Origin of the sequence: Pseudoalteromonas phenolica (genome assembly GCF_005886345.1) — a bacterium.
Classification (GTDB): Bacteria; Pseudomonadota; Gammaproteobacteria; order Enterobacterales; family Alteromonadaceae; genus Pseudoalteromonas; species Pseudoalteromonas phenolica_A.
In genome coordinates this window covers 1-57,671 of record NZ_PNEC01000047.1, presented here as the reverse complement: position 1 = coordinate 57,671, position 57,671 = coordinate 1, and the positions used below count along the sequence as shown (strand labels likewise).

Annotated in this window: 54 protein-coding genes (1 of these 54 running past the window's edge); 20 read left to right on the top strand and 34 right to left on the bottom strand. The window is 42.4% G+C overall.

The annotated features are described in order from the left end of the window. The 24 genes from CWB72_RS16170 to rpmH all read right to left on the bottom strand — a co-directional run. Window positions 1–1,206, bottom strand: partial view of an HlyD family secretion protein gene (locus CWB72_RS16170; protein WP_138633477.1) — the 5' portion only. The gene continues 39 nt to the left of window position 1, outside the view; only the first 1,206 of its 1,245 coding nucleotides appear in the window; it begins with the start codon at window positions 1,204–1,206; the stop codon falls past the left edge of the window. Window positions 1,207–1,213: 7 nt separating this feature from the next. Then, window positions 1,214–1,549: a hypothetical protein gene (locus tag CWB72_RS16165; protein WP_138633474.1), complete on the bottom strand. Its 336-nt coding sequence runs from the start codon at window positions 1,547–1,549 to the stop codon at window positions 1,214–1,216. A 674-nt stretch (window positions 1,550–2,223) separates the two neighbouring features. Continuing rightward, window positions 2,224–2,802: a hypothetical protein gene (locus CWB72_RS20630; protein ID WP_171037337.1), complete on the bottom strand. Its 579-nt coding sequence runs from the start codon at window positions 2,800–2,802 to the stop codon at window positions 2,224–2,226. Between the two features lie 21 nt (window positions 2,803–2,823). After that, window positions 2,824–2,973: a hypothetical protein gene (locus CWB72_RS20625; RefSeq protein WP_171037336.1), complete on the bottom strand. Its 150-nt coding sequence runs from the start codon at window positions 2,971–2,973 to the stop codon at window positions 2,824–2,826. A 410-nt stretch (window positions 2,974–3,383) separates the two neighbouring features. Next, a complete protein-coding gene (locus CWB72_RS16160; RefSeq protein ID WP_138633471.1) occupies window positions 3,384–5,519 on the bottom strand; it encodes a winged helix-turn-helix domain-containing protein in 2,136 nt (711 codons plus the stop codon). 200 nt (window positions 5,520–5,719) lie between these two features. Further along, window positions 5,720–6,136: a F0F1 ATP synthase subunit epsilon gene (locus CWB72_RS16155; RefSeq protein WP_058031477.1), complete on the bottom strand. Its 417-nt coding sequence runs from the start codon at window positions 6,134–6,136 to the stop codon at window positions 5,720–5,722. Window positions 6,137–6,150: 14 nt separating this feature from the next. Then, window positions 6,151–7,536, bottom strand: coding sequence for a F0F1 ATP synthase subunit beta (atpD, locus tag CWB72_RS16150; protein WP_058031478.1), 1,386 nt, complete (start codon window positions 7,534–7,536; stop codon window positions 6,151–6,153). A 32-nt stretch (window positions 7,537–7,568) separates the two neighbouring features. Beyond that, the gene (gene atpG, locus CWB72_RS16145; protein WP_138633468.1) at window positions 7,569–8,429 is read right to left on the bottom strand and encodes a F0F1 ATP synthase subunit gamma; all 861 of its coding nucleotides are present in this window, start codon (window positions 8,427–8,429) and stop codon (window positions 7,569–7,571) included. Window positions 8,430–8,486: 57 nt separating this feature from the next. Beyond that, complete coding sequence (atpA, locus tag CWB72_RS16140) at window positions 8,487–10,028, bottom strand: F0F1 ATP synthase subunit alpha (RefSeq protein ID WP_058031480.1); 1,542 nt, start codon at window positions 10,026–10,028, stop codon at window positions 8,487–8,489. 14 nt (window positions 10,029–10,042) lie between these two features. Continuing rightward, window positions 10,043–10,576, bottom strand: a complete 534-nt coding sequence (gene atpH / locus CWB72_RS16135) for a F0F1 ATP synthase subunit delta (RefSeq protein ID WP_058031481.1) — start codon at window positions 10,574–10,576, stop codon at window positions 10,043–10,045. Between the two features lie 15 nt (window positions 10,577–10,591). Continuing rightward, window positions 10,592–11,062, bottom strand: a complete 471-nt coding sequence (atpF, locus tag CWB72_RS16130; protein ID WP_058031482.1) for a F0F1 ATP synthase subunit B — start codon at window positions 11,060–11,062, stop codon at window positions 10,592–10,594. Between the two features lie 41 nt (window positions 11,063–11,103). Then, the gene (gene atpE / locus CWB72_RS16125; RefSeq protein WP_004335261.1) at window positions 11,104–11,337 is read right to left on the bottom strand and encodes a F0F1 ATP synthase subunit C; all 234 of its coding nucleotides are present in this window, start codon (window positions 11,335–11,337) and stop codon (window positions 11,104–11,106) included. Between the two features lie 59 nt (window positions 11,338–11,396). Continuing rightward, window positions 11,397–12,254 (bottom strand): F0F1 ATP synthase subunit A, encoded by an 858-nt coding sequence (atpB, locus tag CWB72_RS16120; RefSeq protein WP_130254906.1) that lies wholly within the window; start codon window positions 12,252–12,254, stop codon window positions 11,397–11,399. A 15-nt stretch (window positions 12,255–12,269) separates the two neighbouring features. Then, window positions 12,270–12,650 carry an ATP synthase subunit I gene (locus CWB72_RS16115; protein ID WP_130254907.1) on the bottom strand — a complete coding sequence of 127 codons (381 nt, stop codon included), beginning with the start codon at window positions 12,648–12,650 and terminating at the stop codon, window positions 12,270–12,272. A 138-nt stretch (window positions 12,651–12,788) separates the two neighbouring features. After that, entirely contained in the window at window positions 12,789–13,745 is a 957-nt protein-coding gene (locus CWB72_RS16110; protein ID WP_138633466.1) for a ParB/RepB/Spo0J family partition protein, read from the bottom strand. 14 nt (window positions 13,746–13,759) lie between these two features. Beyond that, the gene (locus CWB72_RS16105; protein WP_138633463.1) at window positions 13,760–14,545 is read right to left on the bottom strand and encodes a ParA family protein; all 786 of its coding nucleotides are present in this window, start codon (window positions 14,543–14,545) and stop codon (window positions 13,760–13,762) included. Window positions 14,546–14,557: 12 nt separating this feature from the next. Beyond that, window positions 14,558–15,178, bottom strand: coding sequence for a 16S rRNA (guanine(527)-N(7))-methyltransferase RsmG (gene rsmG, locus CWB72_RS16100; RefSeq protein ID WP_058031488.1), 621 nt, complete (start codon window positions 15,176–15,178; stop codon window positions 14,558–14,560). A gap of 16 nt (window positions 15,179–15,194) precedes the next feature. Then, entirely contained in the window at window positions 15,195–17,084 is a 1,890-nt protein-coding gene (gene mnmG, locus CWB72_RS16095) for a tRNA uridine-5-carboxymethylaminomethyl(34) synthesis enzyme MnmG (RefSeq protein WP_138633460.1), read from the bottom strand. Window positions 17,085–17,510: 426 nt separating this feature from the next. Further along, entirely contained in the window at window positions 17,511–17,954 is a 444-nt protein-coding gene (mioC, locus tag CWB72_RS16090; RefSeq protein ID WP_138568607.1) for an FMN-binding protein MioC, read from the bottom strand. Between the two features lie 682 nt (window positions 17,955–18,636). Beyond that, window positions 18,637–20,001 carry a tRNA uridine-5-carboxymethylaminomethyl(34) synthesis GTPase MnmE gene (gene mnmE, locus CWB72_RS16085; protein ID WP_138633457.1) on the bottom strand — a complete coding sequence of 455 codons (1,365 nt, stop codon included), beginning with the start codon at window positions 19,999–20,001 and terminating at the stop codon, window positions 18,637–18,639. Window positions 20,002–20,152: 151 nt separating this feature from the next. Further along, window positions 20,153–21,796 (bottom strand): membrane protein insertase YidC, encoded by a 1,644-nt coding sequence (gene yidC / locus CWB72_RS16080; protein WP_138568609.1) that lies wholly within the window; start codon window positions 21,794–21,796, stop codon window positions 20,153–20,155. Window positions 21,797–21,804: 8 nt separating this feature from the next. Next, window positions 21,805–22,098, bottom strand: a complete 294-nt coding sequence (gene yidD, locus CWB72_RS16075) for a membrane protein insertion efficiency factor YidD (RefSeq protein ID WP_138633454.1) — start codon at window positions 22,096–22,098, stop codon at window positions 21,805–21,807. Between the two features lie 81 nt (window positions 22,099–22,179). Beyond that, window positions 22,180–22,608, bottom strand: coding sequence for a ribonuclease P protein component (gene rnpA, locus CWB72_RS16070; protein WP_138633451.1), 429 nt, complete (start codon window positions 22,606–22,608; stop codon window positions 22,180–22,182). Between the two features lie 6 nt (window positions 22,609–22,614). Continuing rightward, entirely contained in the window at window positions 22,615–22,749 is a 135-nt protein-coding gene (gene rpmH, locus CWB72_RS16065; protein ID WP_008488847.1) for a 50S ribosomal protein L34, read from the bottom strand. Window positions 22,750–23,265: 516 nt separating this feature from the next. On the opposite strand from rpmH, the gene dnaA reads away from it, so the two are divergent. From dnaA to CWB72_RS16030, 7 genes are all read left to right on the top strand, one after another. Continuing rightward, entirely contained in the window at window positions 23,266–24,699 is a 1,434-nt protein-coding gene (gene dnaA, locus CWB72_RS16060; protein WP_436409861.1) for a chromosomal replication initiator protein DnaA, read from the top strand. A gap of 19 nt (window positions 24,700–24,718) precedes the next feature. Then, entirely contained in the window at window positions 24,719–25,822 is a 1,104-nt protein-coding gene (dnaN, locus tag CWB72_RS16055; protein ID WP_058028280.1) for a DNA polymerase III subunit beta, read from the top strand. A gap of 3 nt (window positions 25,823–25,825) precedes the next feature. Continuing rightward, window positions 25,826–26,911, top strand: coding sequence for a DNA replication/repair protein RecF (gene recF / locus CWB72_RS16050; RefSeq protein ID WP_138633448.1), 1,086 nt, complete (start codon window positions 25,826–25,828; stop codon window positions 26,909–26,911). A gap of 15 nt (window positions 26,912–26,926) precedes the next feature. Beyond that, window positions 26,927–29,350: a DNA topoisomerase (ATP-hydrolyzing) subunit B gene (gene gyrB / locus CWB72_RS16045; protein ID WP_138633444.1), complete on the top strand. Its 2,424-nt coding sequence runs from the start codon at window positions 26,927–26,929 to the stop codon at window positions 29,348–29,350. 177 nt (window positions 29,351–29,527) lie between these two features. After that, window positions 29,528–30,427: a glycine--tRNA ligase subunit alpha gene (gene glyQ, locus CWB72_RS16040; protein WP_138568614.1), complete on the top strand. Its 900-nt coding sequence runs from the start codon at window positions 29,528–29,530 to the stop codon at window positions 30,425–30,427. Window positions 30,428–30,429: 2 nt separating this feature from the next. Next, on the top strand, window positions 30,430–32,499 hold the full coding sequence (glyS, locus tag CWB72_RS16035) for a glycine--tRNA ligase subunit beta (protein WP_138633441.1): 2,070 nt from the start codon (window positions 30,430–30,432) through the stop codon (window positions 32,497–32,499). Window positions 32,500–32,684: 185 nt separating this feature from the next. Next, complete coding sequence (locus CWB72_RS16030) at window positions 32,685–33,125, top strand: hypothetical protein (RefSeq protein ID WP_138568616.1); 441 nt, start codon at window positions 32,685–32,687, stop codon at window positions 33,123–33,125. 44 nt (window positions 33,126–33,169) lie between these two features. On the opposite strand, the gene tusA is transcribed toward CWB72_RS16030, so the two are convergent. From tusA to fadB, 3 genes are all read right to left on the bottom strand, one after another. Continuing rightward, window positions 33,170–33,409: a sulfurtransferase TusA gene (tusA, locus tag CWB72_RS16025; protein WP_138633438.1), complete on the bottom strand. Its 240-nt coding sequence runs from the start codon at window positions 33,407–33,409 to the stop codon at window positions 33,170–33,172. 263 nt (window positions 33,410–33,672) lie between these two features. Beyond that, a complete protein-coding gene (fadA, locus tag CWB72_RS16020) occupies window positions 33,673–34,839 on the bottom strand; it encodes an acetyl-CoA C-acyltransferase FadA (RefSeq protein WP_138633489.1) in 1,167 nt (388 codons plus the stop codon). A 7-nt stretch (window positions 34,840–34,846) separates the two neighbouring features. Beyond that, window positions 34,847–37,009: a fatty acid oxidation complex subunit alpha FadB gene (gene fadB, locus CWB72_RS16015; protein ID WP_138633435.1), complete on the bottom strand. Its 2,163-nt coding sequence runs from the start codon at window positions 37,007–37,009 to the stop codon at window positions 34,847–34,849. Window positions 37,010–37,373: 364 nt separating this feature from the next. On the opposite strand from fadB, the gene CWB72_RS16010 reads away from it, so the two are divergent. The 5 genes from CWB72_RS16010 (at window position 37,374) to CWB72_RS15990 (ending at window position 43,877) form a co-directional block, all read left to right on the top strand. Beyond that, a complete protein-coding gene (locus CWB72_RS16010; protein WP_138633432.1) occupies window positions 37,374–39,260 on the top strand; it encodes a lytic transglycosylase domain-containing protein in 1,887 nt (628 codons plus the stop codon). A 91-nt stretch (window positions 39,261–39,351) separates the two neighbouring features. Continuing rightward, window positions 39,352–40,674 carry a Xaa-Pro dipeptidase gene (gene pepQ, locus CWB72_RS16005; protein ID WP_138633429.1) on the top strand — a complete coding sequence of 441 codons (1,323 nt, stop codon included), beginning with the start codon at window positions 39,352–39,354 and terminating at the stop codon, window positions 40,672–40,674. Window positions 40,675–40,941: 267 nt separating this feature from the next. Then, complete coding sequence (locus CWB72_RS16000) at window positions 40,942–41,556, top strand: YigZ family protein (RefSeq protein WP_138633426.1); 615 nt, start codon at window positions 40,942–40,944, stop codon at window positions 41,554–41,556. Between the two features lie 52 nt (window positions 41,557–41,608). Continuing rightward, window positions 41,609–43,060: a TrkH family potassium uptake protein gene (locus tag CWB72_RS15995; protein ID WP_058028291.1), complete on the top strand. Its 1,452-nt coding sequence runs from the start codon at window positions 41,609–41,611 to the stop codon at window positions 43,058–43,060. Between the two features lie 127 nt (window positions 43,061–43,187). Next, complete coding sequence (locus tag CWB72_RS15990; protein ID WP_138633423.1) at window positions 43,188–43,877, top strand: flagellar brake domain-containing protein; 690 nt, start codon at window positions 43,188–43,190, stop codon at window positions 43,875–43,877. A gap of 15 nt (window positions 43,878–43,892) precedes the next feature. On the opposite strand, the gene trkA is transcribed toward CWB72_RS15990, so the two are convergent. Genes trkA through def form a run of 4 tightly spaced genes read right to left on the bottom strand, consistent with a single transcriptional unit; the run spans window position 43,893 to window position 48,045 of the window. Beyond that, window positions 43,893–45,269, bottom strand: coding sequence for a Trk system potassium transporter TrkA (gene trkA, locus CWB72_RS15985; protein WP_138568621.1), 1,377 nt, complete (start codon window positions 45,267–45,269; stop codon window positions 43,893–43,895). An 11-nt stretch (window positions 45,270–45,280) separates the two neighbouring features. Continuing rightward, window positions 45,281–46,564, bottom strand: coding sequence for a 16S rRNA (cytosine(967)-C(5))-methyltransferase RsmB (rsmB, locus tag CWB72_RS15980; RefSeq protein ID WP_138633420.1), 1,284 nt, complete (start codon window positions 46,562–46,564; stop codon window positions 45,281–45,283). Continuing rightward, on the bottom strand, window positions 46,564–47,508 hold the full coding sequence (gene fmt, locus CWB72_RS15975; protein WP_138633417.1) for a methionyl-tRNA formyltransferase: 945 nt from the start codon (window positions 47,506–47,508) through the stop codon (window positions 46,564–46,566). The genes rsmB and fmt overlap by 1 nt, the downstream gene beginning before the upstream one ends. 27 nt (window positions 47,509–47,535) lie before the next feature. Then, window positions 47,536–48,045, bottom strand: coding sequence for a peptide deformylase (gene def, locus CWB72_RS15970; RefSeq protein WP_130254932.1), 510 nt, complete (start codon window positions 48,043–48,045; stop codon window positions 47,536–47,538). A 118-nt stretch (window positions 48,046–48,163) separates the two neighbouring features. Between def and CWB72_RS15965 the strand changes: the two genes are divergently transcribed. From CWB72_RS15965 to hemF, 6 genes are all read left to right on the top strand, one after another. Then, window positions 48,164–49,285 carry a LysM peptidoglycan-binding domain-containing protein gene (locus CWB72_RS15965; protein WP_138633415.1) on the top strand — a complete coding sequence of 374 codons (1,122 nt, stop codon included), beginning with the start codon at window positions 48,164–48,166 and terminating at the stop codon, window positions 49,283–49,285. 40 nt (window positions 49,286–49,325) lie between these two features. Continuing rightward, a complete protein-coding gene (dprA, locus tag CWB72_RS15960) occupies window positions 49,326–50,423 on the top strand; it encodes a DNA-processing protein DprA (RefSeq protein WP_138633411.1) in 1,098 nt (365 codons plus the stop codon). Between the two features lie 2 nt (window positions 50,424–50,425). Then, on the top strand, window positions 50,426–50,899 hold the full coding sequence (locus CWB72_RS15955) for a DUF494 family protein (protein ID WP_058028302.1): 474 nt from the start codon (window positions 50,426–50,428) through the stop codon (window positions 50,897–50,899). Between the two features lie 89 nt (window positions 50,900–50,988). Then, entirely contained in the window at window positions 50,989–51,555 is a 567-nt protein-coding gene (locus CWB72_RS15950; protein ID WP_138568625.1) for a DNA topoisomerase family protein, read from the top strand. Then, entirely contained in the window at window positions 51,555–52,124 is a 570-nt protein-coding gene (locus tag CWB72_RS15945; protein WP_138633409.1) for a Sua5/YciO/YrdC/YwlC family protein, read from the top strand. The genes CWB72_RS15950 and CWB72_RS15945 overlap by 1 nt, the downstream gene beginning before the upstream one ends. A gap of 2 nt (window positions 52,125–52,126) precedes the next feature. Next, a complete protein-coding gene (gene hemF / locus CWB72_RS15940) occupies window positions 52,127–53,041 on the top strand; it encodes an oxygen-dependent coproporphyrinogen oxidase (protein ID WP_138633406.1) in 915 nt (304 codons plus the stop codon). Window positions 53,042–53,278: 237 nt separating this feature from the next. Here the strand turns inward: hemF and CWB72_RS15935 are convergent, their stop codons facing one another. Continuing rightward, a complete protein-coding gene (locus tag CWB72_RS15935) occupies window positions 53,279–54,889 on the bottom strand; it encodes a methyl-accepting chemotaxis protein (RefSeq protein WP_252371576.1) in 1,611 nt (536 codons plus the stop codon). Window positions 54,890–54,989: 100 nt separating this feature from the next. Continuing rightward, window positions 54,990–55,448 carry a group II truncated hemoglobin gene (locus CWB72_RS15930; RefSeq protein ID WP_138633403.1) on the bottom strand — a complete coding sequence of 153 codons (459 nt, stop codon included), beginning with the start codon at window positions 55,446–55,448 and terminating at the stop codon, window positions 54,990–54,992. A gap of 23 nt (window positions 55,449–55,471) precedes the next feature. Here CWB72_RS15930 and aroE point away from each other — a divergent pair, with 23 nt between their 5' ends. Continuing rightward, window positions 55,472–56,290, top strand: coding sequence for a shikimate dehydrogenase (gene aroE / locus CWB72_RS15925; RefSeq protein ID WP_138633400.1), 819 nt, complete (start codon window positions 55,472–55,474; stop codon window positions 56,288–56,290). A 1-nt stretch (window position 56,291) separates the two neighbouring features. Further along, window positions 56,292–56,531 (top strand): DUF1488 family protein, encoded by a 240-nt coding sequence (locus CWB72_RS15920; RefSeq protein ID WP_138633396.1) that lies wholly within the window; start codon window positions 56,292–56,294, stop codon window positions 56,529–56,531. Here the strand turns inward: CWB72_RS15920 and CWB72_RS15915 are convergent. Continuing rightward, a complete protein-coding gene (locus tag CWB72_RS15915; protein ID WP_138633393.1) occupies window positions 56,514–57,056 on the bottom strand; it encodes a gamma carbonic anhydrase family protein in 543 nt (180 codons plus the stop codon). The two genes, CWB72_RS15920 and CWB72_RS15915, sit on opposite strands and share 18 nt — an antisense overlap. Window positions 57,057–57,671: the final 615 nt, after the last annotated feature.

Genomic DNA, 57,671 nt, shown 5'->3' with positions numbered 1-57,671 from the left:
CCATTCAAATAAACTACGACTGTCTACCATGACATCGGCTTCTAATAACATGCCGGCTTGTAACGGAATTTCGTCCCCATAAGCACTGGCATGTTGTGAATCAAGCTCGACAATGACTCTATACATGGGTTCAGACAAGCTCACCGGTACATTCGCTTCTTGTGGTAATAAGATGGACTTTGAAATTTGTGAGACTGTTCCCTGATATATGCCAAAACGTTGATACGGAAAAGCTTGATAACGTATCCGTGTTTTTTGACCTTTTAAAACAAACCCATATGCGCGAGTTGGGACAAATAGCTCTGCCTGCAACACGGTATCTTCTGGCAGTATCGTCATAATTGGTACATTGGTTTTCGCCGCCATCCCTCTTTGCACCAAAATATTACTAACATACCCATCTCTGTAACTAATGATGTCAAAACCAGATTGAGCCTGAGTTTGAGAAATTTGCTGATCGATATTAGATAACTTGGCTTTTATGCCTGCGATGGTTTCTTCATTTGTTAAAGGAAGCTGCGCCAGGTCATAACTTAAATTTTTCTGTTGTTGCTCTAAAGAGGCTATTTTGTTTTTTATATCTTCATATTGTTGCTCGAGCAGTAACAGACTATCTTCTACTGCTTGTAGCTCTCTTTGAGAGGCAAAGTTTTTCTTATTTAATTCAACGGTGTCTTGATGTTTAACCTTATTTAAACTAATTCTCTCATCAAGTAGTGATTTTTGCCTTTGTGCAATCGATAGCTGCGTATCTAGATTGTTAATTTTAGAAGTAACTCGATCAACTTTTGAGCTCAGCGATGTCTTTTCATTGACCATGCTTTGCTGCAATAACTCTTTTTGTTGAACGAGTTGTGCTATTACTTTAGAGTTTAACTCCCCCCCAGATGCAATCACTCTCTCAGTTTTAACCCGAGCTAATAACTGACCCTCTTTGACAAACTCCCCTTCAGTCACATACACATCTTCTATCACACCTGTGTTGACCGGATAGACCTTACTCAAACCAGTTCTTGGCTTTAAGTAACCACTTACAACTTCTTTTTTGTGATATTGCCCTAGCATTAAATAACTGCTTCCAATTACAACTAAGCTTACAATAATTGCTAAGATCCAATTGAATGACATATGAGTCGCAATCGTTACTTCACCGTCTAACTTTTGCCCTTGGTGGTCGATTGCTTCTTTTCTGAATAGCTCTTTCATGACTCACCTACACATGAGGGAGGATAGAACTAGTGTGAATTTTCCAATCTTCACCTTCACGTACCAAGGCATGAATATTTGAAGAGCGCTTTGTCATATCTTGGCCACCAAGAGAGCTTGTGCAATCAACAAAGTCTCTGACAACTAACAGGTCATCTTGCTGTGCGATAAGTTCGATATCTGCAATTTTTAATACAAACTCGCATCGCTCTTTAAGCCCTTGAAAGCGTCTTTTATTGGCGTTTAAAAAAGGGCTCTCACCACTAAAAAAATGATCAAGCTCATCAATTCTGCCGTCGTTGATGGTGTTGTAGTAGTTTTCAAAATACTCTTGAAGTGTCATTGCTCTTTCCTTTCATTGAAGTTCTGCACCTATAGTGCGAATTAAAAGCTAAAACTTCAAACTCTCCAAAAAAACAAACAAAACAAACAATTTCAATAACTTAAACTCAAACCTTATCCGGTAATAATGCCTAAATAGGGTTATAAATAGTTAAATATCTTTTCCCTTGCACTTCATGTTTCATTCACTCCCTCTGTTTCTAAATGTCACATTGAATGCATTTAAGCCTTCACTCGCTACGCAAAATACATAAAACACGCCTTACCTAAAAAACGACACACCATCACCCTGGCCGAGCAATAGCCGTAACACAAGATAAAAACTGACAAGTTAGTTTTTCGCCGACGCCTTAATGAGCAAGTTACGTCAATGCCCTAACCATATTCACAAAGAACCAAAGGGGCAGTACTAAAAAACGGGCTATGTGTGGTTATGCACAACGTAGTTAAATCAATATGTGCAGCTTTTTAGTAACGCAACTCAGCGTGTAAAACTCCAAACTTATAAATAGTTAGCAGGTGTTTATATGCAAGCTCTAAGCGCTTTTAAGGCACTAACTGGAAAGACAGGTGAAATACAATAAGTAGAGGGAGCCACAAATGATAAAAGCACAAGCGGCGGCTTGTGCTTTGAACAACATAAGGAAATATAGAAAATAAAATTATAAATTGAATCTAAAGGTTTTTATTACATGACTGAGTATCAAACACCGCGTAAAGTGATTGCTTATCAAACTTGAAAGGCAAATCATCTTTTAATTTGAATAAGCCCCACCCTTGATAACTTCCAAGCCAACTTGTTCGAAACCGTTCACTGCTTAAACATAACGCGATATTCTTAAAGTGTTCTCCATAGCGAGCACCATTAAGCTCTATCATTCCTGAATTATGCTTGCTTAATATTTTAGCCAGTAACGTACCTTCTTTAAAATTATATGCTTCACCTTGCCCAGCTTTCGTCCAAGTTACTAAACCTGAAATGGGTGACTTTAAAGCGGCACGCTCTTGCTCTTGCTCTTGCTCTTGCTCTTGCTCTTGCTCTTGCTCTTGCTCTTGCCAATAAACAACCAAGTCAGTCCCTTGAGCAACATATTCATTTTTTGCTACTAAAAAGCGATAATTGTTACTGCCTGTAGGGGCATAAATTCTCTCTTCCAATGCGTCACTTATGATGACTGTTCGATCTTCCTGCGCAGCCACTTCAAGGCACGAAAATGTCGAAATCCCTATAATAATGAGAAAACTTTTATACATGTTTAACCCTAAATACACTGCTTACGGATATGTTGTTGGGCAAGATTGAGAGTGTGCTTCATTATTTTGTTTCATAAAACCAGCAGCAATTAAACGTGTTGCTTTTACGTCCAACTCTTTTAAATTTGATAGGTTCTTTAATTTTCTTTTATTCACTTTTAGATGACGCATGCTCCAATCCTTCACTAAATTTTTTGTTTTTGCAGAACGCTTGGCCCTGCCGTTGAGTGACTATTAATTTACGACAATTGGTGAAATTTGGAACTTATCAATGCTTATTTTGAAAGATAAGAATTAGACTTAAAATATTGAAATTGTTTACAAAAAAAACATTATGACTTCAATATTCCTTCATAACGTTATTTTTACCTCTATTGGGAGCGAATAGTCAAAATAAATATAGGTGGTAAGCACTTTGAGCGAGTCGTTGAAACTCATAAGTAAGTACGATGCAACCTTGTAGCTAGTGAAAGTATGCTAGCAAAAAGGGAGCGCAGCGCTGTACTCATGGCTTAATAAAATTGTTTTAATCGATAGGCTTGTTAAAGGGCTCAATGTAATGAGCCCGACAATGAAAGAGATTATAGCTTATTGGCTTGGATAAGATAATTAGACTTAGAAGAAACAATTTCAATCAGCGTCACACCTTTACTTTTAGTCGCTTCAATATTATTAATATGACCGGCTTCATCAAGTGTAAAAACAACTTCTTTATCTGAGTCTGAACCCATACTTGGGATACGATAAATGAACATCCCATCTGAGTGGTAAACGTGTCCATTCATAACCGTAAATGAATGCTTTCCTTTGCTCTTTGCGATGTCTCTTTCAGTTACCACTTCACTATTTTCAAGATCAAAAAACACTAACTTTTCTTTTAATGGTTTATACACGATTACAGTGTCTGAAATCTTATCAAACCAGGTACTTTCGGGAATAGCCAGCCGAGTTTGTCGCTTAGATTCTAAATGGTAGATGAATGCTTGGTGTTCGCCTGTTTCTGAGTCCTTGAGAATATAACCTATGTGATGAGCGTCAATGTAGCTCGCAAATAAAAGGGGCGATTGAAACTCTAGTAGACTAGTAAAACTTTTATTTTCTATTTCATAGATATCGATTCTGTTATCGCCTAGTAAAAGCACTTCCCCTAACTCCGATGAAATATCAATATTTTTGTAGGTGTCATTGGGTAATGACACCTGACTGCGTCTGCTTGTATCACCTATAACCAATTTATCTCTGCCGGATAAATGTGCAGTGAGGTTATTACTAGACGCGACTGAAAACTCGGCTTTATCGGAGTTAGCAAACGGTGTGAGTTTGTTACTCTCAGCAGACAGTTGATAGAGGTCTTGTTCATATGGGTTTGTGATTGCTAACAAATTACTATTCTTCATCATGTAAGCAATTAAGAAATTATCTACATTGGTAGGTTTTAACGTCGATTTTTGAGCATTATCTTCGAGAGATAAACTATAAACCTGTTGCTTTTGGCTATCAAACCAAGAAAATAATGAAGTATATGGGTCGTAATTTGCTACCCATACACGGTTTTTCACCACTGCTAACTTCGTTTGCTCGGTTCCCTCTGGATCACTCACAAACAGCTCTGAATGGCCATATTGTACTCGCTCAAAAAAGAGCTTATTAGAGACGGGATCATAGTGCAGCAGCTTATCGCCAAATGAGTTTAAGTTTGGGGAAGAAACCTGAAACTCATCGCCAGTTTCTAAATTAAGTATCATAATCACGGATAGCTCATCGCGATTTCGATAGTGATATTTGGTATAGGCGATATCTCCATTATTCAGTTGAGCAGCTCGATATAAACGCTTATCGCAATCGAATAAGTACTCTACACCTTGCCCCTCAGGACTCGCTATATCCGCGGCCCACACTTCACACTGATTGTCCGCTCGGTTCCTTCTATACAGCAATTTATCGCCATTTCGAGACCACCCAATAGGATACAAAAGTTCACCAGCATGACCAAAGCGTACCTCTTTGGCGGTTGCTAATTCTTTAATAACAACTCGACTCTCCTTGCTACCCTGTTTGCTTTGCATAAATGCTATAAACTGCTCGTTAGGATGAATAATCAAACCATTATATTGTTGTTCATTATTCCAAGTAAGCAATTGCATTTCATAGTCTTGCTCTTTCACCTCTGGGCTTGGTGACGTTTTTGGTATGGGAGATTGAAGGTAAATAAAAGCAACTAAAATAGCTAATAGAATACTCAATGAAGCTACAAGCTTAACCTTATTGGTTTGATTGGCTGGTTTTAAAGGGGGAACATCATTTGTAAATTCTTCCACAGGCGGCGAAACTAATGTCTCTTTTTCTTCCTCATGAAAAATATATTGAGGCTCTAAGAAAAAGCTATACCCTTTTCTGTAGTGTGTTTTAACGACTAATCCTTTTTGCTTTTCCGACTTTAATACTTTGCGTAATTCAGACACCGCTCGATTAATTGCGTTATCATCAACGTAGTGTTGACACCACACATCGTCTATTAAGTCCTTACGAGTAATTATTTGCTCATTATTGATAACCAAGTAGCTTAGTATCTTGAACAGCAGTGGCTCTAACTCTCTGATTGCATCACCATCAGAAATAGTCTGTCGTTTAGGGTCAAGGGTCCATGCACCAAACTTAACCTCTTTTACAGCTCTAGAAAAGCTAACCTCATTCATTCCGTGCATCTTTTTAGCCATTAATGTGTACCAATTTAATAGAATCCCCTTTTCAATTCAATCCTAGAATATGAATAAGAAATACCCAATGTACAGTTTGTAAATATAGATTTCAGATTTTAAAAAAAAGAATAAATAAAGCCTTAAAATCAGTAGATTAGAATAAAAAATAAAAAAGCCCGCACTTTGCAGTGCGGGCTTTTTAAACCAGATAGGATGTATTATTTGCGTAGCTGGCGAATAACACGTAGCTGAGCGATTGCTTCTGCTAACTGTACAGCTGCAGCATGCGTATCAAGCTCAGACGTCGTGCCTGAAGCCATTTGTGCTTGCGCTTCACGCTTAGCTTCTTCAGCAGCCTGCTCGTCAAGCTCTTCACCACGGATAGCAACGTCCGCAAGAACGGTTACTGTCTTAGGTTGAACTTCAAGCGTACCGCCAGCAACATAGATGATGTCTTCAGAACCATCTTGTTTAACTAAACGTACCATACCAGGTTTTAGGCCAGTCAATAGTGGCGCGTGACCAGGATGAATACCTAGCTCACCTTCACTACCTGTCACTTGAATAGTGGTTACATCACCAGAGAATACACTCTGCTCTGCACTTACTACGTCAAGATGTACTGTCATTGCCATAACACCCTCCTAAATTACATGTTTTTGGCTTTTTCGATCGCTTCGTCGATTGAGCCAACCATGTAGAAAGCTTGCTCTGGCATGTCATCGTATTCACCGTTTAAGATGCCTTTGAAGCCAGAGATAGTGTCTTTCAGTGAAACGTATTTACCAGGTGCACCTGTGAATACCTCAGCAACGAAGAACGGCTGAGATAGGAAACGCTGGATTTTACGTGCGCGAGATACAACTTGCTTATCTTCGTCAGATAGCTCGTCCATACCTAGGATCGCGATGATGTCTTTCAGTTCTTTATAACGCTGAAGTACAGTCTGAACGCCACGTGCTGTGTCGTAGTGCTCGTTACCGATTACTTGAGGGTCAAGCTGACGTGAAGTTGAATCAAGAGGGTCTACCGCTGGGTAGATACCTAGTGATGCGATGTCACGAGAAAGTACAACTGTTGCATCTAAGTGCGCGAACGTCGTAGCTGGTGATGGATCCGTTAAGTCATCCGCAGGTACGTATACCGCTTGGATAGACGTGATTGAACCAGTCTTAGTAGACGCGATACGCTCCTGAAGTACACCCATTTCTTCAGCTAGTGTAGGCTGGTAACCTACCGCTGAAGGCATACGACCTAGAAGTGCTGATACCTCAGTACCCGCTAGTGTGTAACGGTAGATGTTATCTACGAAGAAAAGTACGTCACGACCTTCGTCACGGAACTTCTCAGCCATAGTTAGACCCGTTAGTGCAACACGTAGACGGTTACCCGGTGGCTCGTTCATCTGACCGTATACTAGAGATACTTTGTCTAGTACGTTTGAATCGTTCATCTCATGGTAGAAATCGTTACCCTCACGAGTACGCTCACCAACACCTGCGAATACTGAGTAACCGCTGTGCTCGATTGCGATGTTACGGATAAGTTCCATCATGTTTACGGTTTTACCTACACCGGCACCACCGAATAGACCAACTTTACCACCTTTAGCGAATGGACATACAAGGTCGATTACCTTGATACCAGTCTCTAAAAGTTCTACTGAACTTGATTGATCTTCGTATGAAGGCGCAGCACGGTGAATTGACATACGCTCGTCTTCACCAATTGGACCTGCTTCATCGATTGGCTGACCAAGTACGTCCATGATACGACCTAGGGTCTTAGTACCAACTGGAACCTTGATTGGCTCGCCTGTGCCTTCTACTGAAGTACCACGACGTAAACCGTCAGTAGTACCAAGTGCGATACCACGTACCACACCGCCACCTAGCTGCTGTTGAACTTCTAAAGTCAAACCAGCTAAGTCGCCATCTGTAACTTTTAGTGCGTCATATACGGCTGGCACGTTGTCTTGTGGAAACTCGATGTCCACAACGGCGCCGATAATTTGGACGACCTTACCTAAACTCATGTCTATTCCTCTCGTTAAACTTTGCCGAAGCGTTATACAGCTGCCGAACCGCCTACAATCTCACTGATCTCTTGTGTGATTGCAGCCTGACGGGCTTTGTTATAAACAAGTTGCAGCTCATCCATTAGGTCGCCTGCGTTATCAGTTGCGGCTTTCATCGCAACCATACGGGCAGCCTGTTCAGAGGCAGCATTCTCAACTACACCTTGGTAAACCTGTGATTCAATGAAACGAACCAATAGCGTCTCTAGGATCGCTTCTGGGCTCGGCTCATATAGGTAATCCCAAGCGTGAGCTGATACTTTTTCTTCAGCTTTTGGCAAAGGTAATAACTGTTCGATCGTTGGCTCTTGCTTCATGGTATTTACGAATTTGTTGTATACCACGAATAAACGGTCAATTTTGCCTTCAGCGAATGCGTCTAGCATTACTTTTACAGGACCAATTACGTCCTGAATTGAAGGTGCATCTCCAAGACCCGCTTTCTTAGCGAGTAAATCACCGCCGAAACGTTGGAAGAAACCAGCAGCTTTGCTACCTAAAGTAGCGAATTCAGCTTCAACGCTTTTTTCTTTCCACGCCTGTACGTCTTGTGTGATTTTCTTAAACTCGTTTGAGTTTAAACCACCACATAGACCACGGTCTGTAGAGATAACAATATAACCAACTCGCTTCACATCGCGCTCTTCTAAGAACGGGTGCTGGAAGTCAAGATTTGCTTGAGCAACACGACCGATCACTTTGCGTAAGTTCTCAGCGTATGGACGGCTTGAAGCCACACGGTCTTGTGCTTTCTTCATTTTAGAAGCAGCAACCATTTCCATTGCGCTGGTGATCTTCTGAGTATTCTTGATACTCCCGATCTTGCTTTTAATCTCTTTTCCGCTGGCCATGACTCTCTCTCCGAATCAAGGTGAGCATTCTAAGAACACTCACCATCCATAACTAAATTACCAAGTTTGCGTTGCTTTAAACTTCTCTAGAAGTTCTTTAAGCTGCGCTTCGATCTCAGCGTTGTAGTTACCTGTTTCATTGATTTGAGCCATTAGCTCTGCGTAAGTGCTGTTTGCGAAACCGATTAGGCCTTCTTCGAAATCACCGATCTTGTTAATTTCGATGTCTTGTAGGAAACCTTTCTCAGCAGCAAATAGAGACAGAGACATTTCAGCAACAGACATTGGTGCGTATTGTTTCTGCTTCATTAGCTCTGTTACACGCTCACCGTGCTCAAGCTGTGCACGCGTTGCATCGTCAAGGTCAGAAGCGAACTGAGAGAACGCCGCTAGTTCACGGTACTGAGCTAGCGCTAGACGGATACCACCACCTAGTTTCTTAACGATTTTAGTTTGCGCTGCACCACCTACACGAGATACCGAGATACCAGCGTTAACAGCTGGACGGATACCTGCGTTGAATAAGTCAGTTTCAAGGAAGATCTGACCATCGGTGATTGAGATAACGTTGGTAGGTACGAATGCAGAAACGTCACCACCTTGAGTTTCAATGATTGGCAATGCCGTCAATGAACCTGTTTTACCTTTCACTTCACCGTTAGTGAACTTCTCAACGTAATCAGCGTTTACACGTGATGCACGCTCTAGAAGACGTGAGTGAAGGTAGAATACGTCACCTGGGTATGCTTCACGGCCTGGTGGACGCTTAAGTAGTAGTGAGATCTGACGGTAAGCAACAGCTTGCTTAGAAAGATCATCATATACGATTAGCGCGTCTTCACCGCGGTCACGGAAGTATTCACCCATAGTACAACCAGCAAATGGCGCTAGGAATTGAAGCGCTGCTGATTCAGAAGCAGATGCAACAACAACGATTGTGTTTTCAAGTGCACCGTGCTCTTCTAATTTACGTACTACGTTAGCAATAGTAGACGCTTTCTGACCAACCGCTACGTACACACACTTAACGCCTGTGTCTTTTTGGTTGATGATAGCATCGATTGCTAGAGCAGTTTTACCAGTCTGACGGTCACCGATTACTAGCTCACGCTGACCACGACCAACTGGGATCATCGCATCGATAGACTTATAACCAGTTTGTACTGGCTCATCTACTGATTGACGCTCGATTACGCCTGGTGCGATTTTTTCAACTGGCTCGAAACCATCGTTGTCTAGTGCACCTTTACCATCGATAGGCTGACCTAGTGTGTTAACAACACGACCAAGTAGACCACGACCAACTGGTACTTCTAAGATACGACCTGTAGATTGTACTTTTACGCCTTCTTTAAGGTCAGCGTAAGGACCCATTACTACTGCACCTACTGAGTCACGCTCAAGGTTTAGTGCGATAGCATAACGGTTGCCAGGAAGCTCGATCATCTCACCTTGCATACAGTCAGCTAGACCGTGGATGCGGATGATACCGTCAGTAACAGATACGATAGTACCTTCGTTACGTGCTTCACTAACAACTTCAAACTGTTCAATACGTTGTTTGATCAGTGCAGAAATTTCAGTGGAATTAAGTTGCATGCTCTTTTTCCCAATTACGATTGTAGCGATACCGCTAGGCGGTCCAACTTGCCTCGGACAGACCCGTCAATCACGGTGTCACCAGCTTTGATAACTAAACCGCCAACAACGGTTTCGTCGATGCTACAATTCAGCTTAACTTTGCGTGCGAAACGTTTTTCAAGTGCCGCGACCAGTTTGTCTTGCTGCTCAGCAGCAAGTTCAGTTGCAGAAACCACGTCTACGTCGATTTCTTTATCAAACTCTGCTTTAAATTCAGCAAAGATTTCAGCAACTGCTGGGATGGCGGCTAAACGTTCATTTTCGGCCATCAGCTTGATAAGATTTTGACCTTGTTCGTTGAGCTGTTCAGCACAAACTTTGATGAAAACATCAGCTTGTTCTGCAGCTGTTGGAATGCTAGCTAGTAATGAACTTGCTTGCTCATCGCTGGCCACTTGACCAGCGAAGAACAGCATTTCATTCCATGCTTCAACATTGCCTTTTTCAACGGCAAGTTCAAAAGCTGCTTTAGCGTATGGGCGAGCGATAGTAGTCAATTCAGACATGCTCAGACCCCCTACTTAAAGCTCAGCGACAAGTTTTTCAACGATGTCACTGTGTGCAGCTTGGTTAATCTCACGCTCTAAAATGCGCTCAGCACCAACTACAGAAAGCGTCGCAACTTGCTTGCGTAGCTCTTCTGAAACTCGGCTGCGCTCTGATTCAATTTCAGAGTGACCTTGAGCGATGATTTTTTCACGTTCTTGCTGACCACGCGTTGTCTCTTCGTCAACGATAAGCGCAGCACGCTTCTTAGCTTGTTCAACGATATCAGCTGCTTGAGCTTTCGCTTCTTTAAGCTGCTCAGCAGCTTGTTTACGCGCAACTTCAAGTTCTTGTTCAGCTTTATCAGTGGCAGCTAAGCCATCTTCAATCTTTTTCTGGCGAGCTTCAATTGCACCATTTAACGGTGGCCATACGTATTTCATACAAAATAGTACGAAAACCGTAAATGCAATTAATTCACCTATTAGAGTGGCGTTTAAGTTCACAACCGCTCCTCCTTAAAATAGTAAGCTGTTCAAAAATAATATTAAAGTACGAACAACAATACCATTGCGATACCAACACCGATCATTGCTACCGCATCGATTAGACCAGCTAGGATGAACATCTTAACCTGTAGTGAAGGTGCAAGCTCAGGCTGACGAGCACATGCTTCTAGGAATTTACCACCCATGTTACCGAAACCGATTGCTGTACCGATAGCACCGAAGCCGATAAGTAGAGCTACTGCGATGTACTTAAGACCTAATACTAGTTCCATTTTTATCTCCAAAGTTTTAAAAGTAAATTAAAGTTAAAGTTAATAAAATCTATAAATAATTAGTGGTTATCTGAGCTAGCCATGCTTAGGTAAACAATAGTCAGCATCATGAATACGAATGCTTGAAGTACGATTACTAAGATGTGGAATGCTGCCCAAATGAAATGCAACGGAAGCTGCATAAGACCAACTGCGCCGATAAGGATGAAAATCAATTCACCAGCGTACAAGTTACCGAACAAACGCAGAGCTAGCGAGAATGGCTTAGCAACCAGCGCAATTGTTTCAAGTAATAAGTTACAAGGGATCAAGAAAATCATGGCAATTTTGTTGTTAGAGCTGAACGGGTGAAGCGTTAATTCAGCAATAAAACCGCCAATGCCTTTCATCTTGATTGAGTAACCGATCATCAATAAGAACACACCAATAGCTAGAGCAGCTGTTAGGTTGATGTCAGTTGTTGGTACAATTTTCATGTACACATCGTGTGAGTCCATACCAAATGCCGTTTCACCAACGAAACCAGCAAATGCAGGTAAGAAGTCAACAGGAATAAGGTCCATCAGGTTCATTAAGAACACCCAAACAAAGATTGTTAGGGCTAATGGCGCAATTAGAGCACTTTTACCGTGATAAGTATCGCGGACGTTGTCGCCAACGAACTCAACGATCATCTCGATGAAGCACTGAAACTTGCCAGGTACACCTGTAGTTGATTTTTTAGCGGCGCTACGGAAGATCCATAAGAAAATAAGACCTAAACCGATAGACCATGCGAGGGTATCCACGTGCCATGTCCAGAATCCACTGTCCGCACATGCTTTATTGAAGGCTAAACCGGCATCGGTTGAACACATCTTAGCATTGGTCAAGTGGTGCTGAATATGGCTCGATAGAGTCACTTCTTCTGCAGCCATGTTTTATCCCAAAAGTTAATGATTAAAAAAAATCGGTGAAAACCACTGTGCAAACATCACTAATATATAACAACAGAAAAATGGCAAAGCCATGACAGCAAAGTGCTTAAATATTAGTGCAAACAAGCAAATGGTAATCAAAAATTTTAATCCGTTGCCTCGTTTTATCGAGTCAAACACTTGTTCTGCTTTACTGGCACCCATATATCTGAATGCATATAAAGCAAATACAAAATTAGGAAGTACCATAACTAGACCGCCAGCTAATGCTGAAGCGCCTGCTTGTACTCCCCAACCAACTAAAACTATTACTGCAGCGATTGTTGCTACGATACCCTGAAGTAAAACACCTTTTAATGCGGCACGCCTATATGGGCCTGCTAACGAATTTGTCACTTTTAATTTACCTTAATGACGCAAAAATTTATCAGGGTATGAAAACTGGCGAAATTATACTTATTTTTGGTGATTTTGCAACTTGCAGCGACGAAATGTGACACATTTTCAGCGCCACTTTCGTCTAATAATTATGCGTTAGGAAGGTTGTTGTAGATCTGGCTGAATTTGGCTAAGAATGCCATCTAATTCATCGAGATTTGCATAGGAGATAACCAGCTTTCCTTTGCCTTTTTGGTTGTAATTAATCTCAACTTTCGCCCCTAAATTTTCAGCCAACTGTTGTTCTAACAATTTGACATCCGGGTCTTTTTCTTTTGCTTGTTTTTTATCCACAGGTTCGAGGATTGAACGCACTAATTTTTCAGTTTCACGAACCGTAAGCGCTTTTGCAACAGCTGTTCGAGCCGCTTCTGATTGCAATTCACCAGTGAGTGCAAGTAAGCAACGGGCATGACCCATTTCAATGTCACCATGCTCTAACAATTTTTTTACATCATCATTGAGATTATTTAAACGCAATAAATTGGTGACCGTCGTACGAGATTTGCCAACCGCCTCTGCAACTTGCTGATGCGTTAATTCAAATTCATTCAATAGACGCTCAAGTGCAACCGCTTCTTCCATGGCATTCAGATCTTCACGCTGAATGTTCTCAATCAGTGCAATGGCAACCGCAGCTTCATCGGCAACATCTTTAACTAAACATGGAATAACATCGAGTTGCGCTAACTGTGCAGCACGCCAACGGCGTTCGCCGGCAATGATTTCAAATTTTTCATGGGCAATTTCACGCACGACAACCGGTTGCAGTACGCCCTGTGCACGAATTGAACTGGCAAGTTCTTCTAACGCTTCTTCAGACATGTCTTTACGCGGTTGGTATTTGCCACGCTGAAGCCACTCGATTGGTAAACGACGAAGTTCATTATCGGTTTGTGAAGTACTGGTTGTCGATGCAACTTCTTGCTCAGGTGCAGTGGCCGGTAATTCAGGTTCTGGTGCTGCTGCTTCAACAGGCACAGCAGGTGCTGGTTTTGCTGAACTCAATAAGGCATCCAAGCCTCGACCTAAACCACGTTTTTTTACTGACATTTATTATTATCCTCTCACGCAACAGCAGCCGTTTGCTGCTCTTTACGTCTTAACATTTCACCGGCTAAAGCTAAATATGCTTTTGCACCGCTTGATGCTCTATCGTAATACATGGCTGGCGCACCGAAACTTGGCGCTTCGGCTAAACGGACATTTCTTGGGATCACAGTACGGTATACTTTCTCGCCAAAGTGCTGTTTTAATTGTTCAGACACATCATTGGCAAGTCGATTACGCGGATCGTACATAGTGCGTAGAATGCCTTCAATCTGTAAGTTAGGGTTTACCAACTTAGCTAGCTGAGTGATGGTATCCATCAAGGCAGTTAGACCTTCTAATGCGTAATATTCACATTGCATAGGCACTAAAACAGAATCCGCTGCCGCCATGGCATTGACTGTCAGCATATTCAATGAAGGCGGACAATCAATAAAAATAAATTCATACTGATCTTGAACTGCCTCTAAGGCATTTCTTAATCGTACTTCTCGAGCGAATAATTCCATTAATTTAACTTCTGCTGCGGTAACATCACCGTTTGCAGCAATTAAATGATATTCGCCAGACGTTTCTTCACAAACCACGTCATTGATTGGTGTTTCTTCGATTAACAAATCGTAGATGGTGGCAACCTCGCCATACTTATCAACCCCGCTACCCATAGTGGCGTTACCTTGTGGGTCTAAATCGATAAGTAATACTTTACGTTTGGTTGCGGCCATTGATGCGGCAAGGTTTACGGCAGTGGTTGTTTTACCCACGCCCCCTTTTTGGTTTGCGATTGCAATAACTTTTGCCACTTTACCCTCAACTTAGTCTTTTGACAGAATAATTAAATGTCGCTCAGCATCTAATTTAGGCACATCTAAACTAATATCTTGTTCGAACTTGGTACCTGCTGGCAGGTTTTCAAGTTCTTCATCAGGAAATTGCCCTTTCAAAGCAACAAATCGACCTGAGTCATCAATTAAATGCGAACACCACTGCACCATATCTTGTAATGATGCAAATGCACGGCTTAGTACCCCGTCTAATTTAACACTTGGTTGATATTCTTCAACTCGAGACTGTACTGGCGTGACATTATCTAACCCTAATGCATGCTTTACCTGCATTAAGAAGCGCACACGTTTGCCTAAACTATCCAGTAATACAAATTGGGTATCAGGTAAAGCAATAGCAAGTACAATGCCCGGTAAGCCAGGGCCTGTACCTACATCAATATAATGCTTGCCTGTTAAGTGAGGCGCTACCACTAAACTATCCATGATATGTTTCACCATCATTTCTTTCGGATCACGCACAGAAGTTAAGTTGTAGGCTTTATTCCATTTATCAAGCAATTCGACATAAGCAACCAGTTGTTGCTGTTGTTTGTCGCTTAGCACAATATCCGTTTGTGCTAATAAAGAAGTCAGTAATGGTTGTAACACAGTCTACCCTTGCGGCTTATGCTGACTTACGAAGTAAGCCCTGCTTTTTCAAATAGACTAATAATAGCGAAATCGCTGCTGGGGTGATACCAGAAATACGAGATGCTTGACCAATAGTTTGCGGTCTGGCATCAGAAAGCTTGGCAACCACTTCATTCGATAAGCCACTTACTTGGCTATAGTCGTAGTCAGCAGGAATTTGCGTTTCTTCATGACGCATCAATTTTTCGATTTCATCTTGCTGACGAGCAATATAACCTGCGTATTTGGTTTGGATCTCAACTTGCTCTAATGCTTGCCAGTTGTCTGATTCAGATCCAAGCCCTTCGATTTTATATAGATCAGCTTGTGCTACTTCAGGACGACGGATCAGATCTTCTAAACTTGCTTCGCGCGTTAATGGCTTTTTAAGCAGCGCATTAACTTGGTCAAGTGCCGGGTGATCTTTGTGGATCCAAGTACTGCGAACGCGCTGTGTTTCTTGTTCCATCACTTCGAGTTTTTCATTGAAAGCCGCCCAGCGCTCATCATCGACTAAGCCTAGTTCACGACCTTTCTCTGTTAGGCGAAGATCAGCATTGTCTTCACGAAGAAGAAGACGGTATTCAGCGCGGCTAGTGAACATACGGTACGGTTCTTTAGTACCCAATGTTGCAAGGTCGTCAATCAGTACACCTGTATAAGCTTGGTCTCGACGTGGTGTCCAAGCATCTTTGCCCTGTACTTGTAATGCCGCATTCATACCTGCGATCAAACCTTGTGCACCGGCTTCTTCATAACCAGTCGTGCCATTGATCTGACCGGCGAAGAATAGACCATTAATAAATTTGGTTTCTAAAGATTGTTTTAAATCACGTGGATCAAAGAAGTCATATTCAATCGCATAGCCAGGGCGACAGATGTGCGCGTTTTCAAACCCTTTAATTGAACGAACAATATCGAGCTGAATATCAAACGGTAGACTTGTCGAAATACCGTTCGGATAAAGCTCATAAGATGTTAGGCCCTCAGGCTCAACAAAGATTTGATGTTTTTCTTTATCAGCAAAACGAACCACTTTATCTTCAATAGATGGGCAATAACGTGGACCAATGCCTTCAATGACACCCGCATACATTGGTGAGCGATGTAAATTATCACGGATCACATCATGGGTTTTTTCATTGGTATAAGTAATGTAACAAGGGATCTGTTGTGGGTGATCGCTTTGCTTACCCATGAAAGAGAATACCGGTGTTGGTGTATCACCCGGTTGTTCTTGCATCACTGAGAAATCAACTGTACGGGCATCAATACGTGGTGGCGTACCCGTCTTAAGTCTATCAACTCTGAACGGCAGTTCTCTTAAGCGTTTTGCTAATGCAATAGAAGGTGGATCGCCGGCTCTACCGCCAGAGAAGTTTTCTAAACCAATGTGAATCTGACCACCTAAGAATGTACCAACAGTTAATACAACACTTTGCGCACTAAAACGTAGACCCATTTGAGTCACAACGCCTTTAACTTGATCTTGTTCAACAATGAGATCATCACAAGACTGTTGGAAGATCTTCAAGTTTTCTTGGTTTTGCAAAATGTCTTGGATCGCTGCTTTATAAAGTGCGCGATCAGCTTGTGCGCGAGTTGCTCTAACTGCAGGTCCTTTAGACGAGTTTAAAGTTCTAAATTGGATCCCGCCTTTGTCGATCGCTTTGGCCATTGCACCACCAAGTGCATCAATCTCTTTTACCAGATGTCCTTTTCCGATCCCGCCAATTGCTGGGTTACATGACATTTGGCCTAAAGTATCCATATTATGGGTTAACAATAGGGTATTCATGCCCATGCGTGCAGCCGCTAATGCAGCTTCAGTACCTGCATGACCGCCACCAACAACTATTACATCAAAATGCTCATGATAAATCATCTACGGGATCCTACTTAAAACAACCGGTGAATTTTGAAAGGATGCGTATTCTACCTAGAAAAACTCAGAAGTGAAACGCTTAAATATTAAACAACCTAGAAAATATGAAAATGTGATCACTAAATATATATAAGGATCTTTTTAAAGATCTTTTATTAGATCTTACTATTAGTGATCGTGAGAACTGTGTGTAACTCTAACTACATCTTTAAAAGCATAAACTTAGATCAGATCAATAGATGTGAATTAGATCGGATCTTACTCGGTATAAGCGTTGATCAAATCGGTGTTTTATTCACAACCTCAGATCGGGAAATATTTATCCAAGGGATAAGTATGTGTAGATCAGCAGTTAGATCAAAGGTTATCCACAATCCGATCTAATATATGGGGATTTTGTGAATAACTTCTGTGTAAAAGATCTTTCTAATTATCTGCCAATTTCTCGATCAAGTTTGGCAACCAAGCTAAAGCGGTATCTTCTGGCAAGGCTTCATCAAGCACATTGATCTCTAATGGTGCTAATAAAGACTGTGATCCTTTACTTTTTAACAGTGCATCACAGTTCTTTGCTGCATAGTTATAGGTGTCGTAACTACTGTCGCCAATGCCAACCACGGCATGTTTGAGCTGTGATAAAGAAGATTGCGCTGTTATTTGCTCAATAAATGACAGTAAATTGTCTGGATAATCTCCAGCACCATAAGTAGAGGTTACCACCAGCCAGTTTGCCTGTTGGCAATCATCAAAATTTGGCTGTTCATGTAACACGGTTTCAAAACCTTGATCTTCAAGAGCTTCTTGAAGTTGCTCAGCGACATATTCCGCTGATCCCATCTGGCTACCTACAATGATGTCGACTTGCGGCATTTAACTCATCCTATCTACTTTGAGCGGCTATCATAATGTGCCTGTGGAAGAAGTAAAGAGGGGATTTAAACTTGGGATAACTTTTAATGCCTATGAAATCAGCGTTTTTAATTTAAGTTTCTGATTTGTAACGAATTGATAATTTATTACTCGTTGTTATTTAGTTGTTAATTTGTGGATAAACTGAGTGAAAGTTGCGTCTAGTTTATTTTCTTTGGTGAGTTAACTGGCTTAAAAAGATCTTCTTTAAGGTTTTTGTGGTGATATTTTAGCGATGTGGATAGGCTGCTTGTGTATAACTCGATCTTGTCTAATTTACTTTACTTACTTTTGGAGCTAAAAAATAAGTTTATATAATTAAATGTTCTATAAATTATGAAAATAGATCCGAATTGGATGATCAAAGGTCTGTTTATTGGTCTAATCAAAATGTGCTTTGCTGGTTGATCGGCCCTGAGGTTTGTTTTTTCTTGAGTGAGATCGCTTTTTGGTGACGTTTTTCGTCTGATTTAATCCAAGGAAGCCTTAAACCTTGGGCGTTCTGCAGCACTGCGATGAGAAGAGTTTAAGGTTTTTAACTTAATCAGAGCTTTGGTTATTTAATTTGATGAAATATTGGGCTGGCTATTAGGGAAATGAGCGCCACAATAGGGGGGATGCGGCGCTTGAAGTATGTATACCGTTATTTACCGATACAAAATGAGCTGAAGATCTTACCAAGTAGATCATCTGAGCTAAATTCACCGGTGATCTCATTTAAATGTTGTTGTGTGAGGCGTAATTCTTCGGCCAAGATCTCACCAGCTACATGCATTTCTAGCTGTGTTTGTCCGATATCTAAATGCTCGGCGGCACGCTCTAGGGCATCTAAGTGACGGCGTCTTGCCATAAACCCGCCTTCAGTGGCACCAGTAAAGCCAATGCATTCTTTAAGATGTTCACGCAGCAAATCGACACCTTCGGTGCTTTTAGCACTTAAACGAAGTAGGGGATACTGACCCGCTTTATCGAGATTTACCGCTTCATTTGAGAGATCGATTTTGTTGCGTACCACAGTCACTTTCATGCCATCAGGCAACTGTTGCATAAAATCAGGCCAGATCTGCACAGGGTCGGTTTCTGTGGTATCTGTGCCATCAACCATAAATAACACATGATCGGCTTGGCGAATTTCATCCCACGCGCGCTCAATACCGATTTGCTCAACTTTATCAGGGCTTTCACGAAGACCTGCTGTATCAATGATATGTAGCGGCATACCATCAATGTGAATGTGCTCTCTCAGTACGTCTCTCGTGGTGCCTGCGATGTCAGTCACGATGGCCGCTTCTCGTCCTGCTAGGGCATTCAGTAGCGATGATTTACCCGCATTAGGACGACCTGCAATCACCACGCGCATACCTTCACGCATAATGCTGCCTTGCTTCGCTTGTTGGCGCACTTCATCGAGTTGCGTGATGATGGCTGCTAAATCGCCAGCGACTTTGCCGTCTGATAAGAAATCAATCTCTTCATCTGGGAAGTCGATAGCAGCTTCAACATACATACGCAGGTGAATGACTTTTTCCACCAGCGTGTGAATGTGTTTTGAGAAATCACCTTGCAGCGAGTGTAAGGCACTTTTTGCTGCTTGCTCGCTGGTTGCATTGATCAAGTCAGCAATGGCTTCAGCTTGGGTTAAATCCATTTTATCGTTTAAGAAAGCACGTTCTGAGAATTCACCAGGTTGCGCTAAACGTACGCCTTCAATCTGACAGATTTCTTTTAACAGCATGTCTATTACAACGGGTCCACCGTGGCCTTGAAGCTCTAATACGTCTTCGCCAGTGAAAGAGTGTGGGTTATTGAAGAATAGGGCAATACCTTGGTCAAGCTGCGTACCCGCAAGGCTATTGAAAGAGAGGTATTCAGCATATCTCGGCTTTGGGCATTTGCCTAAAATCTTTTCGGCTACGTGAGTAGATAAGCTACCCGAAACTCGGATGATGCCTACACCACCACGACCGGGCGCGGTTGCTTGAGCGACTATGGTGTCTTGATTAATCATGGATTCTTTTGCTGAGCAATTACAATACTGCAATTGTACTCTAAAGCATCAGGGTCAGCCAGATTGGGCAGAGTTGAGAAATGTAAGTTATCAAGGCTGAAACAAAAACGCCTGCAATAAGCAGGCGTTTTGAAGTGTTTAAAGTCGGCGATTAGTCGCGAACTTTGATCCCTTGTTTTTCCATTCCACGGTAGATGTAAAGCATCTGTGCAATGGTGATCAAGTTAGATACTAACCAGTAAAGTACTAGACCTGATGGGAATGGGAATAAGATGAAGAAGAACGTAAATACGATTGGCATATACGTCATCATCTTTTGTTGCATAGGATCCGTCACTGTCATAGGCTGCAGTTTCTGCGTTAAGAACATACTTGCACCAAATAGAATCGGTAATACGTAGTATGGGTCTTTTGCCGATAGGTCTGTTAGCCAGAACATGAATTCAGCATGACGTAATTCAGGTGACTCTAGGAATACATAGAATAGCGCTAAGAAAATAGGCATTTGCAGTAATAACGGCAAGCAACCACCCATAGGGTTTACTTTCTCTTTGCGGTAAAGCTCCATTGTAGCTTGACCCATCTTTTGACGGTCATCACCATAGCGCTCTTTTAATTGCATCATCTTAGGTTGAAGCGCACGCATCTTAGCCATAGACGTGTACTGCGCTTTAGTCAGTGGGTAAAGTGCCATCTTAACTAAAATAGTGATAGCGATGATTGCCACACCCCAGTTACCGATGAAGCTATAAAGTAGTTTTAGAAGGACAAGTAGTGGCTGAGAAATAAACCATAACCAACCGAAGTCTACTGCTAAATCTAGGTCTTCATGGATAGCTTCAAGTGCATCACCATCTTTTGGACCCATATAGAAAGTTGAGTTAATGTTGGTCGTGCTGTTTGCTTGTACATTTACCGCTTCGCCTTTAATACCAATGATACCTTGGTTATTACGCAGTAATGTATAAACTGTGTTGTTTACGGTTTGGTCTGGTACCCAAGCACTTAAGAAATAGTGCTGAATGAAAGCAATATAACCACCTTGCGTGTTTTTGCTTAAGTTCGCTTCAGCCATATCTTCGAAGCTATACTTTTCATACGGCTCTTCAGAAGTACCATAAGTTGCGCCTAAGTAAGTTTGCTCAACCATGCTGCCTTTTGCTTGCACAGTGCGCTTAACTTGCGTGTAAAGCTGAACTTGGATTGGGTCAGCAGTGGTGTTGTTGACTGTGTATTCTAATGCAACATCATACTTACCCGCTTTAAATACATAAGTTTTTGTGTACTGAACACCTTTGTTATCAACAAAAGTCAGTGGTACACGTAACTCATCGCCTGATAGTTCATACGCTTTTTGTGGCGCGGTATAAACAGGGCGACCTTCAGGGTTTGCATCCGGACCATGTAATCCAATTAAACCGCTTTGTGAAATATACTGGCGGCCTTCAAATTCACCTAACAGTAAAAATGGTGTATCGCTGCCATGTGTTTCTGCGTGTTGTAATAACTTCGCTTCAACAACATCACCGCCTTTGGTGTCAATTTTTACATCTAGTACGTCAGTTTTAACTGTGATAACTGAACGAACTGCTTTAGTAACTGCGGCTGGTACATCGTTTTGAGTTGATGCTGGCACATCATCATCTTGCGCGATTGATGAAGAAGGTGCAGTGACTTGTTGTGTAGTGGCACTGGTATCGGCATTCGCTTGAAGTTTTTCATTATTCCACTCTTGGAACAATAAAAACGATACAAGCAATAAACCGATAAATAAAAACGTGCGTTGTGATTCCATAACAGCTCTTATTTCTCGTGTTGGTGTTTAACTTTGTTGGACTTCTCAGGTACGGGGTCATCCCCACCTGCGCTTAAAGGGTGACATTTTAATATGCGTTTGAGCGCTAACCAACTCCCTTTTATCGATCCATGACAATTAATTGCCTGAATTGCATAACTGGAGCAAGTTGGGTTAAAGCGACAGTGAGGACCAAGTAACGGACTAATAAAATTTTGATAGCCTTTAATCAGCACAATTAAAGCAAGTTTCGGCAGGCTTAATAGCCATGCAAAGGTCAACTTTTTTTTAGCTTGTGCCATGGTCACGCATTGAATGTTTAAAAGGTGAGCTAAAGATACCTTAAATAGGGGGGTAAAGCTATTCAGCAGAAGTTTAATACACTACTTTTGCTGAGTTTTAGCTGGTTTCTTACCTTTATAAGGACGCTTTTTGTAAGGTTTAGGTTTTGGAGCACCTGGCTTACAACGTTCATTTATTTTTAACCAAAGTTTATTAAGCTGTTTAGTTAGCTCTTCATTTGATTGTTCATCAACACCTGATTTAACCATCAAGACAATATCGATGTTATCAAGTTTATGTTGATTTAAACGAAAGCTCTCACGGGCAAGACGTTTAATTCGGTTTCTTTGAACAGCCAGTTTACAACGTTTTTTAGCAACAGTGAGACCTAGTCTTGGTTGACCAGCTTCATTTGGTTTAGCTAATAAAGTAAAGAAAGGTGTTGCTGCACGAGCAGGTTCATTGAATATGCGGGAGTAGTGCGAGGGAGTTAACAGACGTAACTCCCTGCTAAAGCTAAAGCTTTCCACTAATGATTAAGCAGAAAGTACTTTACGACCTTTAGCACGACGACGTGCTAAAACTTTACGGCCGTTAGCAGTAGCCATACGTGCACGGAAACCGTGAGTACGCTTACGCTTTAATACGCTAGGTTGAAAAGTTCTTTTCATAACAATTCCATCCGATCGGTTAAGGTTAAAACATCCTATGCAGGTCGCGATCCTGGCACAGGTGCCATTGCGAGCGCGAGATATTAATGCCGAGGACGACGAAAGTCAATGATAATCTCATTTACAGGGCAAAATAGTTGTAAAAATAATCAACTTGATTCGCTCTATATAAAAGCGGCTGCATTATACCCGTGATCGAGATAAAAAGCATTGCAGATCTTAAAGGATCTGATCTTATTTGGGTTTTCCACAGGTCTTGGGGTCAATCTGAACAAAAGCTTGGGAAAACTTAATTTGATCACAATTATCGCGTGTGATCTTGGTTGTTTTTTGTTATGATTTATTGCTCGGATCTAAAATAAAAAACCTTATAAAACAGTTGTTTGTTTATTTTTGTCAACAAGATCCTAGTTTTTGCAAAAGTCAATATTGAAGTTGTGGATAAGATCAATTCATAATACCCAGCTTCCACTTATATTTTGTGATAATAATTAATCAATTCTTGTACTCTTTACGATGTACGGGAATATTAACCCATTGGAGTTGTTCAGCGTGTATCTGTCTGTTTGGCAAAGTTGTTTATATGTGTTGCAAGATGAATTGCCATCTCAGCAATTTAGTATGTGGGTTAGGCCACTGCAAGCAGAGAGTACCGATGATACTTTGACCATTTATGCACCTAATCGCTTTGTTTTAGATTGGGTTAGAGAAAAGTACCTCAATCGTATCAATGAGTTATTAGTTGAAATTTGTGGTGATGAAGCGCCTGAGTTGCGTTTTGACGTTGGTACCCCTGCGGCCGCTCAAGTAAATACTGCTGCAGAGCAGACAAATAATGTCTCACCTCAAGCAACTAGCAGCGAACAAGCTCAAGTAACACCTCAGCCTGTTACTGAACAAAAAGTAGAGCCCGCACCTAAATCTGGTTATAAATCTAATATTAAAGAAAACTATACGTTTGATAACTTCGTTGAAGGTAAATCAAACCAGTTAGCTAAAGCGGCTGCAACGCAAGTTGCCGATAACCCGGGTAATGCGTTTAACCCTGTCTTTATATATGGTGGTACAGGTTTAGGTAAAACTCACCTTTTACACGCGGTGGGTAATGGCATCATGGAAAAGAAAAAAGATGCCAAAATTGTTTATATGCACTCTGAACGTTTTGTTCAAGACATGGTTAAAGCGCTACAAAATAATGCCATTGAAGAGTTTAAGCGTTATTACCGCAGTGTTGACGCTTTGATGATCGATGACATTCAATTCTTCGCAAACAAAGAGCGTTCGCAAGAAGAGTTTTTCCATACCTTTAATGCTTTATTAGAAGGTAACCAGCAAATTATTTTGACCTCTGACCGTTACCCAAAAGAAATTGAAGGGGTAGAAGACAGATTAAAATCTCGTTTTGGTTGGGGTTTAACCATTGCCATTGAGCCACCTGAACTCGAAACGCGTGTGGCAATCCTGATGAAGAAAGCACAGCAAAGTAATATTAATTTACCGCATGAAGTGGCTTTCTTTATCGCGAAAAAATTGCGTTCAAATGTACGTGAATTAGAAGGGGCGCTTAACCGTGTGATTGCAAATGCAAACTTCACAGGTCGTCCAATTTCTATCGATTTCGTAAAAGAAGCACTGCGTGACTTATTAGCATTGCAAGATAAACTGGTTACGATCGATAACATTCAACGTACTGTTGCCGAGTACTATCGTATTCGCGTTTCTGATCTATTATCTAAACGTCGTAGTCGTTCGGTTGCAAGACCAAGACAAGTGGCGATGGCGTTATCTAAAGAATTAACAAACCACAGTTTACCTGAAATTGGTGATGCATTTGGTGGCCGAGATCACACCACCGTGTTACATGCTTGCCGTAAGGTAAAATCACTTCGTGATGAAAGTCATGAGGTAAAAGAAGATTATCAAAATTTAATTAGAACATTGTCGTCTTAATTTTCGGGCTTAATTTATTATGCAAATTACAATTTCAAGAGAGCAATTTTTAAAGCCGTTAATGCAGGTTTCTGGTGCCATTGAGCGCAAACACACGCTACCTATTCTTTCTAATGTATTGTTAGAAATCAAAGACGGTGTGTTGGCGATGACGGGTACTGATTTAGAGATTGAACTGGTTGCAAGTTCGCACCTTGAAAATCCAGCAGAAGACGCCAAACTTACTTTGCCGGCTAAGAAACTACTCGATATTTGTAAAAGCTTACCTGATGGTTCTGAACTCACTTTTTCGATGCAAGAACATCAAGTACTTCTAACCAGTGGAAAAAGTCGCTTTTCATTAACGACGTTAGCTGCTGAAGATTTTCCAAACCTCGAACAGTGGGATGGTGAAGTTGAATTCAAGACGACCCGTTTAGAGTTAAGACGTCTACTAGAAAGCACGCATTTCTCAATGGCGAACCAAGATGTGCGTTATTATTTAAATGGTATGTCATTTGAAGTGGATAACAGTGAAATTAAAACCGTTGCCACTGATGGTCACCGTTTAGCAATTGCTGCTCAGCCATTATCTGAATCTTTAAATACCCAGCGTCAGTTAATTATTCCAAGAAAGGGTGTGCAAGAAATTATGCGCCTTTTACCTGCTGACGATGAACTAATCACAATTCAGTTTGGTGCGAACCATGTGCGCCTAATTGATGGTGAATTTACTTTCACCAGTAAATTAGTTGATGGTCGTTTTCCTGATTATCGTCGTGTTCTACCACGAGGTGGCGATAAATTAGTAACTGCAAATCGCGAGTGGTTACGTAGTGCATTCCAACGTGTTTCTATTTTATCGAATGAGAAGTTCCGTGGTGTTCGCCTTAATTTATCAAGTGGCTTATTGAAGATCACAGCAAACAACCCTGAACAAGAACAAGCAGAAGAAGTTGTTGAAGTGGGTTATCAAGGCGATGACTTAGAAATTGGCTTTAACGTTTCTTATGTTTTAGACGTACTTAATACATTAAAAACTGAAGATGTTCAGTTCACTTTATCTGACTCAAACTCAAGTGCATTAATTGAGGGCGTAAGCCAAGATGATGCAATGTATGTTGTGATGCCAATGCGTCTATAGTTTATGAGCTTGAATCATATTAGCCTCAATCATTTTCGAAATATTGAGGCTTTATCTTTTCAGCCAAGCGCAGACATTAATATCATCTATGGTGCGAATGGCAGTGGAAAAACCAGTCTTCTCGAAGCCATCTATTTTCTTTCTCACGGTAAATCTTTTCGTACTAACAAGCAGAAACTCCTTATTCACTACGAACAAGACGCTTGTATTGTTCATGCTAAAAAACAACACCTTAACTTGTCTATACCTGTAGGTATTAGTAAAAATAAGCAGGGTGAAACACAGCTTAAAATACAAGGTCAAGCGAGTAGAAAAATCTCGGAGTTGGCGCAACTTTTACCAGTGCAAGTTATCACACCTGAAAGCTACGAGTTGTTTTTTGGTGGCCCTAAAGAGCGTAGAAAGTTTTTAGATTTAGGTGTGTTCCACGTGGAACAATCTTTTTTTAATGCCTGGCGTCAGTTCAATAAAATTCTGAAGCAACGCAATGCACTCCTTAAATCCCGTCCACATAATTACGCCGAGCAAATCAAATTCTGGGACGTTGAATTCGTTAAGGTGGCTGATCAAATAAATATCTCAAGAAAAGCCTATATAGAGAGGTTTAATGCGTATTTTTTTGATAAAATAGTGGATCAAATACCTATATTTTCTGGCCTAGAATTACGTTATGATGCTGGTTGGAAAGAAGACTTAGCTAGCACGCTAAAAGCGAACTTTGAGCGTGACGTTAAGCTTGGCTATACAAGTAAAGGACCGCATAAAGCTGATTTTAGCTTTTATATAAATGGTCATAGTATAGAAAATATTTTTTCTCGGGGTCAGTTAAAGCTGTTGTTGTATGCGTTAAAGATTACGCAAAACACCTTAATTGAGACCGAAACTAAAAAGCAGTCAATTTTGCTTATCGATGACTTGCCCTCAGAGCTAGGGGAAGAAACGATGAAAAGCGTGGCTGAATTATTAAAATTATGTCAGTCACAGCTATTTATTACGGCTATTACTGCTGAAAGTATTTCTGCTGTTGTGGAACCAATACAAAGAGAAAAGAAAATGTTCCACGTGAAACATGGCAGTTTAACAACATAAAATTGGAAGAAACCCATGTCTGAAAATTACGATTCGTCCAGTATTAAAGTACTGAAAGGATTGGATGCGGTAAGAAAGCGTCCGGGAATGTATATAGGGGATACAGATGATGGCACTGGTCTTCATCATATGGTATTCGAAGTAGTAGATAACTCTATCGATGAAGCATTAGCTGGCTATTGTGATGATATCTTCGTAACTATTCATACTGACGGCTCTGTATCAGTTCGAGATAATGGACGTGGTATTCCTACCTCTATTCACCCTGAAGAAGGTGTATCTGCTGCCGAAGTTATCATGACGGTTCTTCATGCCGGTGGTAAATTCGACGATAACTCATATAAAGTATCAGGTGGTCTTCACGGTGTAGGTGTTTCAGTAGTAAACGCGCTATCTGAAAAGTTACAACTTACAATCCGCCGTGAAGGAAAACTTCACCAGCAAAAATATACCATGGGTGTACCAGATGCACCGTTAGCGGAGATTGGTGAATCTGAAACTACAGGTACTGAGTTACGCTTCTGGCCAAGTGCTGAAACTTTTTCTGATACAAATTTCCACTACGATATTCTTGCAAAACGTCTTCGTGAACTTTCATTCCTTAACTCTGGTGTAAGTATTATCCTGACTGATGAGCGTGAAGAGAATAAGCAAGACCACTTTAAATATGAAGGTGGTATTCAAGCTTTCGTTGAATATCTAAACCGTAAGAAAACACCTGTACATCAGAATGTATTCAACTTCACTTCTGAACGTGAAGATGGCATTAGTGTTGAAGTATCAATGCAGTGGAATGATGGTTTCCAAGAAAACATCTACTGTTTCACGAACAATATTCCTCAGCGTGACGGTGGTACTCACTTAGCGGGTTTCCGTGCAGCACTGACTCGTACGCTGAACAACTACATGGAAAAAGAAGGCTTTAACAAGAAAGCTAAAACAGCAAGTAACGCGACAGGTGATGATGCGCGTGAAGGCCTAACAGCTGTTGTAAGTGTTAAAGTACCAGATCCAAAGTTCTCTTCTCAGACCAAAGATAAACTTGTATCAAGTGAAGTTAAGTCAGCTGTTGAACAAGCCATGGCTGAAAAACTTAATGAGTATCTACTAGAAAACCCGGGTGATGCGAAGACGGTAGTAAATAAGATCATTGATGCTGCTCGTGCGCGTGAAGCGGCACGTAAAGCACGTGAAATGACTCGCCGTAAAGGAGCAATGGATTTAGCGGGCTTACCTGGTAAGCTGGCTGATTGCCAAGAAAAAGACCCCGCACTTTCTGAACTATATATAGTGGAGGGTGACTCGGCGGGTGGTTCTGCGAAGCAAGGCCGTAACCGTAAGAACCAAGCAATCCTCCCGCTGAAAGGTAAAATTCTGAACGTTGAGAAAGCACGCTTTGATAAGATGCTATCTTCTCAAGAAGTGGCAACGCTTATTACTGCACTTGGTTGTGGCATTGGCCGTGACGAATACAACCCAGAAAAGCTGCGTTATCACCGTATCATCATCATGACCGATGCTGACGTCGATGGTTCGCACATTCGTACGTTACTATTGACCTTCTTCTACCGTCAGATGCCAGAAATCATTGAACGTGGTTATGTGTATATTGCTCAGCCGCCACTTTATAAAGTGAAGAAAGGCAAGCAAGAGCAGTACATTAAAGATGAAAATGCGCTTACTGGTTACTTATTAGAGTTAGCATTAAATGGTGCTGCGCTGTATCCAACTGAAGGTGCTGCTGCAATTGAAGGTAATGCACTAGCAAATATCGTTTATGATTATCAGAAAACGGTAGAAGTGTTAGAGCGATTAAATCGTAAATACCCAGCATCAGTAACGAATCGTCTAATCTATCAACCTGAGATCACAGAAGCTGATTTATCTGATAAAGACAAAGTAACTAGCTGGACTGAACGTTTAGTGGCTGACCTTGTAGAAAAAGATGAAGATGCAACTATCTTTAATGCTGAAGTTGCATACGACGAAGAGCGTCATATGTACTACCCAGTGGTTAAGATCCGTCAGCACGGTGTTGATAAAGCTTATACACTAGACTACAACTTCATTACGTCTAAAGATTATGTACGTATCGCAAACACAGGTAAGCAAATGGCGAACTTGATGGAAGAGAGCGGTTACGTACAACGTGGTGAGAAAACGCACCCAGTTACTGACTTTGTATCAGGTCTTGATTGGTTGGTGAGTGAATCTAAGCGTGGCTTGTATACACAACGCTATAAAGGATTAGGTGAAATGAACCCAGACCAGCTTTGGGAAACAACGATGGATCCAGGTGCACGTCGAATGCTTCAGGTAACCATTGAAGATGCCATTGCAGCTGACCAATTATTTGCGACACTGATGGGTGACCAAGTTGAACCTCGTCGTGAGTTCATCGAAAGCAATGCATTACGTGTTGTGAACTTAGACGTTTAGTCGAGTTATAAATAATATTTAAAAAGGCGGGTTTTCCCGCCTTTTTTTATGTTTGATGCTTAAAACCCTGCACAGCACGCGGTATACTGAGCATAATTTTCAATCACAAAACCCTGCGCTAATAGCCACTCAGTGAGCTCTACTAGGCGCAATGAGCCAAATTAAATTAAGCCAACTATGCAAAAATACGATTTAAAAACTTTTCAAGGCTTGATCCTGGCACTACAGGATTACTGGGCACAACAAGGCTGTGTGATCGCTCAGCCACTTGATATGGAAGTAGGCGCGGGTACATTCCACCCACTGACATTCTTGAAATCAATTGGTCCAGAGCCAATGTCGAGTGCTTATGTGCAACCGTGTCGTCGCCCTACAGATGGCCGCTATGGTGAGAACCCAAACCGCCTTCAACACTACTACCAATTCCAAGTTGTGTTAAAGCCATCTCCAGATAATATTCAAGAGCTGTATTTAGGTTCTCTTGCTGCTATGGGCATCGATACGTTAACACATGAGGTTCGTTTCGTAGAAGATAACTGGGAATCACCAACACTAGGTGCTTGGGGTCTTGGTTGGGAAGTGTGGTTAAATGGCATGGAGGTGACTCAGTTCACCTACTTCCAACAGGTGGGCGGCCTAGAATGCGCCCCGGTAACTGGCGAAATTACTTACGGTCTAGAGCGTCTAGCTATGTATATACAAGGTGTAGACAGTATTTATGACTTAGTATGGACTGATGGCCCAATGGGTAAAGTCACGTACGGTGATGTATTCCATCAGAACGAAGTTGAGCAGTCGACGTATAACTTTGAACACGCAGATGTTGATGCCTTGTTTGCACAGTTCGATCAGTGTGAGAAAGAAAGTGAAAAACTAATTGCAGCAGGTTTACCACTGCCAGCATATGAGCAGGTAATGAAAGCATCTCATGCCTTCAATTTATTAGATGCCCGTCATGCTATCTCAGTAACAGAGCGTCAACGTTATATCCTTCGTGTACGCGCGTTATCTAAAGCTTGTGCGCAGGCATATTATGAAGCGCGTGAAGCGCTTGGTTTCCCGCTTTGTAAGGACTGATCATGACAACTGAAAATTTATTAGTAGAAATTGGTACTGAAGAGTTACCACCAAAATCACTGCGCAAACTAGCAACCGCTTTTTCAGACAACCTAACTGAAGAGTTGAAAGCATTAGAGTTATCTTTTGAAAGCATCAACTGGTATGCATCACCACGCCGTTTAGGTTTACAGGTTTTAGCGCTTGCGACTGAACAGCAAGATAAAGTTGTAGAAAAACGTGGTCCTGCGACTAAGGCAGCTTTTGATGCTGACGGTAATCCAACTAAAGCGGCCATGGGTTGGGCGCGTGGTTGTGGTATCGAAGTGAACGAAGCTGAGACGCTAGAAACAGAAAAGGGCGCTTGGTTACTTCACCGTGCGACAGTAAAAGGTCAAGCGGCTACAGAGCTACTTGCTGATGCAATTAATAAAGCGCTGGCTAAATTGCCTATTCCAAAACCTATGCGTTGGGGCGCAAATAAGACACAGTTTATTCGTCCTGTGCATACTGTGGCTGCACTTCTTGGTGACACACAAGTACAAGGTGAAGTGCTAGGTAAAGCGATCAGTAATGAACTGCAAGGTCACCGTTTCCACCACCCAGCACGTGTAACTGTAAGCCACGCTGATGAGGTGTTCGAAACGCTTAAGTCAGCTTATGTTATTGCAGACTACGAAGCGCGTAAAGCACAAATTCGTGCACAAATTGAAGAAGCTGCTGAGGCAGTTGACGCGGTTGTGGCAATGGATGAGGACTTACTTGAAGAGGTGACTTCACTTGTTGAGTGGCCAGTTACGTTAACTGCATCATTCGAAAAAGAGTTCTTAGCTGTGCCTGACGAAGCACTTATCTATACCATGAAGGACGACCAGAAGTACTTCCCGCTATTAGACAAAGCAGGCAACTTAATTAATAAGTTCCTATTCGTGTCTAACATCGAAAGTAAAGATCCAAGTGTGGTTATCTCAGGTAACGAAAAGGTTGTTCGTCCTCGTCTAGCTGATGCACAATTCTTCTTTGAAACAGATAAAAAGAAAACCCTTGAAAGCCGTCTAGAATCTTTAGGTAGCGTATTGTTCCAAAAGCAGCTTGGTACTTTAAAAGACAAATCAGAGCGCATTGCGGCATTAGCGGGTTATATCGCTGAGCAAGTTGGAGCAGACAAGGCATTGGCCGAGCGTGCAGGTCTATTAAGTAAAACAGACCTAATGACTGAAATGGTGATGGAGTTCACTGACGTACAAGGTGTAATGGGTATGCATTACGCACGTATCGACGGTGAAGCTGAAGAAGTTGCGCTAGCACAAAACGAGCAATATATGCCGCGTTTTGCAGGTGATAACTTACCGTCAAATCCTATAAGCTACGCTGTTGCCTTGGCAGATAAGTTCGACACGCTAGTCGGTATCTTTGGTATTGGTCAAGCGCCAAAAGGTGACAAAGATCCGTTTGCTCTTCGTCGTGCAGCCATCGGTGCACTTCGCATCATGGTTGAGAAAGAACTTAAGTTAGACATCCATGACATTGTTGCTAAGTCTCAGGAATTATTTGCTGATAAACTAAGTAATGACAATGTGGCTGAAGATGTATTCGAATTTATGCTAGGACGTTTCCGCGCTTGGTACCAAGATGAAGGTATCAGTGTTGATGTGATCCAAGCAGTATTAGCGCGTCGTCCATCTTCACCGGCTGACTTTGACCGTCGTGTTAAAGCGGTAAGCCACTTCCTTACATTGGCAGAAGCTGAAAGCTTGGCAGCGGCAAATAAGCGTGTAAACAATATTCTTGCTAAGAATAATGTTACTAGCGATGCTGCAGTAGACAATGCTTTATTAGCTGAAGACGCTGAGAAAGTGCTAGCAGCACAAGTTGCTGAGTTAACCGAAGCGCTTGCACCTGTATACGCAGCTGGCGATTATCAAGGTGCATTAACGCAATTGGCAAGCCTACGTGAAGCGGTAGATAACTTCTTCGATAACGTGATGGTAATGGCTGACGATGAAGCGGTGAAGAATAACCGTTTAGCGCTGCTAAGTCAGTTAAGTCGTTTATTCTTAAATACAGCGGATATCTCGGTACTTCAGAATTAATCTGTTTGATTGAGAGCCTGTCAAAAGCCAACCTCAGCGGTTGGCTTTTTGTCATTTAATGTTAGAGAGTTATAAACTCTTTTACAAAATACTTCGCACTTTTATAGCGCTATAGATTCTAATAGGTATGAGTTAGAACAGCTCAGAACAAAGCTGAGCAAAATGGCTGAGAGGAAATTAAAAGTATGAAAAAACTATCCGCAGCGTTAATGGCTTTATTACTTTCTGCGTGTTCGAGTCAGGTATATGTTCCAGACCAAGAAACTATTCAGTCGAATGTAAAACCCCTCGATAGAGATATGTATCTGCGTGGTGACTTCACCTTATGGGATGCAGAACCTCACTATAAACTGGGCGCACAACAACCGGGAATTTACACGGTGCGCGCAAAGTTTATGACGCCGGGCAAAGTGTATGAATTTAAAATTGCTGATGAGTCTTGGAGTAAAGGTTTCAACTGTGGTTATCAGTCGTCAGGCTCACTGCAATTAAATAAACCAATACCAGCGAACTGTGACACGGTATATAACTACTTTAGTTTTGCACCGAGTAAAAAGGGGTGGTACACCATTACCTTTGATTATCGAAACTCAGCATCGCCTATGGTCATGGTGAGCAAAGGATAAGTTAAAGCGAACGAATGCTTAACAAAAAAATGAACGAAAAGGGCTTATTTGCCCTTTTTTACTAAGTAACGGAAAGGTGCTTGATCAACTTCTTTGGCAACCAATGTATGGTCCATAAATTCACAGAAGCTTGGAATATCACGGGTGGTTGATGGGTCGTCAGCGATAATTAATAACGTTTCACCATCAGACATTTTTCTAACTGCACCACGCACCATCATCACAGGCTCAGGACAACGAAGACCGATAGCATCTAATGTATGATCGGGATTAGAAAATGGCATGGTGACTCTCTTAAACAAGCTAAAAATAGGGCGAATATTTTACCCACTGCGCGATGACAAATAAACCATTGCAAGCGACTAATTTAAGCTTCACACCTATAACGAAAAAAGGCAAAGCGTTTTCACACTTTGCCTTTGTACCAGCATTCATGACTGAAATACTGGTTCACCAAGTTGAGTTTTGCGTTTTGAATAATTTCTCGACAAGAGAAATGAGCGCAAGCGTTGTAACAGCTCACTCAGCAAGTGAGCTGTTATAGGCTTTATTCTACGCGCTCAAACACCGTTGCGATGCCTTGGCCTAAACCAATGCACATGGTGGCTAAACCATATTTTGCACCTTTGTCTTCCATCAAGTGGATTAGTGACGTACTGATACGTGAACCCGAACAACCCAGTGGGTGACCTAGGGCAATCGCACCACCATTTAGATTCACTTTCTCGTCTGCCACTTCAAGTAGACCAAGATCTTTTAATACAGGTAGAGACTGTGCAGCAAATGCTTCGTTAAGTTCAGCCACACCGATATCATCAATCGTGATACCTGCTTGCTTAAGTGCTTTCTTACTCGCAGGAACCGGACCGTAACCCATGATTGATGGATCGCAGCCTGCAACCGCCATTGACTTAACACGGGCACGAATAGGTAAGCCTAGTGCTTTGGCTTTCTCTTCGCTCATTACGAGCATCACAGATGCACCATCTGACAGTGCTGATGAAGTACCCGCAGTCACCGTACCTGAAGCTGGGTTAAACACAGGGCGAAGTTGCGATAAACCTTCAAGTGTTGTCTCTGGACGAATGACTTCGTCGTTTTCTACTAATACTGGCACGCCATCATCATCGTGACCTTCAGTTGGTAAAATTTCACGAGCGAAACGACCTTCAACGGTCGCAGCATGTGCACGTTGGTGTGAACGTACCGCGAACGCATCTTGTTGCTCACGGCTGATACCATGAATCGTTGCAAGGTACTCAGCGGTTAAACCCATTGAGCCAGCAGCTTGTGCCACTGAAGTTGATAGGCCTGGGTGGAAATCAACACCGTGTGTCATAGGTACATGACCCATGTGCTCAACACCACCGATAAGATAAGTGTCACCAGCACCTGTCATGATTGCACGTGCTGCATCATGCAGTGCTTGCATTGATGAGCCACATAAGCGGTTAACGGTAACCGCAGGCACTGTGTGAGGAATACCTGCAAGTAGTGCCGCATTTCGTGCCACGTTAAAGCCTTGCTCAAGCGTTTGTTGAACACAACCCCAATAAATATCGTCGATGCTAGCAGGATCAACTTGTGGGTTACGTTCAAGAACACCTTTCATAAGGTGTGCACTTAAGTCTTCTGCGCGACGGTGTTTAAACACACCGTTTTTAGAGCGGCCCATTGGCGTACGAAGACAATCAACGATTACTGCATTTTGCATAGTCATGTTATTGGCCCTCCACGGCATAGAATACTTTACCTTCAGTCGCCCATTGACGCGTCTGTTCTGATACTTGGTAAATTTCACCTAGATGTGCGTACTTGTCAGCCATAGCAACAAAGTTAGCTAGGCCAATTTGATCTAGGTAACGGAATGCACCGCCTCGGAATGGAGGGAAACCAATACCATAAATAAGCGCCATATCTGCTTCTTGTGGAGAAGCGACAATGCCTTCTTGTAAACAAAGTAGAACTTCATTGATCATTGGCACCATACAACGCTCAATGATGGTTTGCTTATCAAACTCAGTTGCAGCGTCGCAAATGCTGCTCAGTAGTGCAACTGCGTCAGCGTCTTTGCTCTTCTTAAGGCGACCGCGACGATCTGGTGCATATTGGTAGAAACCTTTTTGGTTCTTCTGACCAAAACGCTCAGCATTAGCAAGTACCGCAACCGGATCTTTATCTTGGCGAGCCATGCGAGTAGGGAAGCCATCGGCCATCACACCTGTACAATGGTTTGCTGTATCGATACCGACAACGTCTAGTAGGTATGCCGGACCCATAGGCCAGCCAAATACGTTTTCCATGACTTTATCTACTTTAGTAAAGTCAGCGCCTTCAACAACGAGTTTACTGAAACCTGCAAAGTAAGGGAAAAGTACACGGTTAACAAAGAAACCCGGGCAGTCGTTTACCACGATAGGTGACTTGCCAAGCTTTAATGCGTAATCAACTACAGCTGCAACTGTTTCATCTGAGGTCTTTTCACCACGGATGATCTCAACAAGCGGCATTTTTGGCACTGGGTTGAAGAAGTGCATACCACAGAAGTGCTCTGGTTTTTCTAGTGCTTCAGCCAGTTCATCAATGCGGATTGTTGACGTGTTCGAGGTTAAAATAGTGCCTTCAGGTAATTGCTTTTCAAGACCTGCAAGCACTGTTTTCTTAACTTGTGGGTGCTCAACTACTGCTTCAACCACAATGTCAGAGCCAGCTAAGTCAGCATCATTCAGTGTTGGCTTGATCTTACCTAGCGTGCCAACCATCTTGTCTAGCTTCATGTGACCGCGTTCTACTTTTTTGCCAAGTAGGGTTGCTGCTTCATTCATACCTAGATCAAGGGCCGCTTGGTTGATGTCTTTCATGACAATCGGCGTGCCTTTGTAAGCAGATTGGTAAGCGATACCGCCACCCATGATACCTGCACCCAATACTGCCGCTTGTTTGATCTCAGTAGAAGATTGTTTAGCTTGTTTCTTGGCAACACCTTTAATGTATTGGTCAGCTAAGAAGATACCCGTTTGCGCGGCTGCTTCTGCTGTTTTAGCCAGTTTTGCAAAGTTGGCATTTTCAATTGCCATAGCTTCATCGCGTGTTGCATTGGCAGCGGCTTTAATAGTTCTTACAGCCATTACAGGTGCAGGGTAGTGACCTTTGGTTTTACCCATCACTAGGCCTTCAGCCATTGCGAAGCTCATGCCTTGCTCAACGCGGTTTAATTTAAGTGGGTCAAGTTTTAGCTGACGTTTTGCACGCCAATCAAGTTTGCCAGCAACAGCTTGTTCAAGGGTTTTTACTGCCGCTTCAACTAATTTGTCTTTTGCAACCACACCGTCTACAGCACCGACTTTCAATGCGTCTGCTGCACGGTTTTCTTTACCTGTGGTGATCCACGTCATGGCATTATCAGCACCAATAATACGTGGTAAGCGAACCGTACCACCGAAACCAGGCATGATCCCTAATTTAACTTCTGGTAGGCCGATTTTTGCGTTTTGACTTGCGATACGGTAATCCGTTGCAAGTAGCCATTCACACCCACCGCCAAGTGCAAGGCCATCAATAGCAGATGCTGTTGGGAACGGTAAGTCTTCAATGGTATCGAAAATATCTGTTGCTGACTTGATCCAACCAACTAGTTCTTCTTCTGGGCGTTGGAAAGTCGGTAAGAATTCAAAAATGTCGGCGCCGATGATGAAATGGTCTTTGTCACTGGTGAAAACCATCGCCGCGATATCATCGCGTTGGCTAAGTTCGGCAAATGCTTTGCCACATTCTTGTAGGGTTTGCTGAGAGAGTTTGTTTACCGAACCTGGCATACAGAACTTAAACTCAGCGATATTGCCTTTGTAAAAATCAACTACAAAGGACTCGCTCTTGTATAACATGCTTGTTCTCCCGTGTTATTACACTGGTACGATGAGTTGTTAATTTACTCAGTTTGGACCCTTTAAATTAAAATTGCAATGAAAAATTTACCCCAGGTTTACGCCTGCCTTAAAAATTTGCAGTTGAGCTGCTAAGGTGGTTGAGTGACACCATGCTCAAGTCATTTTTATCCTAATGGCGTTTGGTCTTGATAACGGTCGATGTACAAACTTGGTTTGTGTTTTTTATTTGTGTGTTATTTGTGCGTAGAACCAATGCCCTTGAGTACATTTATTCATCTTAGAGATAGTCAAGCTTAGGCAAGATGAATGCATTGATACTTATCTCATTCATTAATTTAAAATTTAAAGTGTAAAGGTCATTATGAAATCTTGGATCATGACCATTGCCGCTACCAGCCTTGGCGCATTTAGCTGGTTTTCTTCTGCGAGCAATGATCATCAAGCATTTAAAGATGCAGAAAAAGTTGCACGTTCAGGTAACTACAAAGCGTTTAAAGCGGCGATCAACGACTTAGATCACCCGCTCAAACCGTATGCTGAACTGGCGTTTTATAAACGTTACCCTCGTCTAAAATATCAGCAAGACATCAGCCATTATTTAAGTGTCTACGATAACACGCCGTTAGAGTGGCCGGTGCGCAAGAGCTGGCTTGAGTATTTACAGCGTCGTGGGAAGAAAGCGCTCTTTGTTGAGTATTATCAGCCCACCAGCAATGCCGAGTTACAATGCCGCTATTTACAGTATCAAATTGATTTAGGTGCGCCGAAAGCACAGCTGCTTGATCAAGTTGATGCACTTTGGACGGTCGGCAAATCTCAGCCTAAAGCGTGCGATAAGTTATTTAAAATATGGCGCAAAGACGGGCGTATGACTCAAACCTTGGTCTGGCAGCGTATTACTAAAGCGGCACAAGGCGGGCAAGTTGCGCTTTTGCCTTATTTAAAAACGCTGCTCCCTAAAAAAGAAGCTTATTTAGCTGATTTATATAAAGCAGTAAGGCGTGACCCAAGTGCTTCTGCGGGACTATACCGCTATAAAAAGCGCTCAAGTAAAGAGGCTGAAATAGCGTTGTATGGGGTGAAGCGTCTTATTTGGCGTGATCAAAAGCTTGCTCTAAGAGCATGGGATAAACTGCAAGGTATGTTTGCATTCAGCCAAGAGCAAAAAGATGCTGTAGCGTATCGCTTTGCATTGGCTTTGGCATCAAAAGGGCATAATGATGCACGCTTTTGGTTAAATAAAGTGCCTGTAGAGTTACAAGATACTAAGCTTCGCCAGTGGATGATGGCCAATATGCTCAAAGAGCAGGATTGGGCGGGGATCGTGGCTTTATTTACGGGAATGAAGAACTTAAGTAATGGCCAACAATATTGGCTTGCTTATAGTTACAATCAGCGTGGTGAGCCAGAAAAAGCACAAAAGCTATGGCAGCCTTTGGCAGTAAAGCGTGATTATTATGGCTTTTTAGCCGCAGCACGTTTAAATATGCCTGTGTCGATGAATAATCAAACCCTAGATGTACCCCAACCTATTATCGAAAAGGTGTCTCAAGCGCCAGGTTTTTTAAGAGCGAAAGCCCTTTATGAGCTTGAGCGTTTTACTTCTGCACGCAGAGAGTGGAATTATCTGACCAACACCTCAAGTAATGCAGAAAAGCTGGCTGCGTCGTTACTCGCCGCTGATCTTGAGTGGTTTGACAGTGCTATCCGTACTTTAGCTGAGATTAAAGCGTGGAACTATATCGACTTACGATTCCCTTTGGCGTTTGAAGCGTTATTTACCCGTTATAGTGAGCGTAATCATGTGGATCTAGCGTGGAGTATTGCTATCTCTCGTAGAGAAAGCTCGTTTGCGCCAGATGCGGTGTCCCATGCTAATGCTCATGGCTTAATGCAGTTATTGCCGAGTACGGCTAGATACGTTAGCAAGCAAAAAGTTTCTAAGCGTCAGCTTTATAAACCGGCCACTAATATTCGTTTAGGTACCGATTACTTAGAGTATTTAAAGAAAAAGAATGGTGGCAATGAGATTTTAGCTACGGCTTCTTATAACGCGGGATATCATCGAATTAAGCGTTGGTTACCTGAGCAAGGTATGCCTGCTGAGTTATGGATAGAACTCATTCCATTTAAAGAAACCCGAAACTATGTGAAAAACGTGATGGCATATCGTCAGGTTTATCACACTAAGTTGGGTCGAGAGGGCAATATATTGGCCCCAATCTTGGATATGAAAATAGAGAAATAATGTGTCATCGCAATCCAGCGTGTTGGCTGGATTGCATTTCTGGCCTTATGCTAGACTGGCAAAATGAAAAACTAAACGAAATGGGTACACCATGGAACAATTAGCACATTTATACGCTGAGCATATTGCAACATTGCAGCAGCGCACCAAAACCATTATTGAGCGAGAGGGCTTAGATGGCTTAGTGATCCACTCTGGACAAGCAAAGCGCCAGTTTTTAGATGACATGTATTATCCGTTTAAGGTGAACCCTCAGTTTAAAGCTTGGTTACCTGTGATCGATAATCCACATTGTTGGATTGTGGTAAACGGTGAAGATAAGCCTAAACTCATTTTTTATCGTCCGGTTGATTTCTGGCATAAAGTGCCTGATGAGCCGAGTGACTTCTGGGCTGAGTATTTTGATATCCAGTTATTATTACAGCCAGATCAGGTAGAAAAGTATCTACCATACGACAAAGAAAAGTTCGCTTACATTGGTGAGTACTTAGAAGTGGCACAGGCATTAGGTTTTACCAATGTAAACCCTGAGCCGGTAATGAACTACTTGCACTTCCACCGTGCTTACAAAACGCAATATGAATTAACTTGTCTACGTGAAGCAAACCGTCTAGCTGTGTTAGGTCATAAAGCTGCACGTGATACGTTTTATGCGGGTGGCTCAGAGTTTGCGATTCAACAAGCTTACCTAAACGCTACGCAGCATATGGAAAATGACACGCCATACGGCAACATTGTGGCGCTTAATGAAAACTGTGCAATCTTGCACTACACGCATTTTGATCGTAAAGCCCCTGCTAAGCATTTATCTTTCTTAATTGATGCTGGCGCAAACTTTAACGGTTACGCGTCTGATATTACCCGTACGTATGATTTTGAAAGAAAGGGTGAATTTGCTGAGCTAATTAAAGTTCTGAACGATCACCAAATTGAGTTAGGTAAAGGTTTACAGCCGGGCAAACTATATGGTGATTTACATATAGAGTGTCATAAGCGTGTTGCACAAACCTTGGCGGACTTTAAGATCGTAAACCTTGCAGCGGATGACATTGTGGCTAAAGGCATTACTTCAACATTCTTCCCACATGGTTTAGGTCACCATTTAGGTCTGCAAGTGCATGATATGGGTGGTTTCATGGCTGATGAAGTGGGTACGCACCAAGCGCCACCTGAAGGCCATCCATTCTTACGTTGCACACGCAAGATTGAAGCAAACCAAGTGTTCACTATCGAGCCAGGTTTATACTTCATCGATTCACTACTCGGTGATTTAGCGAAGACGGATAACAACCAATACATTAATTGGGAAAAGGTTGAGGCATTCAAGCCATATGGTGGTATTCGCATCGAAGACAACATCATTGTGCATGAAGATCGTCTAGAGAATATGACGCGTGATTTAGACCTAGACTAATTGTTTTCTGGGGTTGGCAGGATTAAGTCGACTCATTGAAACGAAATTCGTTACACTAACGGGAAGCAGTTGCTTCCCGTTTCTAATACCAATCCTCTTAATTAAGTGAGCTATTTTGAGGCAAGGAAAGCTTGTCGATAACGAGGCGAAAATTTTGCTATTTAGTTATTCTAAATGATAAATTTTTAACGCGGTTAGCTGCAGCTTTAATCCCTCAAAATGATTAAGTATTATTGAGGATTGGTATAAAACTGGACCCCCAACTTTATGTCAGAATTCTATATTCCGAGCGAATCCATCAGTCATCACGAAGAAATTAAGAAGAGCACTTTTTTAGTGCATATTGCGCATACGCCAACTATCGAGTCTGCGAAAGCTTTTATTCAGAAGATCAACGATGACTACCCAGATGCCAGACATAACTGTTGGGCTCATGTGGCGGGTGCGCCTGGGGGCAGTCATGTTTATGGTTTCTCGGATGATGGCGAACCCAATGGCACTGCGGGTAAACCTATGTTGAATGTGCTTATTGGCTCTGGACTTGGTGAAATAACCGCAGTAACAACTCGTTACTTTGGCGGCATTAAGTTGGGCACGGGCGGTTTAGTGCGTGCTTATGGCGGCACGCTAAACAATGCTCTTGAGATACTAAAAACAACATTGAAAGTGCCTGCAACTGAGCTGATAGGGCGTTCTGATTATGCGCTGCAGGGAATTATCGAGCAGTATCTAAATACCCATTTTACTATTTTGCAGCTGGATAAAAGCTATGACTCAGCGGTGAATTGGCAAGTCAGCATTGATAGTCGACAAGTTGAACAAGCACAGCAAGAAATTTTTGATTTAACCCATGGAGTGGTTGAGTTAGTCTGTAAAGAGTAAGACAATCAAGTAATAACACTCTGTCATTCTTATTTTTGAAGCGTAACGCAGCATGCAATTTCGTACCATAATAAAAATTCTTGGCCAGCTGGTGGCCTTATTTAGTATCACAATGGTGCCGCCTGCACTGGTTTCGCTGATTTATAAAGATGGTGGGGGTGTACCATTCGTACTGGCGTTTGTGTTCAGTATTATAATGGGTATGTTGGCGTATTATCCTAACCGCCATCAAAAAGGAGATTTGAAAGCCCGAGAAGGCTTCTTGATTGTGGTGTTATTTTGGCTGGTACTGGGGTCGTTCGCCTCCTTACCGCTTATCTTCTTACAAACACCCAATCTCTCCTTGGCAGATTCTGTATTTGAAGCGTTTTCAGGCTTAACCACAACCGGTGCAACCGTTTTAACGGGCATTGAAACCTTGCCTAAGTCGGTATTGTTTTACCGTCAGCAACTGCAGTGGTTAGGAGGCATGGGGATCATCGTACTAGCGGTTGCTGTCTTGCCAATGCTAGGTGTCGGTGGTATGCAGTTATATCGTGCAGAAACGCCGGGGCCTGTGAAAGACTCGAAAATGACACCGCGGATCGCCGATACGGCTAAGCACCTTTGGTATATTTATGTGGCGTTAACGTTGGCCTGTACTTTGGCATATTGGTTGGCGGGCATGAACTTTTTCGATGCGTTATGTCATGCCTTCTCGACGATTGCGATTGGCGGTTTCTCGACGTATGACGCATCCATGGGTTACTTTGATAGCCCTTTAATTAACCTCATTTGTGTGGTGTTTTTGATCATTGCCGCCGTGAACTTCTCACTGCATTACGCGGCGGTGTCGAGTCGTAATGTACGAGTGTACTTACGCGATCCAGAATTCAAAGTGTTCTTATTTATACAGCTTGCTTTGGTCGTCATTTGCTTTGCTGTTTTATCGTCAAATCAAGTGTATGCCGATGGAGATGAAACCCTAGATCAGGCTTTGTTCCAAGCAGTTTCTATCAGTACAACAGCTGGGTTTGCGACAGATAATTTCTCGGCTTGGCCTCTGTTTTTACCCATCTTACTCATCTTCTCTAGTTTTATTGGTGGGTGTGCGGGCTCGACTGGTGGTGGCATGAAGGTCGTACGAGTGTTCTTGCTATATCTTCAAGGTGTGCGTGAGCTAAATCGCTTGGTTCATCCACGTGCTATTTACTCAATTAAGTTAGGTCGTAAAGCGCTGCCAGACAAAGTCGTTGAAGCGGTATGGGGCTTTTTCTCAGCTTATGCCTTGGTGTTTGTGATCATCATGATTGCCTTGTTAGGCACAGGTATGGATAACATTACAGCATTCTCAGCGACCGCTGCATGTTTAAATAACTTAGGCCCGGGGTTGGGCGATGTGGCTGCACATTATGGCGATATTACCGATTCAGCTAAATGGATCTTAACGTTGGCCATGGTATTTGGTCGTTTAGAAATATTCACGCTACTGGTGTTATTTACGCCAACATTTTGGCGAGGTTAAGCTAGTCTTAAGGCTTAACGAAAAATTTAGGTCAGCAGATTAAAGTCTTCGGTAGATGGCCGATATAAACAGGAATAACAAAAATAAAAGGGACACTTGTACTGACTGCAAGTTGTAAAGGTCAAAGATGTTAAAGTCGCAAACCAGTGTAGATGAATCTATCATTTCTCAGCTGCCAACAGGTAGCACAGTAGATATTGAAGTGATCATGCCGGCAGGTTCTAAACGCTTAAAAACGGAATTTGTCGGTTATATGTCGGGGCAATATATCATTCTGAATTACCCATCTGCACAGCGTTTAGGTGCATCGCTTGATTATGTCAAAGAGGGCACATACGTCGTGGTGCGCGCCGTACTCGAGCAAGGTGATGGGCAAATCATCGCTTTTAAAAGTATGATTAAATCTGTAACAACACACCCAACTAAGCTTATCTTTTTATTTCTGCCTCGTGCCGTACAAAGCTATCAGCTCCGTGAACAAGTTCGTATTCCGACTTTAATCCCTGCTGTGTTTAATACCAGTGACCACTCTGAGGTTGGCGTAATAAAGGATATTTCTTTGTCTGGTCTTCAGTTTGATTTGCACAGTGATGATGTTAGCCCGAATTCAGATTTAAGAGAACAAGACTGTGAAATTTTACTTGAGGGTAAACAAAATCAGCAATTTAAACTCAATGGTGAGATTTGCCGAGTGAAACAAAGAGAAGGTTTGGTAATGCTGGGAATAAAATTGAAGAACGATCAGACTTTTATGGAAGCCATAATGAAAGAGTATTTGATCGACTTGTCAGTGTTACAAGCCGATCAAAAAGAATAACGTCTTAGGCTGAATCTAAACGAATAGCGCGCTTACTTGGAATAGCTTTTCGACTACACCAATTTGCTTTTTATCGATTAAGAACATGATGACATGGTCGCCAGACATAATCACAGTGTCATCATGGGCGATCAGCACTTCATCATTACGTACAATGGCACCAATAGTAGTACCGACAGGCAGCTTAATATCGCTGATAGCACGGCCAACTACTTTTGAGGTGTTTTCATCACCATGCGCAACCGCTTCTATGGCTTCAGCGGCACCTTTACGTAATGAATATACGTTGACGATATCACCGCGACGAACATGGGTGAGTAATGCAGATATGGTTGCTTGTTGAGGCGAAATAGCAATATCAATCTCACCACCTTGGACCAAGTCAACATAAGCACCACGCTGGATCAGCACCATGGTTTTCTGTGCGCCCATACGTTTTGCCAACATGGCAGCCATGATATTTGCTTCATCATCATTGGTTACCGCGATGAACACGTCGACTTGTTCAATATGTTCTTCAGAAAGCAGCTCTTGATCTGAAGCGTCACCACAGAACACTACAGTATTGTCGAGCATTTCTGAAAGCTCGGTGGCGCGAGCTTGATTTCGTTCGATCAGTTTCACACTGTGGTTTTTCTCAAGTGAGCGAGCGAGACCTGCACCGATATTACCACCACCGGCAATCATGATCTTTTTATAAGATTGCTCGAGCTTTTGTAGCTCATTCATTACCGCGCGAATGTGTTTGGTTGCGGCAAGGAAGAAGATTTCATCATCAGCTTCAATGACCGTGGTACCCAGAGGCTTAATGGCTTTGCCTTGGCGGTAAATCGCCGCCACGCGAGTATCAACGTTTGGAATATGCTCTTTCAATGCTGATAGCGCATAGCCCACTAGCAGGCCACCATAATACGCTTTTACAGCAACCAGTGACAGCATGCCATCACCAAACTGCAATACTTGTAATGCACCGGGGTAATCAATCAAGCGACGAATGTATTTGGTCACTAGCTGCTCTGGCGCAATATAGTGGTCAACTGGTAGATCATCATTTTGGAACAGCTTCTCACGATACTTCAAATATTGCTCAGAGCGGATCCGAGCAATCTTTGTTGGTGTATTGAAGATACTGTAAGCGACCTGGCAAGCAACCATGTTGACTTCATCCGAACTGGTCACTGCGATGATCATATCGGCATCTTCGGCACCCGCTTGGCGAAGTACATCTGGGTGTGCGCTGTGACCCGCAACCCCTTGCAAGTCATATTTATCTTGAAGCTCTCGTAAACGATCGCCGTCGATATCAACCACGGTGATTTCGTTTTGTTCACCCACAAGGTTTTCTGCTAGGGTGCCGCCAACTTGTCCGGCGCCTAAAATGATGATCTTCATAGTGTGATTAATTACTTTTTAATTATTTTTGCGTAATAAAAGCCATCGGTTAAACCAGGTAACAACTGTAAGCCGGGTGCTTCAGGTGTGTCACTCTCATGAAGAGGCTGGTGAATGGCGTCGCTATTGTCAGCTAAAAACTGTGCGACTTGCTGTTTGTTTTCTTTTGGTAGTACTGAGCAAGTTGCATACAGTAACGTACCACCAGACTTCAACAGTGGCCAAATGTTTTTCAGGATCTGACCTTGCAGCTCGGCAAGATCGTCAATGTCAGTTTTTCTTCGAAGCCATTTGATATCAGGGTGGCGACGAATTACCCCCGTGGCTGAACAGGGCACATCGAGTAAGATGCGATCGTATTGCTGGCCGTCCCACCAGGTATCTGGTTGACTCGCATCGGCATGAATACAATTTGCTTCAAGGCCAATACGATCAAGATTTTGCTCAACACGAAGTAAGCGGTCACTGTCGGCATCTAATGCATCAACGTTTGCCTTGGCAAGCTCTAAAATATGACAGGTTTTACCGCCAGGCGCTGCACACGCATCTAATATACGCTCGCTATCTTGTGGTTCAAGTAAACGTGCAGCGAGCTGTGCTGCAGCATCTTGCACCGAACTTGCACCTTGTTTAAAGCCAGGTAGCTTGGCCACATCACAGGCTTTATCTAAGATGATGGCGTCTTGATATTCAGGGTAGTGCTCGGCGCGAATACCCGCTTCATCAAGTGCCTCTAAATATTCTTCTGTGCTGCCCATATGCTGGTTTACACGCAGCCACATAGGCGCTTGTAATTGGTTTTGCTCAAGAATATCTTGCCATTGCTCAGGGTAAGCTTCTTTAACGGCTTTAATAAACCAGCCCGGGTGGTTAAATGTTAAAACATCATTACCTTGGCTGCTTTCTTCTAAAGTATCTTGTTGGCGTTGGAAGTTACGCAGTACTGCATTGACCAAACCTTTAAGACCACCGGCGCGCATTTGCATCAATGCATTTACTGTTTCGGCAACGGCAGCATGCTCAGGCACACGCATATGCTGTAACTGATAAATACCTACATAAAGTAAAAATTGGAAAACGCGGTTTTTACCTTTAAGCGGTTTTTCTAGCAGTTGCTGGCAGTAATTTTCTAAACTTGGTAAGTAGCGTAAAACGCCATAACAAATTTGTTGTAATAGCGCTTTGTCTTTTGGCGATAAGTTTTTTGCAGCAAGCGGAAGCTGTGTATTAAGCGATTGGCCTTTATCGACAACTTGAAATAGGGTTTGCGCCGCAAGGGCGCGCACATTGGTCATTATTGACCTACCTTGTTACCAGCGGCAACCCACTCAGCACGACCATTTAAGAAGTCCTGTGCAGACATAGGCTTTTTACCTTGCGGCTGTAGTTGCGTGATACGTAGTGCATTTTCACCACACGCGATGACGATACCTTGTTTGTCGGCATGTAATACGGTGCCCGCTTCGCCACTTTGCTCAACAACATCAGCTTGCCAAACCTTTACGGTGTTTTCTTGCATTTGGGTAAAACACACTGGCCAAGGATTAAAAGCACGAATGTTACGCTCAAGTTGTGCAGCATCCATTTGCCAGTCAATGTCAGCTTCTTCTTTGCTGAGTTTCTTGGCATAGTTAGCAAGGTTATCATCTTGAGGTTCTGCAACCGCAGTGCCTGCAGCCATACTGTTTAGCGTTTCAATGAGCGCAGGTGGCCCAAGCTCGGCAAGCTTAGTATAAAGGCTCGCGCTAGTATCTTCAGCGGTAATCGGGCAAGTCGCAATATGCAGCATATCGCCTGTATCTAGACCTTCATCCATTTGCATAATGGTCACGCCTGTTTCGGTATCACCCGCCCACAGTGCACGCTGAATTGGTGCCGCACCACGCCAGCGCGGCAGAATAGAGCCGTGCACGTTAACGCAACCAAGGCGAGGAGTATCTAACACCACTTTAGGTAACAATAAGCCATAAGCAACAACAACCATTACATCAGCGTTTAGGCTGGCTAATTCTTGCTGTGCTTCTTCACTTTTAAATGATTCAGGCTGGTAAACGGGTAAATCATGCTCAAGCGCTAAGGTTTTTACCTCGCTGGCTTTGAGTTTTTTACCGCGACCCGCAGGGCGGTCTGGTTGGCTATACACACCAACAACTTGGTGCTCTGAATCGATAAGTGCTTGAAGGTGGCGCGCAGCAAAATCAGGCGTACCAGCGAAAACAATACGTAATGGTTGAATCACAGAATATTCCAATGTTGTCAGGTTAAATTAAGAACGAGCCGCTAAGCGTGCTTCTTTTTCAAGTTTCTTGCGAATACGCTGGCGCTTAAGTGGTGATAGGTAATCAATAAATAATTTACCCATTAGATGATCAAGTTCGTGCTGAGTACAAATTGCCAGTAGGCCATCTGCTTCGTATGTGTATTCTTCACCGTTCTCATTTAATGCTTTTACTGTGACTTGCTCTGCGCGGTCAACTTTTGCGTAAGACTGAGGCACAGATAAACAGCCTTCTTCACTGATTGTAGAGCCATCTTTTTCGATGATCTCAGGGTTGATTAATACCAGTGGCTCATTGCCTTCTTCTGATACATCGATCACCACAATACGCTTATGAATATCAACTTGTGTGGCAGCTAAACCAATGCCATTTTCGTCGTACATGGTTTCAAGCATATCTTTAACGATTTGACGGATCTCGTCGTTTACTTCAGCCACAGGCTCTGCAACTGTGCGTAAACGCTCATCTGGGAATCTTAATACTTCTAACTTAGCCATGGTTACCTTTTACTATTGAGCTATATATGCATTCGTGTATGCTTTCATTTTAGCCATTCGCGTTTCCCTTTTACAGGTTTTGGTTGATAATATCGAAAAATAACTCAAGGAAGCTTTGATGAAATATTCCATTGCTGCGTTAATGCTCTCTGTTGGCGCTCAATTTTCGGCCATGGCTGATGTTTTAAAGTTGAAAGCCGATGCACCACAGCAATATGTGGTGAAAAAAGGCGACACCTTGTGGGACATTTCGACCATGTATCTAAACACGCCTTGGCGTTGGCCTGAATTGTGGCAATGGAACCCGCAAATTGACGACCCTGATTTAATCTATCCCGGTGATGTTTTGGCGCTGCAATATGATGCCCAAGGTAACCCGCGTTTAGTGTTAAAGAAAGGGGTGAAGAAGCTTTCTCCTCGTACACGTGTTGTGGTGCAAAAAAACACCGCTATACCGACACTACCTCTAGCCATGATAGAGCCGTTTTTACGCTTTGACCAAGCTATTGGTGCCGATGATCTAGATGGCAAGCCAATTGTATTGGGGTCAAACCGCAACGTACTGCGTAACACTCAAGGCCAGTTGTTGTATGTAAAGGGCAACCTGAACCCATCTGCAAACTATGGCATTTACCGTCGTGGTGAGGCATATGTTGATCCTGAGAATGGTGACACCTTAGCGTATGAGTCACGTTTAGTGGGGACGGCACGAGTGTTGTTTGGTGGTGACATTGAAGCGGGTCACCCTGCAAAAGTTGAGATTGAAACGGTTCGCCAAGAAATCAAAACCAACGATGTACTGATGCCGATTAATGTAGATCAAAGCTTTTCGGCGCAATTTAATATGACGCGCCCTACCGAAGCCATTGATGGCTCGATTATTTCAAGCGATAACCAAATGCGAGAATTTGGCTCAACTGCCATTGTGGTATTAAACCGTGGCCGTGAGGATAATCTTAAAGAAGGTCATATTCTTGATATTAACAAACAGTCACCTACAGTTATTGAAGGCGAACATGGCCCTCGCTACGTTGAAGATGCCAACAAGCTAGAAAAGTTTATCACTGGCTTTAGAGAAATGTTTGGTACAGAAAACGACGAAGACAGTGTTGTGTGGACGATGCCAAAAGAAAAAGTCGGTGAGCTGATGGTATTTAAAGTTTACGACAATATTAGCTATGCGATGGTGACTCGCTCTCAACAACCAATCAGAGTGGGAGATACCATTAGCGCCAATTAAGCGAAAGCTTATAAATGACAAGATACTCTAAGGAGGGAGTATGGCAACACTTTCGCAGCTACAAGGGCTGATACTTTATTTAACCAAAGGACTGGGTAGTGCAACGCTCTCAGCCATAGAAAGCAAAATAGATCTTGTCGAGTTATTCGATTTACCCCATGATGAACTCATAGCGCTTGGCATTAAACCCACCATCGCAGAGCAAATAGCCACCCCCGATTTAAAACGCATAGAACAACTCCAGAAATTTTGTGAACAACAAAATATTCAAATTATTCATACCGAGCATCAAGCTTATCCAAAATTACTTAAGCAAACCTGTCATGCGCCTTTAATACTTTTTTGCAAAGGTAATATTAAATTACTAAATGAGCCGCAAATTGCCATTGTGGGGAGTCGTAACGCAACACCGCCTGGCTTGGAATGTGCCTCTGAATTTGCCTATCAATTAACGCGTTCAGGCATAACGGTCACCTCAGGTATGGCCATGGGCATAGATGGCGCGGCGCATAAAGGAGCGCTCGCAGGTAACGGTAATACCATTGCAGTGTTAGGCACAGGTGTCGATGTGGTCTATCCAAAGCGACATAACTATTTATATCAGCAACTGGTTGATCAAGGTCTCGTTATCAGTGAATTTTTACCGGGTGCTGTGGCAAATCAACATAATTTTCCAAGACGAAACAGGATTATTTCGGGGCTATCGCTAGGCACCTTAATTGTTGAAGCTGAAATAAAAAGCGGCTCTTTAGTCACAGCAAAGTATGCACTTGAACAAAATAGAGAAGTGTTTGCGATACCCGGTTCTATTAGAAATCCGCTGGCAGCAGGGTGTCATCACCTGATAAAACAAGGGGCAAAGTTAGTAGAAAGCGTGACCGATATTTTAGAAGATGTGAGCTTTTTGCCAAATAACGGTCTATATAATATAGAAAGGGCAGAAAATGCCCCAATAGAAGATAGTGAGGAGAATTGCCCAATATTAAAGAGTCTTGGTTTTGAAGCGGCCAGTGTCGATGTCATAACCTATAGAACTCAATGGCCAGTAGAGAAAGTATTAGCACGACTGCTGGATCTCGAACTCGAAGATAAAGTCGCCCGCACTGCGGAAGGCTACATAAAATTAGCGAGGGGTTAATCATGTTTGATATTTTAATGTACTTATTTGAGAACTATATCCATTCTGAATCGGATATTTTTGTTGAACAAAACGAATTAACTGACGAGCTATTACGTGCTGGTTTTAATCAAGATGAGATTTACAAAGCCTTGGATTGGCTGGAGCAATTAGCAGATTTACAACATAGCGATGAAATTCCTTACTTAAATGCGACGGCCGATAAGGCCATCCGTATTTATACCGAAGAAGAGTGCCAGCTTCTGGATGTTGAAAGCCGTGGTTTTTTAATGTTTGTTGAGCAAGTTGGTGTGATAGATAGCACTACACGTGAAATGGTCATCGACCGATTAATGGCACTTGAAAAGGCTGAGATCAGTCTAGATGACTTAAAGTGGGTGATCTTAATGGTGCTCTTTAATGTGCCAGGTAAAGAGCAAGCCTATGCGCAAATGGAAGATCTGATCTTCGATGAGCCCACGGAGTATTTGCACTAGACGTACTTTTATTGATGCACAATACTTGACCCTAACTTTAGCACGGTTATATTAAGCGCAATTCAAATCGAGCTAAGAGGGTGGCATGTATGAGTAAGATTGATTATTCTTTATTTAATGCTGACAAACACGCATTAGAAAAGGAATATGAAACTTGTCCTAAATGTGGCTCTGAGCTGGTGATGAAGCACAGCAAAAATGGGCCTTTCTTAGGCTGCGCCAGTTACCCTAAGTGTGACTATATTCGTTCTCTCGCCCAGCATGATAATCACGATATTAAAGTGCTCGACGATTCTCCTTGCCCTGAGTGCGGTGAACCATTAGTTATTCGTAATGGTCGCTACGGTATGTTTATTGGATGCACCGGATACCCAGCCTGCCATTTTATTGTGCATGAAGACGAACCCGAAGAAGAAGGGTTACCAAACTGCCCTAAATGTAAAAAGGGTAAGCTCGTTGTTCGTAACAATAAATTCGGTAAACAATTTTACTCATGTGATGCCTACCCAAGTTGTAAGTACAGTTTGAATCAACACCCAGTCGATGAGACTTGCCCACAATGTGGTTGGGGAGTGATGGTTGAGAAATCTCGTGGCGATAAAGCTGTGTTACAATGCCCGCAGAAATCCTGCCAACATAAAGTAGAGAAATCATAGTGAGCCATGAACAACAAACCAGCAAGGATACGCCTGAAGCTGTATTGCGTGCTGGTGGCGTTATTTGTTATCCAACAGAAGCTGTATATGGTCTTGGCTGTGATCCTGATGATCACAGTGCCGTGCAGCGCATTTTGGCATTAAAGCAAAGAGCAGAAGAGAAAGGGCTGATTTTAATTGCCGATAACTTTGCTCAGCTTTTACCTTATGTTGATGACAGCAAAATCCCTATGGATAAACGCGCTGAGATTTTTTCTTCGTGGCCAGCTGCCATTACTTGGGCTTTGCCTGCTAAGCCTTCAACCCCAAAGTGGTTAACCGGTACTCATTCGACAATTGCAGTTCGCGTTAGTGCACACCCGGTGGTGAAGCAACTTTGCCAACAGTTTGGCAAGCCGCTGGTGTCGACCAGTGCAAACATTGCAGGGCAACAACCAGAAGCAACACTAGACAAAGTAAAAGCAGTATTTAACGATCAAATCGACTTTTATGTTGAAGGGCCACTTGGTGGTGAAACCAAACCAAGTCAAATTAAAGATGCCTTTACCACACAGCTAATTAGAGAGTAAGCATGTCAAAAGTAAATTTAGAAACAGTCAAAGCCTTCTTATTACAATTACAAGACACAATTTGTGCAGGCTTAGAGCAAGCTGATGGTAAAGCGAAATTTGTTGAAGATGCGTGGGAAAGAGCGGAAGGCGGCGGTGGTCGTACCCGTGTTATTCGTGATGGTGATGTAATCGAGCAGGGGGGTGTTAACTTCTCTCATGTATTTGGTGCGTCAATGCCCGCTTCGGCAACAGCACATCGCCCGGAGTTAGCGGGTCGCAGTTTCCATGCGTGTGGTGTATCTTTGGTAATTCACCCTAAAAACCCACATATCCCAACGAGCCATGCCAATGTGCGCTTCTTTATTGCTGAAAAAGAAGGCGAAGCACCTATTTGGTGGTTTGGTGGTGGTTTTGATTTAACACCTTTCTATCCTGTATTAGAAGACGTTAAACATTGGCACCAAGTCGCAAAAGACTTGTGTGATCCATTTGGTGATACTGTTTATAACGACTATAAAAAGTGGTGTGATGAATATTTTTATTTAAAGCACCGTGGTGAAACCCGTGGCGTAGGTGGTCTATTCTTTGATGATCTCAATGAGTGGGGATTTGAGAAGAGCTTCGACTTTATGCAAGCGGTGGGCAATGGGTTCTTAGATGCCTACTTACCAATCATTGAAAAACGTAAAGATACGCCAACTAATGATGCGCAGCGTCAATTCCAGCTTTATCGTCGTGGTCGCTATGTTGAATTTAACCTAGTGTGGGACCGTGGTACCTTGTTTGGTTTACAAACCGGTGGTCGTACAGAGTCAATTTTAATGTCGATGCCACCATTAGCACGCTGGGAATATGACTTCACACCTGAAGCCGACTCATTAGAAGCTGACTTATATGAATCTTACTTAAAGCCAAGAGACTGGTTAAGTCTTTAACTTCAGAGCTTGAATAGCAGACCATAAAAAACGGCGCTCAATTGAGCGCCGTTTTTGTATAAAGAAGGTTATTATACCAATCCGCAATAACACTTAATCATTTTGAGGGATTAAACCTGATGATAGCGGCGTTAAAGATTTCTCATTTAGAACAACTAAATAACGAAATATTTGCCTTGCTACCAACGAGGTTTTCTTGCCTCAAAATAGATCACTTACTTAAGCGGATTGGTATTATTACTCGACTTTAAAGCTGCGCACTTGCTCATCCAAAGAGCGCGCTAATGTCAGGAGTTCTTCACTGACTTGTTTACTGCGGTGCGCATCTTTTAAAGATTCTTCCGCGTTATCACGAATCCCAATGACACTGTGATTAATTTCTTCTGCCGCCAAGTTTTGCTGCTCTGTGGCATCGGCGATCTGTACGTTTAAGTCATTAATCTCATGCATCTGATTTGAAATATCTTTTAATGCCTGTGCGACTTTTTTCACTTGTAAAGCTCTATCGTCTGCTTCTTCACAAGATGCACTCATCGCCTGAACGGTTTGCGCGGCTTCGCTTTGAAGCTTTTCAATGGTGCGCTTTATTTCATCCGTAGAGTCATGAGTACGAGTTGCCAGCGTTCTTACTTCATCGGCAACCACTGCAAAGCCTCGACCTGCTTCACCCGCTCGTGCCGCTTCGATTGCTGCGTTAAGTGCTAGTAGGTTAGTTTGCTCAGCAATACTACTGATCACTTCAAGTACTTTACCCACTTCAAGGGTTTGGTTTTGTAATTGACTAACTTGCTCTGCGGCTTGGCGAACATCCTGTGCAAGTTGATTGATACTGGCTTCGGTATGCTCTGCAACGGCCATGCTTTCTTCTGCTAGGTGATTACTTGAATCTGACTTCTCTGAGGCAAAATGTGTGGTGTTCTTAACTTCACTTGATGAGCTCTCTAATTCATTAATCGCAGCGGCAACTGAATCTGTGCCTTGCTTTTGTGCCAAAATAGCTTGCTCTGTTGTATCTGCTGAGTTGTAAATACTCTCTGCTGAGCGAATAAGCACATGAGAAGAGTGGGAGACTTGCGCCATATTGTCTTTAAACGCGGTCATCATTTTATTGAAGTTCGTCGCTAAACGGCCAAGCTCATCGTCAATATCATCATCAATACGCAGACTTAAATCTTTATTCTGTGTAGCAAGGCGCATGGTGCGACCAAGAGTTTTCAAGCGTACAATGAATAGTTTTCTAAATAGCATACCTAAAATGACAAACGCCGAGATAAAGATGGCCGACAGTAAGCCTGTACTTAACCAAGTATTGCTGGTTACCGTGCTATCTATGTCTTCTAATGAGTAACTGAAGCGAACAACCCCTAATACATCGCCTTCTTTGGCCATGTGGCAACCTAAACAGTTCGTGCCTTTATAGTCACTGCTGGCGATCATCGGTCTAAAAAATGTCATCACACGCATATCATCGCGTTGTTCAATGACTAACGTTTCTTTACCTCTCAATGCATCACGCTCAGCATCAGTAGTTGGTGCCTGATTGGGGTTGCCTGGACCGTAAAGTTTGTTGATTAACTCTGCTCGAATGATGTGGGCATCTTCGATGCTAGGGTGAGCGCGTAGTTTTTCACTGAGTATTTCACGATTCGCCATCGTGCCTGTCAACATCATGGTATTAATAGAATCAAAGTAGTTATCGGCTAATAACTTGATATTCTCTGCGACGGTCTCTTGAGCAAGTTTTTGTTGCTGATCTGAGCTACTCCAAATACTGGCAATGAGTACAAGTACGCCCGTTATCGCTAAAAGTGCATAAATTTTATGTTGTATCGATTTCACAGTAATCATTCAATCTCACTCATATGTCATTCCATTATGCAGCTTTTAGAGATAAGGAGCTTGATTCAGCGCAAATGAGCCACAGCTAATTTACCAATTGATTAATAGTTTAGTCCTTGTTGATCATGTGAGTAGCTAATTGCTCAAAAGATTTTCTTAGTCCCACTCTTAATAGAGGGTTATCAACCTCAATTTCAAGCGCCTTATTCATGCAAAACATCCATTGATCTCTTAAGTCTTTATCTATCGAAAAAGGCATATGGCGTTTTCGCAGCATAGGGTGCCCGTATTTCTCAACAAATAGGTCTGGACCACCTAACCAGCCAGATAGAAATTCGAAAAAGACTAAGCGTATTCTGTCTAAAGGCTGTGGGTGCATGTCATATAGCGGTTTCGCATATTTTTCTTCTGCCATTACATCGTAAAAGCGATCTGCTAAGGCTTTTACACCGTCCTCACCACCTAAAATTTCATAAGGTGATTTTTCCACTGTAGGGGTCTCGTGCATATTACTCTCTTGTTCTTTACTTGCATCTTTGTTGAAGATGCGTTTAATTAGCTGCTTCATAAACAATTCACTGGGCTTATTTAATGGGTAAATTCGCGGTATTTGGTAATCCGATAAAACATTCTAAATCGCCACAGATCCATAGGCAATTTGCAGAGCAGTTTTCAACACAAATAGATTATCAAGCTTTGCTGGCGCCGTTAGATGAATTTGAAGCATTTACACAAGACTTTTTCACAAACAAAGCGGGCGAGGGAGCCAATGTCACCTTGCCTTTTAAAGAGCGTGCGTTTGAGCTGGTGGATGAACTCACTGAAAGGGCACAGCTAGCGGGAGCTGTGAATACCATTAAGAAGTTAGATAATGGTCGATTACTTGGTGATAACACTGATGGCGCTGGGTTAGTGGCTGACTTAATTCGTAATGAATGCAAACTAGATGGCGCATCTGTTTTGCTTATAGGTGCCGGTGGTGCAGCAAGAGGGTGTATTTATCCTTTATTACAAGCTGGGGTGAAAGACATCACCATTGCGAATCGCACCCAAGAGAAAGCTGAGTTATTGGCTGAGCAGTTTTCTGCTTATGGTCATATAAAAGGGATCGGCTTAGACGAGATAACAGATTCGAATTATCAAGTGGTGATTAACTCGACATCATCAAGTGTGACCGGTGAACTTCCAAATATATCGGAGACTGTTTTTACGCAATGTCACCTTGCCTACGATATGTTTTATAGCAATGAGCAAACTAGCTTCTTAAAATGGGTGGGGTCTATTAACCCGAGAACCAAATTAGTAGATGGAATTGGTATGCTAATAGGGCAGGCTGCAGAAGCATATTATCTTTGGCAAGGTGATATGCCCGAATTAACACCGGTAATAAATACATTTGCTAAGGGCTAACATGAATCAAGCAATCTTATTTAACGATGATGCGAGTTTTAATGCGACTCAACAAAGAATAGAGTTCACTGCGATGAATTCTGGTTTAATCATTGGTTGCTGTGTTGCATTTGAAGGAGAAGAGACGACAGCGCTAGCACACTTTGCAGAGCATCAATTTGATTATGAAATGCAAGCTGAGGCGCTTATCGAAGAAGAAAGCTACTCAGCAGAAGGGGAGGTATTACTTAGCCGAGTCTGACTCTGCTAAGTAATCATCTTTCAACTCAACATAATTGAGCGCAGATATTTTCAAGAAGGCTAATTCTGAGTCAGTTAACGGGCGAGCTTGTTTCACCGGGCTACCTACATATAAATATCCTGATTCAAGCTTCTTATTAGGTGGCACTAATGCACCACCACCGATGATGACATCATCTTCGACAATCGCATTGTCCATTACAATAGCACCCATGCCAACTAATATACGGTTACCAAGCTTACAGCCATGTAGCATGACCTTATGGCCGACTGTCACATCATCACCAATAATAAGTGGGTAACCATCAGGGTTGTTTGCGCTCTTGCGCGTTAAATGAAGTACGCTACCATCTTGAATATTGGTGCGCTCGCCTATTTGTATATAGTTAACATCTCCACGCGCTGCAACTAAAGGCCAAACACTACTATCTTCACCTATAGTGATATCACCGACTAAGACGGCAGATTCATTAACATAGACGGATTTTTCTAATTTAGGATAGATCCCTTTATAACTTCTTATCATTTGTGTAGAGCCCCGAGTTTTATTGAGATGTTATTTATGCTTTGTAATTAGTGTAGAGTCAAAGCGAGCAATTTACCATGGCTTAAAAATAGCAGTTAACACTCAGAAGTGACCAAAATTACAGCGTTAAAGTATCAAAAACAGACGTTTCGTTTAAAATACACGCGAACAGTAAGTTTTTTGCATTTTTCTTTAAAAAAGGGCTTGCGTAATTTTCTGCTCTCCCTATAATGCGACCCCACTGACACGGGGCGAGGCGCTGAAAAGCAATTCAAAACGATGTCGAGTCAAATAAAACTTAGCTTTAAACTTTCTCTAAAGAAAAAGATTAAAATTAAGTGTTGACATAAAAAGTGAAGTCGTTATTATGGCGCTCCACTTCGCAGCAACGCTGCGGTAACTCATCGAGTTACACCCGGGTAACCGGAATGTTCTTTAAAAATATGAAGCAATCATCTGTGTGGGCACTCGTACAGGTTGAGTTCTAACAGCTCTTGATTCAGGAGCAAAAAAAATTAGAGTCTCAAATGTAACTGAGTGACTTCATAGTCAATTCGATTCGAAAGAATCAAAATCAGAATTCATTGAGCACGAATCTTCGGATTCAAAAAACTT

Excerpts from the sequence above, each read along its gene's own strand:
- CWB72_RS16165 (WP_138633474.1), bottom strand. The coding sequence starts at position 1,549 with ATGACACTTCAAGAGTATTTTGAAAACTACTACAACACCATCAACGAC.
- CWB72_RS20630 (WP_171037337.1), bottom strand. The coding sequence starts at position 2,802 with ATGTATAAAAGTTTTCTCATTATTATAGGGATTTCGACATTTTCGTGC.
- CWB72_RS20625 (WP_171037336.1), bottom strand. The coding sequence starts at position 2,973 with ATGCGTCATCTAAAAGTGAATAAAAGAAAATTAAAGAACCTATCAAAT.
- CWB72_RS16160 (WP_138633471.1), bottom strand. The coding sequence starts at position 5,519 with ATGGCTAAAAAGATGCACGGAATGAATGAGGTTAGCTTTTCTAGAGCT.
- CWB72_RS16155 (WP_058031477.1), bottom strand. The coding sequence starts at position 6,136 with ATGGCAATGACAGTACATCTTGACGTAGTAAGTGCAGAGCAGAGTGTA.
- atpD (WP_058031478.1), bottom strand. The coding sequence starts at position 7,536 with ATGAGTTTAGGTAAGGTCGTCCAAATTATCGGCGCCGTTGTGGACATC.
- atpG (WP_138633468.1), bottom strand. The coding sequence starts at position 8,429 with ATGGCCAGCGGAAAAGAGATTAAAAGCAAGATCGGGAGTATCAAGAAT.
- atpA (WP_058031480.1), bottom strand. The coding sequence starts at position 10,028 with ATGCAACTTAATTCCACTGAAATTTCTGCACTGATCAAACAACGTATT.
- atpH (WP_058031481.1), bottom strand. The coding sequence starts at position 10,576 with ATGTCTGAATTGACTACTATCGCTCGCCCATACGCTAAAGCAGCTTTT.
- atpE (WP_004335261.1), bottom strand. The coding sequence starts at position 11,337 with ATGGAACTAGTATTAGGTCTTAAGTACATCGCAGTAGCTCTACTTATC.
- atpB (WP_130254906.1), bottom strand. The coding sequence starts at position 12,254 with ATGGCTGCAGAAGAAGTGACTCTATCGAGCCATATTCAGCACCACTTG.
- CWB72_RS16110 (WP_138633466.1), bottom strand. The coding sequence starts at position 13,745 with ATGTCAGTAAAAAAACGTGGTTTAGGTCGAGGCTTGGATGCCTTATTG.
- mnmG (WP_138633460.1), bottom strand. The coding sequence starts at position 17,084 with ATGATTTATCATGAGCATTTTGATGTAATAGTTGTTGGTGGCGGTCAT.
- mioC (WP_138568607.1), bottom strand. The coding sequence starts at position 17,954 with ATGCCGCAAGTCGACATCATTGTAGGTAGCCAGATGGGATCAGCGGAA.
- mnmE (WP_138633457.1), bottom strand. The coding sequence starts at position 20,001 with ATGATTAATCAAGACACCATAGTCGCTCAAGCAACCGCGCCCGGTCGT.
- yidC (WP_138568609.1), bottom strand. The coding sequence starts at position 21,796 with ATGGAATCACAACGCACGTTTTTATTTATCGGTTTATTGCTTGTATCG.
- yidD (WP_138633454.1), bottom strand. The coding sequence starts at position 22,098 with ATGGCACAAGCTAAAAAAAAGTTGACCTTTGCATGGCTATTAAGCCTG.
- rpmH (WP_008488847.1), bottom strand. The coding sequence starts at position 22,749 with ATGAAAAGAACTTTTCAACCTAGCGTATTAAAGCGTAAGCGTACTCAC.
- dnaA (WP_436409861.1), top strand. The coding sequence starts at position 23,266 with ATGTACGGGAATATTAACCCATTGGAGTTGTTCAGCGTGTATCTGTCT.
- dnaN (WP_058028280.1), top strand. The coding sequence starts at position 24,719 with ATGCAAATTACAATTTCAAGAGAGCAATTTTTAAAGCCGTTAATGCAG.
- recF (WP_138633448.1), top strand. The coding sequence starts at position 25,826 with ATGAGCTTGAATCATATTAGCCTCAATCATTTTCGAAATATTGAGGCT.
- gyrB (WP_138633444.1), top strand. The coding sequence starts at position 26,927 with ATGTCTGAAAATTACGATTCGTCCAGTATTAAAGTACTGAAAGGATTG.
- glyQ (WP_138568614.1), top strand. The coding sequence starts at position 29,528 with ATGCAAAAATACGATTTAAAAACTTTTCAAGGCTTGATCCTGGCACTA.
- glyS (WP_138633441.1), top strand. The coding sequence starts at position 30,430 with ATGACAACTGAAAATTTATTAGTAGAAATTGGTACTGAAGAGTTACCA.
- CWB72_RS16030 (WP_138568616.1), top strand. The coding sequence starts at position 32,685 with ATGAAAAAACTATCCGCAGCGTTAATGGCTTTATTACTTTCTGCGTGT.
- tusA (WP_138633438.1), bottom strand. The coding sequence starts at position 33,409 with ATGCCATTTTCTAATCCCGATCATACATTAGATGCTATCGGTCTTCGT.
- fadA (WP_138633489.1), bottom strand. The coding sequence starts at position 34,839 with ATGCAAAATGCAGTAATCGTTGATTGTCTTCGTACGCCAATGGGCCGC.
- fadB (WP_138633435.1), bottom strand. The coding sequence starts at position 37,009 with ATGTTATACAAGAGCGAGTCCTTTGTAGTTGATTTTTACAAAGGCAAT.
- CWB72_RS16010 (WP_138633432.1), top strand. The coding sequence starts at position 37,374 with ATGAAATCTTGGATCATGACCATTGCCGCTACCAGCCTTGGCGCATTT.
- pepQ (WP_138633429.1), top strand. The coding sequence starts at position 39,352 with ATGGAACAATTAGCACATTTATACGCTGAGCATATTGCAACATTGCAG.
- CWB72_RS16000 (WP_138633426.1), top strand. The coding sequence starts at position 40,942 with ATGTCAGAATTCTATATTCCGAGCGAATCCATCAGTCATCACGAAGAA.
- CWB72_RS15995 (WP_058028291.1), top strand. The coding sequence starts at position 41,609 with ATGCAATTTCGTACCATAATAAAAATTCTTGGCCAGCTGGTGGCCTTA.
- CWB72_RS15990 (WP_138633423.1), top strand. The coding sequence starts at position 43,188 with ATGTTAAAGTCGCAAACCAGTGTAGATGAATCTATCATTTCTCAGCTG.
- trkA (WP_138568621.1), bottom strand. The coding sequence starts at position 45,269 with ATGAAGATCATCATTTTAGGCGCCGGACAAGTTGGCGGCACCCTAGCA.
- rsmB (WP_138633420.1), bottom strand. The coding sequence starts at position 46,564 with ATGACCAATGTGCGCGCCCTTGCGGCGCAAACCCTATTTCAAGTTGTC.
- def (WP_130254932.1), bottom strand. The coding sequence starts at position 48,045 with ATGGCTAAGTTAGAAGTATTAAGATTCCCAGATGAGCGTTTACGCACA.
- CWB72_RS15965 (WP_138633415.1), top strand. The coding sequence starts at position 48,164 with ATGAAATATTCCATTGCTGCGTTAATGCTCTCTGTTGGCGCTCAATTT.
- dprA (WP_138633411.1), top strand. The coding sequence starts at position 49,326 with ATGGCAACACTTTCGCAGCTACAAGGGCTGATACTTTATTTAACCAAA.
- CWB72_RS15955 (WP_058028302.1), top strand. The coding sequence starts at position 50,426 with ATGTTTGATATTTTAATGTACTTATTTGAGAACTATATCCATTCTGAA.
- CWB72_RS15950 (WP_138568625.1), top strand. The coding sequence starts at position 50,989 with ATGAGTAAGATTGATTATTCTTTATTTAATGCTGACAAACACGCATTA.
- hemF (WP_138633406.1), top strand. The coding sequence starts at position 52,127 with ATGTCAAAAGTAAATTTAGAAACAGTCAAAGCCTTCTTATTACAATTA.
- CWB72_RS15935 (WP_252371576.1), bottom strand. The coding sequence starts at position 54,889 with ATGATTACTGTGAAATCGATACAACATAAAATTTATGCACTTTTAGCG.
- CWB72_RS15930 (WP_138633403.1), bottom strand. The coding sequence starts at position 55,448 with ATGAAGCAGCTAATTAAACGCATCTTCAACAAAGATGCAAGTAAAGAA.
- aroE (WP_138633400.1), top strand. The coding sequence starts at position 55,472 with ATGGGTAAATTCGCGGTATTTGGTAATCCGATAAAACATTCTAAATCG.
- CWB72_RS15920 (WP_138633396.1), top strand. The coding sequence starts at position 56,292 with ATGAATCAAGCAATCTTATTTAACGATGATGCGAGTTTTAATGCGACT.
- CWB72_RS15915 (WP_138633393.1), bottom strand. The coding sequence starts at position 57,056 with ATGATAAGAAGTTATAAAGGGATCTATCCTAAATTAGAAAAATCCGTC.